Origin of the sequence: Simiduia curdlanivorans, assembly GCF_030409605.1 — a bacterium.
Classification (GTDB): Bacteria; Pseudomonadota; Gammaproteobacteria; order Pseudomonadales; family Cellvibrionaceae; genus Simiduia; species Simiduia curdlanivorans.
Genome location: NZ_JAUFQG010000004.1, coordinates 749,729 through 807,399 on the forward strand (window position 1 = coordinate 749,729; position 57,671 = coordinate 807,399).

A 57,671-nucleotide genomic window follows, 5' to 3' on the forward strand; every position below is an offset into this window, starting at 1 on the left:
TGTGCCAATTAATTCAACTTTTGGGCCCAGTGCTGAGCCGGCGTGAAAGCCCAAGGTCAACGCCAGTAGCGCCGCCTGCGCATCGGTAATGGGCAGTCGTACTTCAACCACTTCGCTATCGAAAATGCGCGCTATTTTGGTACCTGGCGAAACGTATTGGCCGAGATTGACATATGTCTCGCGGATACGACCGGAAAAGGGCGCCGCTATGTTGGTGCGCGCGATATCGAGTTGAGTTTGGGCCAGGTCGGCTTTTGCCGAGCTTACAGCTGCTTCGGCGGCCGCGAGTTGAGGCACCCGTAAAAACAATTTATTGGCATCTTCGTTGCCGAGATCGCGCCATTCGCGCTTGGCCTGTAGTGCCCGGCCTTTCTCTGACGCGAATAATTGCTGGGCGTCGGCGACTTTCGCCGCCGCACGAATTTCCGCGAGCAAGTAATTAGCGCTATCGATATTGACTAGGATATCCGCCTCGGTAAAAAACGCACCTGAGACAAAATTCGGAGCCACCGAGACAATTTTTCCAGCCACTTCGGCCACTAGGTCTATTTCCCGCCTGGGCGCCACCGTGCCCTGGCTGTGTACTGGCAGCGCCAAAGCTGCTGGGTTGGCCTGTACCACCTTCACTTGGGGCAGACTCGGCGCGAGCGGCGGTTTGGGCTTGGGGCTGGGCTTGAGCAGGTGTAACAGCAGCGCCACCATCGCCCCCGACAGCACAATGACTAACCAAAGGGGTAGGCGTTTAATCAGTGACATAAAAGGTCCTAGCAGGAATTTGTGACCGAATTGTAGGCATTTTTGGCACTAAACAACCACGACTTTACGCAAATTGACACAACCCAGATCAGCCCTGTTTGTGACCGCTGTCGACCGCCACAAACTCAATGCAAATACAAGACTGTTTTTAGCGAGTGATTTGCGCATAATGCCGCCAACAAGTGCCAGCAGGCACCCGAGCTAAACGCGATTGATTGAGGTAAGCATGAAGAGCATCTCCCTGCGCATTGCAGAAGAATTGTCAGTAAATGAAGCGCAAGTAACAGCAGCGGTGGCTTTGCTCGACGAAGGCGCCACTGTGCCCTTTATCTCCCGCTACCGCAAAGAGGTTACCGGCGGCCTAGATGACACCCAGATGCGCAACCTGGAAGACCGCCTGCGCTACCTGCGCGAACTCGAAGATCGACGTGCTGCCATCTTAAAGAGTATCAAAGAACAGGATAAATTAACCGACGAGTTGGCCAAACAAATCCTCGCCGCCGACACCAAGACCGTACTCGAAGATTTATACCTACCCTACAAGCCCAAACGCCGCACTAAGGCCATGATTGCCAAGGAAGCCGGTCTGGAACCTTTGGCCGAAGGCCTATTGGCGGACCCAAGCCTAGACCCAGAAACAGAAGCCGCAAAATTCCTCAATCCGGAACACAAAATTGACGATGCCAAAGCGGCACTCGACGGCGCCAAGCAGATCTTAATGGAGAAGTTTTCCGAGGATGCCCAGCTATTAGGCAAACTGCGCGATTTTCTCAAAGCCGAGGCGTCAATCACTGCCAAATTAGTGGACGGTAAAGAGCAAGAAGGCGCTAAGTTCCGCGATTACTTCGAGCACTCCGAAGCCTTAAAAGATATTCCGTCGCACCGCGCCTTGGCATTATTCCGCGGCCGCAACGAAGGCATTCTCAACCTCGCGATGACCGTGGGCGACGAAGAGGCGAATCGCCTTTCTCACCCATGCGAGCCGATGGTAGCCGAGTTTTGGCAGGTCAAAGATCTGGGTCGCAGCGCCGACAAGTGGCTGGCCGAATGCGTGCGCTGGACCTGGCGGGTTAAATTGTTAACCCACCTCGAAACGGATTTGTTTAGCGAAGTGCGCGAGCGCGCAGAAGAGGGCGCCATTCAGGTATTCGCCTCCAATTTAAAAGATCTGTTGCTCGCCGCACCCGCGGGCCAAAAGGCCACCATCGGCCTAGACCCGGGTTTGCGCACCGGCGTGAAGGTTGCCGTGGTCGACGCCACCGGCAAGGTGCTAGACCACGGCGCCATGTTCCCAACGCCACCGCAAAATCGCATTCGCGAAGCCGAGATGATGCTGGTGGCTTTGTGTAAAAAATATAACGTCGGTTTAATTGCCATCGGCAACGGTACAGCCTCGCGCGAAACCGATAAATTTGTTGGCGATGTGTTAAAGGCACACAAGGATATTCAAGCGCAAAAGGTGATTGTGAACGAAGCTGGGGCGTCCATTTACTCAGCCTCTGAATTCGCCGCGAAAGAATTTCCCGATTTAGACGTCACCATTCGCGGCGCTATTTCCATTGCCCGTCGACTGCAAGATCCACTGGCGGAATTGGTAAAACTCGATCCGAAATCTATCGGTGTGGGCCAATACCAACACGATGTATCGCAGGTGCAGTTAGCGCGCTCGCTCGACGCGGTGGTGGAAGATTGTGTAAACGCCGTGGGCGTGGAAGTGAACACTGCCTCCAGCGCGCTGCTGGCACGGGTGTCGGGTTTAAACCAAACACTGGCTAACAACATCGTTGAATTTCGCGATGCCAACGGTGCCTTCGTCAGCCGCGATCAACTTAAGAAAGTACCTCGCTTGGGCGAAAAAACTTTCGAGCAAGCGGCCGGCTTCTTGCGTATACGGGACGGCGAAAACCCCTTGGATAGCTCTGGCGTGCACCCGGAAACCTATGCCGTGGTGGAGCGCATTGCGGGCAGCCAAAGCCGCAATTTGAAAGGCATTATCGGCGATACGCATTTCCTCCGCTCGGTCAACGCCAAAGATTTCGTCGACGAAAAATTCGGTTTACCCACCATTACCGATATTCTCAAAGAACTGGACAAACCCGGGCGCGATCCGCGGCCTGAGTTCAAGACCGCGCAATTTACCGACGGTGTAGAAGAGTTAAAGGACTTAGAGCCGGGCATGATTCTCGAAGGCACTGTCACCAACGTAACCAACTTCGGCGCCTTTATCGATATCGGCGTACACCAAGACGGCTTAGTGCATATTTCTGCGCTCTCCAACACCTTTGTCAAAGACCCGCGCGAAGTGGTTAAGGCCGGCGACATAGTAAAAGTAAAGGTGATGGAAGTGGATATCCCGCGCAAGCGCATTGCTTTATCTATGCGCATGGACGATCAGCCGGGCGAAAAAGTGACTGGCGCTGGCGCCGGTGGTCGAAAGCCCTCAGCAAGACAACAACAAACGCGCTCAGCACCGGCCTCTCAGCCGGCGACACAGGGCACAATGGCCGCCCTGTTTGCGCAAGCTAAGAATAAAAACAATCGCTTGTAAGCATTTAACGCATAAAAAAACCCACCGCTAAGGTGGGTTTTTTTATGCAACAATCAGATGGGTCGAGAACCATAGTTACTGGTTGGCTTGCGCGGTGGATCTGCAGTGACATTATTGTCAATGTGATTGATCTGACCGCCTCGCGCTAAAAACTCCGCAATTTGATCGTTAAGAGTTTGCCGGGCCATTTCTCGAGACTTAACGGAGTAATCCACCAAGTGATCGTCGGAAGCAGCTGCAGCGCTTGGACCATCGTCGTCCGAGTCGGTATCGCTGTCGAATTCGGAAGACGCCGAGTAGTCCGAGCTTTCTTCATCATCGGAATCGTCAACAGCCTCTACGCCGACTTCAACGGCTTCTTCAGGCTCGTCGATCACAGCCGAAGATTTTTTGGGTTTTCTGGTAGCCATATGCATCACCTAACAACGGTTGAAACTGTTCTCATGGCAGCTTTCTCTAGGTTTAGCCTGATACCCTGCCATGTGCGATTTTTAATGTCTTTGGCGCGATTCTGCAAGTGCCAAAGTAAAATTTATTTCTGATTTTCGCACCACCTAATCAGTGTGTTACTTGGGGTAACCCTAGACCCCATAAGCCCTTTGAAAATCAGCCATGTTCAAATGCTGGTGCATTTGATTACATTTAACAGCGATAAATGGGCAAGGTGTGTTGCGCTTGATCTAAAAACCAAAAACTGTTCCAGTGAGGAAACAACCCAGCCAGTGCTAATACATATAGTTCAAATCGGCCAAAGGGGAAAATAGTTCAGCGCTTTTTCGCTATTTTTTCGTAAATTTGCGGTAAATTGAAAGGTTCAGCCCATACCAAGTTGTGTCATGACACCAGACCTTGCGCCCATCAGCTTAACCAAACCCCCGATATTGCTCAGCCAATGTCTGCTGGGCGACCCTGTGCGTTATGACGGCGCGCACAAGCAACACGCACCCATCGTACAGCTGTTACTGCCGCATATTGCCGCCACAGCCCTCTGCCCGGAAATGGCCGCCGGTATGGGCGTACCTAGACCCGCCATTCGACGACAAAGCATGGCCGGCGCCGACATCATAGCGCTCGCCGAGTCAGGGCAACCGCTCAGCAATCAGCTTGAAGTTACCTGCCACAAGCTGGCTGCAAGCGAGCCAGCGCACACGGCCGTGGCCGCGATTCTGAAGGCGCGCTCACCCAGCTGCGGTATTCAATCAAGTCCGCTGTTTAATCACCAAGGGGATATCTTGACGCTGGGCGACGGTTTATGGGTACAACAATTACGCCAGCATCAAGCGAGATTATTGCTTGTATCCGAAGAACAGCTGCACAACGCGCAAAGTTGTGTGTACTTTTTGCGCTTATGCCAACTGGCCTTGGCACTTAGGCTGAAACTGTTAACCGAGGAATGGTTGGCGTATTTGAACGAGGCCAATGCCATGCATCAATTACCGGCATTAGGCCTAGGAGAAATTGCGCGGAATCTGAGCGGTGAATCGGCGGAGCTCCACTATTTAGAGCCCCTGCCTTTTGTCTTACAAAGGTAACAATTAAACCGCTTCAGCGCCGGTTTCACCGGTGCGAATACGAATAATTTCTTCCAGCGGCGTAATAAAAATTTTACCGTCGCCTATTTTTCCGGTGTGCGCCGCCTTGGTAATCGCTTCGACGGCTTGCTCTACCATGCCATCGTCGACGGCCAGCTCGAGTTTTACCTTGGGTAAAAAATCAACAACGTATTCGGCGCCACGGTAGAGCTCAGTGTGGCCTTTCTGCCGGCCGAAGCCTTTAACTTCTGTCACGGTCATACCCTGCACACCGACATCTGATAACGCTGTGCGCACATCGTCTAGTTTGAAAGGCTTGATGACTGCTGTGATCAACTTCATGTGGGATTCCTTATTCTTGCCATCAGTGGAGTGGCGAAACATTACACGCTCGGGATTACAAAATCACCCGCTAGTGAAACAAATTTGCTCCCTGCTCAAATTTGGTGCAAAAAAAATCCGGCTATAGGAGGGCAAACCTCATTATAGCCGGATTCTGCAGCCATCAGAGATGGCTAGGAGGGACGTTACTTACCGGTAAACTCTGGGTAAGCTTCCATACCACACTCGGATAGATCGACACCGTTGTACTCTTCTTCGTCAGTTACGCGAATACCGATCGCCAACTTGAGCAGGAACCAAACCGCTAAGCTGGTCAGGAATACCCAACCGAAGATAGTGAGCGCGCCAATAATCTGACCAGAGAAGCTTGAGTCGCCATTGGTCATTGGCACAACCATCAAGCCAAACAAACCAACCACACCGTGCACAGAAATCGCACCCACTGGGTCATCGATCTTAAGCTTGTCTAGGGTCAGAATTGATCCAACAACGATCAAACCACCCACGGCGCCAATCAACGTTGCCTGTAACACCGTTGGCGTATCAGGCCCCGCAGTAATAGCTACCAAGCCCGCCAAGGCGCCGTTAAGTGCCATGGTCAAATCGGCTTTGCCAAATAACACTTGAGCCAGCATTAGCGCGGCAATCAAACCACCGGCAGCCGCCGCATTGGTGTTCATGAAGACCACCGCAACCGCGTTGGCGCTATCCACAGACGCCGTTGCTAGAACAGAACCGCCGTTGAAGCCGAACCAGCCCATCCACAAGATGAAGGTCCCTAAGGTGGCCATGGGTAAGTTTGCACCGGGGATCGCAACGGCTTTTCCATCGGCAGTATATTTACCCTTGCGCGCACCTAGTACCAAGACACCGGCCAAGGCTGCTGCAGCACCTGCCATGTGCACGATGCCCGAACCGGCAAAGTCTAAGAAACCAAGGTCGCCCAGGGTGTACAAACCAAACACTGGGTTGCCGCCCCAAGTCCAGCTACCTTCCATTGGGTAGATGAAACCGGTCATAACCACAGCGAACGCCAAGAAGGCCCACAACTTCATACGCTCGGCAACCGCACCAGAGACGATAGACATTGCCGTGGCCACAAAGACCACTTGGAAGTAGAAGTCTGCCGAGGGTGCGTAGGTGGCATTTTCTTCGCCGCCTTCAACCACGCCAGAACCTAAAATGTCACCCAAGAAGAACCACTCGGACGCCATACCTTTATACATAATGGCGTAGCCGCAAATCATGTACATGGTGCAAGAAATGGCAAACAGTGCCACGTTTTTAGTCAAAATTTCGGTGGTGTTTTTCGAGCGAACCAAGCCCGCTTCCAACATGGCAAAACCAGCTGCCATCCACATTACCAGCGCGCCACACACCAAAAAGTAAAAGGTATCTAGGGCGTACTGGAGCTGAAAAATATCATTTTCCATGAGTCTCTCCGAAGAAGTTTTATCAGTTAATTTTTATCGGCGAGGCTCTAAAGCGCTTCTTCGCCTGTTTCACCGGTGCGAATGCGGATAACCTGCTCCAAGGGCGAAACAAATATTTTGCCGTCGCCAATTTTGCCGCTGTTTGCAGCTTTGGTAATGGCTTCAACAATCACATCCACTTGAGCGTCGCCAACAGCCACTTCGACTTTGGTTTTTGGCAAAAAGTCGACAACGTATTCGGCGCCACGGTAGAGCTCGGTGTGGCCTTTCTGACGGCCAAAACCTTTTACTTCAGTAACGGTAATACCCTGCACACCATTTTCAGACAGCGCTTCGCGCACTGCGTCCAACTTGAAGGGCTTGATAACGGCTGTAATCAGCTTCATCGCTTTCACTCCATAAGAGGGGGGAGAAAGCGCCCGCTTGAAGACGGGCGCGCATTGTTATTAGAGATCGAAAGATTTGCTAACAGAGAAGATCAGAGCTGAACCCGTGCCTTCTTTTACGCCAGGTTCGTAGGCATTCAGTTCTTCACTGTTGATGATAAGAGCCGCGCCCAAGTCGATGTCCGAAACGGTGGCACCGTAACCCAGTTCGATGTATTCACCTTCCGCATCTTTGGTAAAGCCTGCAACTTTTCCGTAAAAGCCATTGTGCTCTGCCGTAACTTCCCAGAAACCGTAGTCTTCATCGTCGCCGTCATCAACACCATGAACACCGTCAGAGTAGCCAACAGTCAGAAAACCAAAAGTGGCAGACAAGTTGATTTCACGATAATAAGTATCAAAATCACCTGTGTATTCGTAATCGGTGAAGCCTACGGTGAATGACATGGAGTCGCTGGCTTCGAAGGTATATCCACCGTAAATGTCGACTTCAATGCCGTCACCAACATCAGCAGCCCATGTACCTAAATAAAAGCCGCCGCTTTCTAAATCTACACCAGCATTGGCCGAAGACTCCGCCTGGTATATACCACGGTAAAAGTACTCAGAATTGAACCCTACATTGGCACTAACGTCTGCGGCCATGGTGGGTGCTGCAAGGGTGCTAGCGGCAAGAACAGCTGAAGCTAATAAAGATTTGGCAACCAATTTCATGTGTCTCTTCCTTTGGGATGTCGTTTTTTGTTTTGAGCTAAACAAGCTTGATGATTTATTTAGCCGCCTGTAATTCAGGTACTTGTGTCTATACAAAAGCCTTGCCAACTACAATAAAGTCATTAAAAAACAATACGTTACAATTAAATATCGAATCAAAGGTTGAGCTTTGAAATAAAGATTAAAGTGCCAAGGCGCCAAGTTGGTGCACCGAAATATGCCGCCGCACCGATATGTTGCGCACTGGCCTCGCGCATGAATAGAAAAGCAATTTGCCCCCCTAGATCGAATTTAAAACGCAAATAACACCCGGTTTCGCGTTAATATTTGCGCATTCACTCAGGACTTAATCATGCAGCCTCAAGATTTCATCAACGATTTTCGTCAACGCTTACAGGATCATGCCCCAGTCGGCGCCAGTGAAGCCAAAGCGCTACTGCAATCCATGCTCGCTAAACTCAACTTGGTCAGCCGGGAAGAATTCGATGCCCAGCAGGCGGTATTACTGCGCACTCGCGCCAAGCTCGAGCAGCTAGAGAAACAGTTGGCGGAATTACAAGCTAAGCTTTAACGGGTTGATGGGCACTTCTGGAAAGGAAAGGGGCCCTTAAGCAACTACCACTAAGACAGACAAGGAGCGTCTATGTCATTGGCCATTGTTCACTCTCGCGCCCGCTCGGGTATTCAGGCACCCGTAGTTGAAGTTGAGGTTCACCTATCTAACGGCCTGCCCGGTTTAGCCATTGTTGGCCTGCCAGAAACCGCGGTGAAAGAAAGCAAAGATCGGGTGCGCAGCGCGCTCATCAACAGCCACTTCGAATTTCCCAGCCGACGCATCACCATTAACTTGGCACCGGCCGATTTGCCGAAAGAGGGTGGTCGCTTTGATTTACCCATTGCCTTGGGCATCCTGGCCGCATCGGGTCAAATTCCGGTGCAGGCCCTCGCCCACGTGGAGTGCGTTGGCGAGCTGGCACTATCCGGTGAACTAAGGCCGATATCGGCTTGCCTACCGGCGGTTATCGCCAGCCACGCCGAGGGTCGGCAACTAATACTGCCCGCCGATAACAGCCACGAAGCGGCGCTGTATAGCCAAGCCTCACCCTTAATGGCAAGCAATCTGCTGGAAGTGTGCGCTCACTTACACGGGCGCAGCCAGCTCAAAGCCTGCACTTCAAAACCCGCCGAGCCGATACCCACTAGTCAAGATTTAGCCGATGTACGCGGCCAGCCCCAAGCCCGACGAGCACTAGAAATTGCTGCAGCAGGGCAACATAATTTACTGTTCTACGGCCCGCCGGGCACCGGTAAAACCTTGCTGGCGAGCCGCTTAAACACCTTGTTGCCACCCTTGAGTGACGACGAGGCTCTGGACATTGCCCTCATTCATTCGGTGGCTGGAGCACCGCACCGCTGGCGCGAGCGGCCATTCCGCCACCCCCACCACACCGCCTCGGCGCCGGCTTTAGTGGGCGGCGGCTCGCAACCTAAACCGGGCGAAATATCGCTGGCTCACCGCGGCGTTCTGTTCTTAGACGAGCTGCCGGAATTCTCTCGCCCCGTCCTCGAAGTCTTGCGCGAACCCCTGGAAAATGGCGAGGTGCGCATCGCTAGGGCGCAAGCACAGGCGGTGTTTCCCTGCCAATTTCAGCTGGTTGCCGCAATGAATCCCTGCCCCTGCGGCTATTTCGGCGACGGTAAAGGGCGCTGCCGCTGCACGCCCGACCAAGTCCGGCGCTACCGTATGCGCTTGTCCGGCCCGCTGTTAGACCGTATCGATATGCACGTACCGGTTAGAGGCATACACGCAGACCAACTCAGGGGTGAGAGCGACGAAGAGACCAGTGCAGACGTGCTAACCCGAGTGATTAAAGCGCGCCAGCGAGCACTGGCAAGGCAGGGTAAAACCAATCAGGCGTTAACGGCTAAGGAGCTCGACCAGCTCTGCCCATTAACCGAAAACCAACACGCCTATTTATCGGCGGCGATGGATAAGCTTGGGCTCTCCATACGGGCTTGGCACCGCATCATTCGCGTGGCGCGCACCCTGGCAGACCTTGCCCATTGCGAACAGTTGCAAGACGCTCACTTAGCGGAGGCGGTTAGTTATCGACGCCTAGACAGGCCAATGGCCTAGCGTACAACTTATTCTAGGCACACTAGACTTCGAGCGAGGCGGTATCCACCTGCAGCAAGCGCAGAATGTCGGCCATTGGCTGGGGCGAACCCAACCAAAACCCCTGCACCTCATCGCAACCCAACTCGCGCAGACGCTTGAGCTGCTCGGCTGTCTCCACACCCTCGGCCACGGTACTTAATTTTAAGCTGTGCGCCAGCTGGATAACGGCCATAACCAAGGCGTGTTGGTCTCTATCTTGGGTAATGCCCGAGACCAATTGCCGGTCAATTTTAACCCGCGAGAAAGGCAACCTTTGCAAGGTGGCTAGCGAGGACATGCCGGAGCCGAAGTCGTCCAAGGAAAAACTGGCGCCGGTAATGGCAAGGGTACCCAATGCCTCGGTCGCTAGCGCCACATCGCCCATTACAGCATTTTCTGGCAGTTCAAACTCCAGTTGGCTACCGCGCAGGCCATGGCGATCCAAGGTGGCGATCACCTGTTCAGTTAGATTGTCGTCGCGCAACTGGCGCCGCGACAAGTTCACCGACATCAACAAATCACCCAAGCCAACCTGTTTTAAGGTTTGCACATCGCGACACACGATATCGAGAATTTGGTGCCCCATATCAACCACTAGGCCGCTGCTGTCGGCCACCGCGAGGAAGTCACTTGGCGTCAATAGACCGCGCGCGGGATGGCGCCAGCGCGCCAGCGCTTCCAAACCGCAGATTTCACCGGTTACGGTATCGATGCGAGGTTGGTAGTAAACAGTGATTTCACCCCGACTTAAGCCCCGGCGCAACTCTTGCTCTAGCTGTAAAAGCCGGCGCGCATCGTTATCCATACTCTCGGCATAGAAACAGTATTGGTTGCCACTGGCTTGCTTGGCCCGGTACATGGCCATGTCGGCCTGACGCTGCAAACTTTCGCCATCCGCTCCCGGGCGATAGGGCGCGATGCCGACGCTACAACCCACCGTGATGTCCATCCCGGCAAGTGCAAAGGGGGCAGAGATAGCGTCGATAACCTTTTCCGCCAAGTGCGCCATATCGGTGGTGCTGTGCATATCGTCGAGCAGCAGAGTGAACTCATCGCCACCCACCCGTGCGACGGTATCGCTCAAGCGCACGCAGCCCTGTAACCGCTGCGCCGTTTCCCGAATCAGCATGTCGCCAACATCGTGCCCATAGCAATCGTTGACTGGTTTAAAGCCATCGAGGTCTAAATACATCAGGGTAAATGGATGGTCGCCGCGCTTAGCTAGGTCAACCGCATGATCGAGCCGATCGCGAAACAGAATGCGGTTGCTAACACCGGTTAAAGAGTCGTAGTGAGCTAGTTCGGATAATTTTATTTCATTCGCTTTGCGCTCAATGGCGTAACGCATAGTGCGCTCGAGCAGCTGGGCGTCAATTTTACCTTTAATGAGGTAGTCCGCCGCGCCAACGCTCAAAGCCTCGCGATCGACGTCGGCCTCCATCTCATCGGTCATCACCAAAATAGGCACCTTGGCACCCATGTTGCGGGCAGCCAAAATCAAATCTTTCGCACTACCGTTATGCCACTGGTAATCGAGCAGAATGACATCGTAATTGTCAGACAATATTTCCGGCAGCGCGTCTTCTAGCTTGGGTAACCAGGTAATTTCATAAGCTGTGTGGAAAACGTCAGACAATAGGCTACCAATCAACAGGTATTCCACCTGTTCATCGTCGATTAATAACAGCCTGATATGGGTATCCATGGTATCGCCGTTGCCCGAGCGGGCAGCCTGCATCCTTTAATTTATTGTGCTTTCCCTAGTCACTATTGAACCTATAAAAATCAATAGCCATGCAAATTGCGACTCTAACGCAGGCCAGAGATAAGTGGAATAATTAAACCCCCCATATAGCAAATTAGTGGCATGAATGGTGTATACCTAACACTTTGTTCTGTACTAATGACGAAATAAACACGGGCTGTTAGCATCGCCCTTTGACCACTGGATTTATAGTCGTGCCAACAATAACGAAAAAGACCCACCAAATTCTGCTCGGTTTTTCCTTGCTACACCTGTTAATGGCGGCAACCTTACCGCTGATGTTTTTCGAGGCGCACTATGCGCTCTATGGCTACTACCTGCAGCTAAGTTACGTAGACCACCCACCCCTTATGGGCTGGCTACAAGGTGTAGTACAAATTTTTAGCAGCTCCGAGCTATCGCTCAGGCTGGTGCCCATACTGCTCACACTGGCGACCCAATACACCTTAGTGGCCATTGCCCTTAGGCTTTACCCCAAATCAACCCATATCGATGTGGCGCTGGCCTGGTTGCTTCAACTGCTGCCTATTAGCTACATCGTCTTCATGGCCGCGCCAGATTTGCCCCTAGCATTATTTTCCTGCTTAGCGTTTTTGTTCCTATTAAAGATTATCGAACGCGACAGTTGGGCCGCCTGGCTGGGCTTGGGAGTCTACTTAGGCGCCGCCGGCCTGTCGAAATATACGGCAATCACCTTAGTCATTTCTCTGCCCATAGCACTCTGGTTGGGCGGGCGCGGCGGGCGCTGGCTACTCTCCCCAAAGCTCTGGGTCGCTGGGGCCATAGCCATGCTATTAGTCAGCCCGGTGCTGGTGTGGAATCTAGACAACAACTGGCTAAGCTTCCGCTTCCAAACCGCCTATCAAGGGGGCGATGGCAGCTGGTCTACAATGGCTCTCGCGAGCGCGCTGGCTGCCCAGTTAGCCACTTATTCACCGTTTTTTCTGCTGCTGTTTATCGGCGCTCGGCAGCTTGATGCGCACCAGAAAAAAAGCCTGGGCTTAGCGCTGGCTTGGGCCCTACCCACCTTTTTACTTTTTTTCTTGCAGGCAGGGAGTGGACGCTCATCGCCGCATTGGACCTACGCATCTTGGTTAGCCTTAACCCCCGCGCTGGCGTTTTGTGTATTGCAGCTCTGGCCGATGACAAAGAAACTGCGCCTTGCCATCTACGCCTGGGCGTCACTGTTAGCAGTAACCGCACTGCTCGTCATTGCCTTGCCCTGGGTTAGCCTCGATGACTACAAACACCCGCTCAAGCGGCAAATTGGCTGGGATAAAGCAGCAAAACACGGATTAACACTCCAGCAGGCCTGGGTCACAGAATTACAAAGTAAGGGCGAGAATACGCACTTGCCGACCCTGATGGTTTACAATTGGCACTACGCCGAACCGCTCGCTTGGTACGCTCGGCCTGAGCCAGTGCGCGACATACGCGGTAAAACCAGCCAATTCGATCAATGGTTTGGCACTTGGGCACCCGGCGACCGAGGCATATTAATTCAGCCAACACGACACATCGAGCCGCCTAACGTGAAACTTGAACAGGGCGCTTGCCAACCGATTGATCATATAACCACGACAATTGCCGGCAACAAGGCCCAAGTTTTTCATTTTTACCGGTGCATTTGGCCCACTCAATCGTAGAAGTATCCTTGTCAAAACACATCGCCAATTTAAACCCGCGCCAGCGCGAGGCCGTATTACATATCGACGGCCCCTGCTTAGTGCTGGCGGGTGCAGGCTCGGGTAAGACCAGCGTTATCACCCGGAAAATTGCCTACCTCATCGAAGAGTGCGGCATGCCTGCACGCCATATCGCCGCGGTGACTTTCACCAACAAAGCCTCGCGCGAAATGAAAGAGCGGGTGAGCGGTTTGGTCAAGGGCAAGCAAGCGCGTGGCCTCACGGTTTCAACGTTTCACAACCTCGGCCTCAATATTATTCGACGCGAGCATAAGTCCTTAGGCTTTAAACCGGGCTTTTCTATTTTCGATGCCGAAGATGCACGCGGCTTACTGAAAGAACTGATGTTAAAAGATGGCGACCTCGATACCGAACATTTAGACCTAGTGCAAAATCAGATTTCCAATTGGAAAAATGATCTCACCGTACCAGAGCGCGCCGCGTCAAAAGCACAAAGCCCGGGCGAGGCACAAATTGCCGAAGTCTACCGCCGCTACAACCAAGCGCTTAAGGCCTATAACGCGGTGGATTTCGATGACCTGATTCTCACCCCGGTGCGGCTCTTTTCCGAGCAGCCCGAGGTGCTGGAAAAATGGCAAAGGCGCATTCGCTATCTATTAGTGGATGAATACCAAGACACCAACTCGAGCCAATACTTACTCGTAAAATTGCTAGTGGGCAATCGCGGCGGCTTAACCGTGGTGGGCGATGACGATCAATCCATCTACGCTTGGCGTGGTGCTAGGCCGGAAAACCTCGCCTTGCTCAAGAAAGATTTCCCATCTCTTGAAATGATCAAGCTTGAACAAAACTACCGCTCCACCAGCCGGATACTGCGCGTGGCTAACCATTTAATCGCCCACAACCCGCATGAATTTGAAAAGGCGCTGTGGTCTGAAATGGGTTTAGGCGAGCCTATTCGGGTGATTCGCTGCGCCAATGAAGACGCCGAGGCGGAGCGGGTGGCGATGGAAATTTTATCCCAGCGCTTGAAGCGACAAATAAAATTTAAAGACTTTGCCATTCTCTATCGCGGTAATCACCAAGCGCGCTTACTCGAAATAAAATTACAAGCCCATCAAATTCCCTATGCAATTTCCGGCGGCACCAGTTTTTTTGCGCGCGCCGAAATTAAAGATGTGATGAGCTATTTGCGTTTAATTGTTAATCCCGATGACGACAACGCTTTTTTGCGCATCATCAACACACCGCGCCGACAAATTGGCACCAGCACATTAGAAACACTCGGCCACTATGCCAACGAGCGGCACATCAGTATGTTCGCCGCCTGCCAAGAAATCGGCCTCAGCGAGCACATGCCAGCGCATAGCTTAGAGCGCATTCAACGCTTCTGTCAGTGGCTAAACCATATCGGCAGCTTATGCCGTGGCGAGGAACCGGTGGCGGCGGTGCGGCAAATGGTGGAAGACATAGACTATGAAGGCTGGCTGCATCAAAACGCCTCTAGCCCAAAGGTCGCAGAAAAGCGCCTGGAAAATATTTGGTATTTATTGGACTCGATCAAAGCCATTTTGCAAAAAGCCGACGGCGAAGATGTCACCATCGAAGACGCCATCGCCAAGCTAGTATTGCGCGATATGCTCGACCGTCAGGCCGAGGAAGACGACGAAGATCAAGTGCAACTGATGACACTTCATGCCTCCAAAGGCTTGGAGTATCCGCATGTGTTTATGGTGGGCATGGAGGAAGACTTACTGCCGCACCGAGTCAGCATCGAAGAAGATAATATTGAAGAAGAAAGGCGCCTCACCTATGTAGGCATCACCCGCGCCCAGAAAACACTCACCATGACCTGGGCCGGCAAGCGCAAGCAATACGGTGAAATTATCGAATCCTCTTATTCGCGCTTTCTCGACGAGCTGCCAGAGGAAGACGTCACCTGGGAGGGTAACGGCCAGCACAATCCCGAGGCCAACCGCTCCCAGGGCAGCGCAACCCTCAGCAGCCTACTCGACATGCTAGGCGGCAAGAAGAAACCCTAAGCATTCAAAAACAGCCACGGCAGCCTATTGACCAAGCGTCACCCCAAGGTTAAAGTAAAACTGACCATATGATACTCAGCTGGGCCAAGATCCCACGCTAAGAAGGGCTGAGCTGTCAATTTCGCGGGCAAAGAGCGGCCAAAGCTCGACCGGCGGTGGTTGGCACATCGAGAGGACAGGCTCGATTGGCAAACTCCAGCAAGCAAAGACTGGAAACGCCTGATCTTCAGGCAGGCCTAAAATAATAAAAGAGGAAAATATGAGCAATTTAGCCCACTCTACGGCGTTCTCGCGCCCGCAAAAAACAACTTATTTTAAACGCACAACGCTTGCCGCTTGCATTATAGCGGCCAGTTCAGGCGCTTGGGCCCAGTCGGCAAGCGAGGCTCAACTCGAAGAAGTTGTGGTACAAGGCGTGCGCGGCGCGCTACAAAATGCGCAGGAAATGAAGCGTGATTCGGCCACAGTGGTAGATGCCATATCGGCCTCGGATATCAATGCTCTACCCGATAAAAGCGTACTGGAAGCCCTACAACGGGTGCCCGGTGTGTCTATCGAACGCTTTGCCGCCGCCGACGACCCAGATCACTACACCATTGAAGGCAGCGGTATCACCCTGCGCGGCATGCCGCAAACACGCAGCGAATTTAACGGTCGAGATTCCTTTTCCGCCAACAGCGGCCGAGGTTTATCCTTCCAAGATGTTCCTCCAGAACTCATGGGCGCGGTAGAAGTTTACAAAAACCATACGGCCGATATGATCGAAGGCGGCATTTCTGGCACCATCAATTTAAATACCCGCAAGCCCTTCGACAGCGAAGAGCAACAGATCGCGCTTAATGGCGCATTGAATTACACAGATTTTGCCGACGAGACCAGCCCTGATCTCTCGGCACTTTTCAGCGACCGCTGGGACACAGATGTTGGTGAGTTTGGCTTGTTAGTCAGTCTCGCCAATTCCAAGTTAAAAAATCGCTACGACTCGGTGCAAAACGGCGTAAACACCTTAAACAGCGTTACCGGTGTCGGCGAGCGCTGGACGCCCATTAACGTTGCCGTGCGCACAACCGACCAAGAGCGCGAACGCAAAGGCGGCAATATTGTTGTGCAGTGGGCCAACCCGGCGGAAACCACTCAGGCCACAGTGGAATACATGCGCTCGGATGCCACCCAGTCTTGGGTGGAAAACGGCATTCAATCCGATGATGTGGTCGGTACGGCGTCTGCTGATAGTGTGTACAACGACATTCAATTCGTATCCGGTACCTTGACCCTTGACGGCGATAACACTTACAACAGTTTCACACGTAAAAGCGACAAGCGCTCTTTGGTTGAAGATTTTTCGTTCAACCTTTTGCTAACGCCTAACGATAAATGGACAATTGAGTTAGATGCACAGTATGTAAAAGCCTCGACCGAGGTAACCGACCTCAACGTCTTCGGCGCTCTGGCTACCGATGCCTATGTCAACCTAGATCGCAATATACCCGATATTCGCTTCACCGCTCCCGCCAGCAGCAGCCAAACCGATAGTGAATACTTTAGCGATCCCGCTAATTATTTCTATCGTGCAGCCATGGATCACCTTGAAGACAGCGACGGCAATGAAAAAGCTTTCAAAATGGATGTGGAATACCATATTGACGACGGCTGGTTTCGCTCGGTAAAAGGCGGTGTTCGCGCAGCAGACAGAAGCCAAACCACGCGCTGGGCTAAATATAACTGGGGCGTACTGTCTGAATCATGGGCGGGAGGCCGTAAATATTTCGACGGCGTACACGATACAGACCCATGGAATGGTATCCGAGAAGACGGCACCTATGATGCACCAACTTATTACAATAAAGACCTCGACAATTTTCATCGCGGCGAAACCGTGGGCGTTAATGGCAACACAATTTTAGTCCCGGGTGAGCAGTTGGTTAGCAGTTACCAAAACTTCCTAACCGGTCTTAGCGGCTTTGGCTTTGCATCCCTTGGCACAAGAAATGGCGTGGTAGAAAACTACTACCTGCCGGTGGAAATTAATGATACCGACGAGCAAAACCGCGCCGCTTATTTAATGCTAAATTTTGGCAGCCCCGACGACGTATGGGTGGGTAATATAGGCGTGCGCTACGTTAGCGTTACCAATAAAACCACTGGCGGCTCCGCCTTCCCAGATTTAACCAACAATGCGTTGCCATTACCGGCCGACGACCTGGCATTTTCCAACGGCGCCTCCTATCCATCGACAGAAAGTGCGCAATCAGATCAATGGCTGCCCAGCGTTAATCTAAAGTACAACTTCCACGAGGACTGGTTAGCGCGGATCAGTATTGCCAAAGCCGTTAGCTATCCCGACCTTGGCAACTTGCGAAACTTTATGTCGGTCAGTGCAATTGTGGAGGGCCAAGATACCAACGACGACGATATTGACGATACAGCTGTTGTTAATGAATATCGCGCTAGCGCCGGTAATCCGTTTTTGAAACCCATGGAGGCGATTAATTACGACGCCACCGTGGAGTGGTATTTCGACGATGTTGGCGCGGTGACAGCGGGCCTATTCTACAAAGACATGTCTAACTTCTTCGCCAGTGGTTCTTACCCGCGCTACATGACTAACAACGGTGTCACAAAAGTCGTTGATGTCGAAGGCCCCATCAATACGGGCGAAGCCAGCATCAAAGGTTTCGAGCTGGCCTATCAGCAATTTTTCGATAATCTACCTGGCGCTTGGAGTGGCTTAGGTATGCAAGCTAACTACACTTTCGTATCGGCAAGCGATGTGCCCAACCAGAATCTCAACCCTGCCAAGGGCGATGAACCGGTACAGGCAACAACCTTCGATAACTTACCCTTACAAGGTATGTCCAAACATACCTATAACCTGGTTGGTATTTATGAATACGCTGACGTTGCCGCGCGTCTAGCTTGGAACTGGCGCTCGGATTACTTGCTCACCACGCGCGATGTAATCACCAAAGCACCCATCTATAACCAGGCCGGTGGTCAACTCGATGGCTCAGTTTTTTACAACATCAGCGACAACTTCAAAGTTGGTATTGAGGCCAGTAACCTACTCAATGAAATAACCAAAACCAAGATGCAAGTTGATCAAGAAGGTACACAAATTGATCGGAGTTGGTTCGTCAACGATAGACGCTTCGCGCTGGTGCTAAGGGCTAACTTTTAAAGCCAGTGGCTAAATTTTTATCGCAAGCCAAGTAACCTCAAGGGCGCGCCAATGGTGCGCCCTTTTTTATCAGCCCTTGGCGACTTGTAGACACTAGTCATCTATGCCAGCCTTAGGGGTAAAAACCTACAATAATGACCATGACAAAACCTATTTCACACATCATCATTCTAGGAGGCGGCACTGCCGGCTGGATGACCGCAGCCGCATTCAGTCAGTTTTTAATACCCCTCGGCTATAAAGTGACACTGATTGAATCAGATGCCATTGGCACTGTCGGCGTCGGCGAAGCGACCTTACCCCATCTGCGATTTTTTAACCAAACCCTCGGCATCGACGAAAATGAATTCATGCGCACCACCCATGCCACCTATAAAATTGGCATCGAGTTTTCCAATTGGGGCAAACAGGGCGATGCCTATATTCACCCCTTTGGCGACTATGGCCAGGCACTGGACGGCGTCGAATTTCACCAGTTATGGGCGCGCTTAAAAGCCGGCCCCGGCGTGCGCCCACTGGACGATTTTTGCCTCGCCGTTAGCGCCGCCAAAGCCGGAAAATTTACCTTTCCCGGCACCGACGAGCGCTCAATTCTTTCCACCTATTCCTATGCCTTTCATTTAGATGCTGGCCTCTACGCAACATACCTTCGGCGCTATTGCGAATCGCGGGGCATCGTGCGCATAGAGGGCAAGGTGGATCGTATCGAGCAAGGTAGTGACGCGAACATCAACACATTAATCTTGGCCGACGGCAGCCGACACAGCGCCGATTTGTTTATCGATTGCAGTGGCTTTCGATCGCTGTTGTTAGGCGACAAATGCGCCACCCCCTTCGAAGACTGGAGTCATTGGCTCGCCTGCGATAGAGCACTGGCGGTTGGCTGTGAGCACAGCGGCTCGCCCTTGCCTTACACCAAAGCCATAGCGCGCGAAGCCGGCTGGCAATGGCGCATTCCCCTGCAGCATAGATTGGGCAACGGTTATGTGTACTGCAGTCAATTTATTAGCGACGACGAAGCACAACACACCTTGCTCAGTAATTTAACCGGTACAGCTTTGGGCGAACCCAAACTGCTGCAATTTAAGGCTGGTCGTCGAGAAAAATCTTGGGCCAACAATTGTATCGCTATCGGCCTCGCCAGTGGCTTCCTCGAGCCGCTCGAGAGCACCAGTATTTACCTGATTCAAATCGCCATCATGAAGCTCATTGCGCTGATACCGCGAGATACAAACTGTAAGGCCGCGCGCGACGAATTCAACCGCCAAATGACCTTAGAGTACGACCGCATACGCGACTTTTTGATACTGCACTATCACGCCACGCAACGGGATGACACCGCCTTTTGGCGTCGCTGCCGCGACATGGAGGTGCCCGAGGACCTAAAAATTAAAATGGCGCTATTTCAACAGGATGGTCATATTGTTAGCTATAAAAACGGATTGTTTCTCGAACCCAGTTGGCTGGCCGTCTACGCCGGTCAACATATCGCGCAAAAGAATTACAACCCACTTGCCGACAACATTGCCGAGGAACAACTGATCGCGCTGATGGAGAGCTATGCCCTACTGGTGCAAAAAGCCGTGGCCGCCATGCCAAGCCATAGCGAAACCATCGCCCGACAGTGCAGCCTCAAGGCCGTAACCGCTCCTCAGGCCGCACTGAGCTTATATCGCGGGCAAAATGGAGTACCGCTATAATGTCGCAGCGCTGGGTAATTTATGGCAACGACGCCAGCAGCTGGAGCACGGCGCTGTTTCTTCATCATCAATTGCCGGCGCGGCTCATCCAATTAACCCTTGTGGTAGCCCCAGCCAATGCCGATCTTGGTCTCTCCCTCAACTCCGATAGCGTAGATTTTCACCGGTTACTCGATATCGATGAACGTGAATTTCTGATCGCCACGCAAGCGAGTATTCAACTAGCGCATCAATTTAGCCACTGGTCGAGGCCGGCGCAGGAACTGTTGCTGTCGTCGACACCCTATGGCGATAGCCATCAACAGATCGATTTTTTCCACTGGCTGCACGCGGCAAAATCAACGGGTGGGAATTACAGCAGCGAGCATTTTAACCTCAATACCACCGCCGCAAAGCGAGGGCATTTTTCACCGCTGCCGCAAGATGCGCCAGCGCAATTCAAAAACTTGCGCCACGGCTATCAAGTTAGCGAGGCGCGTTACTGCAAATTCCTGCGTACTCTCGCCGAACGACGGGGTTTAAAACTTATAGAAGCGGAAATTGCAAACCACACGGCACCAGAACCTGGAAGCCACACTGTCGATCTAGTCGTTCGCAACGGTAAACGGGAAACACTCGCTTTCGATTATTTCATTACTACCAAAAGCGCCGGCGCTGAAACAGCAGCCTCCGACTGGCGCGATTGCAGCGCGTTCATTCCAACCAGCAAGAGCGAAACCCATATTAGTCCCGCGTCTGCGCAGCCGCTGTTTGTCTCGCACCAGCGGCATCAAAAAGTTTGGCAATCGACTATCAATACGCAGCGCGAATGCATCATCAACAGGCACACACCGGTTGCATCAAATGCTAAACCTGCACCGGGATTTCTAACTAAGCCCTGGCAAGGCAACCACATCTATTTGGGGCAGGCAGCCTGTAGTCTGGCCGACATATTTGAAAATTCGCTAGCCATCACCCAGCGCGCACTGTTTCACCTACTTGCGTTATTTCCCTTCAGGCCTTCGCCGGAAAAAGTAGCAGAGTTTAATCGCCGAGTTAGCGCAGACTGCGAGAGTCTACTCGACCTACACAATGGCATTTTCTTTAGTGCTGGATTAATCGAGCAGAAAACCCATAGCTTTGACGCCCGACTAGCACTGTTTTTACAACACGGCTATGCACGTCAATCGGAACACGAATTTCTGAGCGACAGTTGTTGGTTGGTATTGCTCGCCGAACTGTATCAGTGGCCAGATCATCTATCGCTACAACTAGATAATATGGACAAATCAGCGATCGAAAAATTTTTAAACTTTGCAAGCGCACACTGCGCCAGTACAGTTAGGACACTACCGCCGTTCACTAACTTGCTTACTTATTTATCTAAGGCACATCAACCATGAGTCAAACCGCGCCGAGTCAGGCCACGAACATTAACAAGCTAATTGTCGTTGGCGGCGGCACCGCCGGCTGGATGACCGCGGCGGCACTGGCAAAGGCACTTAAGGGCACTGGCTGTTCCATTGAGCTGATCGAATCAGACAAGATAGGTACCGTGGGCGTGGGCGAGGCAACCATTCCCGACATAGTGCGCTTTAATGAATTACTCGAGATAGATGAAGATGCGTTTATACGCGCCACTCAAGCCACCTTTAAGTTGGGCATCGAATTCATCAACTGGGGAAAAATTGGCGACCGCTACATCCACCCTTTTTCGGGTTACTGCCACGACCTAAAAAACACCGCCTTCCATCATTATTGGCTGAAGCTCTACAATCAAGGCAAGGTGCCCGATATAGAAGAATTTTCACTATCGGCACAAGCCGCCCGCGCCGGCAAGTTCGCGCGTATGCAGGCGCTACCGAGCGCGCCGTTTTTACCCTTGCTCTATGCCTTTCAGTTTGACGCTGGCCTGTATGCAAATTTTCTGCGCAGTTATGCTGAAAATCTTGGCGTAAGTCGTATTGAGGGCATCGTCGACACTGTCGATATCAACCCCCTCAACGGGGATATTGCGGCGCTAACATTGGCCACAGGCAGAAAATATAGCGCCGACTTTTTTATTGATTGCTCAGGTTTCAAGGCGCTGCTTATTCATGGCGCACTTAACGTAGGCTATGAAAATTGGCAACACTGGCTGCCTTGCGATAAAGCCTGGGCGCTAGCCTGCACCGGCGCTACCGCACCTAAACCTTACACCAAAGCCATTGCCCACAGTGCCGGTTGGCAGTGGCAGATACCGCTACAGCATAGAACGGGCAACGGCCACGTATTTGCAAGCCAGTTCATGAATCCCGATCAAGCGCATGATATTTTGTTGGCAAATTTGCCCGGAGAGGCGCAAGCAGATGCGAAGTTGCTTAGCTTCGAGACGGGGCGGCGAACAACTTTTTGGCAAAACAATTGTGTCGCCATCGGTCTATCTTCGGGCTTTATGGAGCCGTTAGAAAGCACTAGCATTCATTTAATTCAGGCGGGCATCATCAAGTTGTTGGCATTGTTTCCAAACGGTGTTGACGACAGTCAAAATCGACGCGTGTATAACCAACGCACAAGCCATGAATACGAGCGCATACGGGATTTTTTAATTTTGCACTATAAAGCAACCCAGCGAAGCGATTCCGAATTTTGGCGCTACTGCGCTGCGATGGATATTCCCGACACGCTGGCCAATAAGATTGCGCTCTACCAGGAAACGGGGCACATCTTTCGCGACGACAATGAATTATTTAGCCTGCCGAGCTGGCTTGCCGTGATGCAGGGCCAAGGCATTCGCGCCAAGCGCTATTTAGCAACGGCCGATGCCTTACCCGAGCTCGAAGCGCACGCAATGCTGGCGCAAGCACATGCAGGTATTCGCGCCATGGTAAAATCGCTACCCGAGCATTTTCGCTATATCGAAAAATTCTGTGCGGCCGACTAGCCATACAGGCATCACATTATTCTTGATTAAACGCCGCTAGCACATAAACCAAAGGCGCATTCCAATTGATGGCAATTTCATTGCTACTGTAGCTGCACACATCATCTAAATAGGACAGCGCCATTGCATGGCTCGGATAGCCGGCGCAATTATCTTGTTGCTGCGGCTGCGGCCCACCCGCCAGCATACCCGGTATTGGCGCCACCACGGCGTCGGCTTCCGATATACGATGGTGGATATGCAGAGGGGTTTTAGTACCGAAGCCTGTTACAAAACTAAAACCTGTCGGATTAGTGCCGAGAATATAGTGCAACAAATTTTCTGCGACGCGTAGGTAGTCTTGGTTAGCCGCGATACGATTAGCGTTAAGCAACAACATAGCCTGATTCATCGCCACGGCATTACTACCCCAGACAAACTCTGCTGCACTTGCCATCGGCACGCCCATGGCGTTTCCCGCATCCGCCGTCACTACTAGCGAATCGGCGAGCGCCTTTAGTGCGCTTTCTAACTGCAGCTTCTTTTCGGCATTCAGTGCGCGATTATTGTCACTCGCGAGCAAACTATAGAGCCCTAGGGTGGCCGTACTCGACCAACTAGGCGTAGAAAATTGTCCGTTATAGCCATTCATTTTCTGTTGGTATTTTTCTTCGCCGGTGCTGATAAACAATTCACTCGCAGCCCAGAAAAACTCATCATCAAGATTGTTATCGCCGTATTCGCCCGTGCTTACGTCACTGGGCTGTTGGTAGTAAACACCAGGGTGTTGTTCTGCCCACCCAAAGGCTGCGATGGCTTGGGCTTCATAGGCGCCTGCTAGCGCGGCATCGAAATCCCGGTAGACTCTCGCCGCCGCGGCCATTAGCGCGGCAAAGTTTAACGCTGCTGCCGTACTTTTTTGCACCACATAGCGCTCATCATTATCGCGCGCCGGCATCTCCATGGGGTTGAAACCCAGCGAGGTAAGTTTATGGTAGACGCCACCGTCACTTGGGTCTTGCATCGCCTGCAACCAATCTAAGTTCCATTTTATTTCGGCCAAAATATCGGGCAGCGCAGCCGCAGATTCGGGGATGTTTATATCTAAGGTTTGGTAAAACGCGGAAAAATGCTGATAACTCAAGAGCAGGGTATAGGTGGATATTCCCGAGTTAACCACGTATTTATTATAATCTCCAGCATCATACCAACCTTTGCCGGCGCTAATAATGCTGCCTTCCGGCCGTGCGCCGGTCGCCGCCGAGCGATGTATTTTCACGGCTAAATCCGCATGGCCAAGTGCACGGGCATAGGGGCCGGCAAACTCACTTAGGATCTCCATGCCCGAGCGATTTAGGTAGTAACTTCTAAGCGCGGCATGGTGCAGCTCAGCCCAAGGCGTGTTCGCCACCAGCAGGTCCGCCTCGGCGCCATCGTCTAGGCGCAAGGTGTAATGGCCTTCCTGTGTGAGTTTAGGCAGGGCTAAACGGGTTAATGCCTGTTCGGCTGGCGCCCATCGGAGCGGGGCGGTGGTGCTACCGGTTGCAATCACTGCCGCATCTTGATCCAGCAATTGGTAGTTTTGCGCAACCGTTTGTTTTATCCATACGGGCTTATCGCCGGTACTTTTATAGCCCACTTGATTGACGAAAAGTTGCGCCGGCGGGGCGGGCGTTGATGGCACCTCAAGCGCTGGAGCTTGGTTGTCGGCAGCGCGGGTTGAACCGGAGCCACCACAGGCTTGCAATAACATCAGCGCGCCCATCGCAACCAGTAGTGGCCAACAACAGGTGCATTTTCTAGTAAAAATTGCTCTATCAACAAATGCGTCATTTGCAATCGCCCGGGTCATGCTTTTCTCCGTTATTAAGCGTTTAAACAATTCGATAATGCTCAGTCCAACCCAAGCGATCTTTAAGACTATTTAAATTTTATTGAAACTATCCTCTATAACATTCTTGCCACATTGCACCCGTGCAGGGCGTCGTAAATAAATCTCAGCCGTTCACTTTTCGATAGGCCGTAGGGGTCATACCTGTGGCCTGTTTAAAGAAGGCATTGAAAGTTGATTTACTGGAAAAGCCCGATTCCGACAATAATTCGAGAATGGACATTTGCTGATGCTCGGCGCTGGCAAGCATGGCTTTTGCTGCTTCCAACCGATAGCCGTTAATAAACTCAAAAAAGTTTTTACCAAAATGCCGGTTCAATGCTTGAGACAGGCTTCGCTCCGGCAGCGATAAACCATGAGCCAACTGTTCTAAATTGAGGTCGTGTTGCAGATAGGGCTTATTACTTGCCATGTAGCGTTCAATTCTACCAATGTGCTCCGGATTTATCGATTCAGCCTCACCCGCTAAATTAGCGTCGCTCACACTGTTAATCAGGCGCGCGTAGCGCAAACTTAAAATCACTAGGGAGTTCACAAAAAGGAAGTTCAGGTAATTGGTAAAAATGCCTAATCGATCGGATAGCGCTAGGTCCACGTATGCACCAATGGCATGAATGAGTAAAGCCCAAGCCGCCAACGCCATAAAGCCGCCAACAAACCACCATAGCCAATGGTGTTGGCGATCGGAGGCGTCTGAGAATCGGTCTTTTACCCGGCGGCGGTAATTGAGGATAGTGCGAAAGCACCAAGCACCGTAAATCAAAATACTGGCGTTGCGTAGATAAATGTTCCACTTCATCCACTCACCGTACAAAAATTCCGTGCCCGACATAAGCCGCCACTGCACCTCTGACGACCGCAGGCTATAGCCAAGCATTAGCCCTATCGCTGCAAAGCACAGGGGCAACAAATGGCCGCTATCTAGCCAGGTAAACTTACTCTCCCGAAATAACAGGGCTCGGGTATAAAAATGCAATAAAGGCCCCTGTAGCCAGTAGCCCAAACTGCCAATCAACAATCCGCTCGGCCATTGCTGCAACATCAGGTGCCTTAACGTGTCGCTCCAGACAAGCAGGGTATCTAACGCAATTGCCGCATTGATCGTCAGAATGCCGGCCAACAGCCAACTGGCTCGACGCTGTTCCCCGGTGGCGCTTACCACCAGTATGGCCAGTACGAGATATTGTACGACGGCCACCACGAGGGTTAGATCATTGGTGTTAAACAGCAAAGGAGACGCTTCTAGAGCCAAGGGGGTTCCTGCGGTACATGGTGATCTCTGGCTCATTATAGGGAGGAGGGGCCAAACTACCAACGAAGCTAAAAGCCGTCGTCCGAGAATCAGACCTTTAGTCAGTCAGACGTCCGAAGGAACGAAAAAGCCTGTTTTCGGGCGATTGTGCATCCGCTTTCGCCTAGGTTTAGCAAACCGACTAACTGGCTGTCCCTAGTAAGCCGGTAACTTCTAGCATCGGCATCAGTCAATGATGCTCGCTCAATGCTGTGCCCGTTTAGAGGTCGGTGTTTACATCGGCCTTTTTTTCCCAAAGGTGCCGGAGAGCAGTATGAATAATACTAAACGCTTTCGGACCCGGCTCAATATTATTGCCTGCTTGTTGTTGACGCTTGGCTATGCCGCAGCCAGCCAGGCAGCCGGATATTTCAAAGATAATTTCACCTGGGGCTTCAACCGCCATATTTGGCAGGCTCGCTCTGGCAGCAATGGCACACCCTTTGGTTGCACCTTTACCCCCTCGCAAATCACCCCCAGTTCGCACGGCATCACCTTACGCGTCAGCTCTAGCCAATGCGCAGAACTCCAAACAAAGGCGTTTTATAGTTACGGTCGGGTCTAGGGGAGCCTGAAAACCGGCAATACCGCAGGCACAGTCTCGTCCATTTTTACCGACATCTCAGGGTGGGATAAGCCCGGCCGGCCCTGGCAGCAAATTGATACTGAATTTCTGCCCAGCCTAGGCAACAAGGTGCGCACCAATGTGATTTATCAGCCGCAAGGTGTTCAGTACCGAGTGAGAACAGCATATTGAGCTGGGGCAGTAGGGCCTCGATATTAAACGCGATTTAGTCAATATTGGCTTCGACTGGAGCCACAACAAAATCGACTGGTACCTGTGGGATAAGTGGGGCAAGAAACAGGTTATTCGCCGCACCTGGAAGGACAATGGCGACGGCCATCTGGCCAGCAATGAAATTCCTGCCTACGCTTGGCCAACAGATCCAACCCGTTTGATGGTTAATCACTGGCGGGGCGATAACTCGCAAAACGCACTCTATTTTCCCAAGCGCTATAACGGCGGCAACGCCTAGGCCTACTACGACTACCTAGAGTATTCACCCAACTAAACAACGCTCAACCCATGCCAATGACTGTACACAAGGCGGGGCACATCCAACCTGATGCGCCCTGCTGATATGCACAGACACCCGGCTATTTTTGTTCCATGCAAAAGAAATTGAGTTTATTGCCGTCTAGGTCTCGAAAATAACCGGCATAAAAACCGCTGTCTCCCCGTGGGCCTGGCGCGCCTTCGTCTTTTGCGCCTAGGGATAGCGCCTTCGCGTGCATGCTGTTAACCGAGGCCGGCGAGTCTAGGGCCAAGGCCACCATCACACCGTTACCCACCGTTGCGGCCTGTTTATCGAAGGGCTTAGTGATGCAAAAGCCGGCCTGCTCTGGATTGTTAGCCCAGGCAATAAAGGACTCCTCTTCCATAAATCGCTTGGCGCCCATGCCGGCCAATAAGCTGTCGTAAAAGGCCGCGGCCCTTGCGATGTCGTTAGTACCCACCATAACGTATCCAATCATAATCTCTGGTCCCTATTGCATAAAATGAAGAAAGGGTTATAGCACGGGGCGACCTAGGCATTCCTCATACATCCAACTGATTTTTTATATCTCTGCGCCCAACGGCGCCTAATACGCGATTAAACCAACACTAAAGCGACCAACGCACCTTATAATGTCGTAACACTCAGCCTTTTAGCTTTCAGCCATGCAGTCTCTTGACCAACAGCCGCTCATCAAAAAGATACTCACGCTGCCCAACTACCAATTTTGGGCGCTCAACGTCTTCGGCTGGACCGGATATGGCTTTTTTGTGGCACTTTCAGCGATCTTTTGGGATCGCCACCTAGGTTTGCAAGTTGCCTACACGGCCATGTCGGTCACCTCCGGTTTAGTCCTGTCACTTTGGTTGCGCAGCTATTTCAAACGCATTTGGGCTAAAGAAGCCATTGTTCGTGGCCTCTATTCGCTGGTCGCGGTGATTTGCGTCACTGCGGTGTGGTCGTTCGTAAAGATGGAAGTGTTCTTTGCCTTAAATGAAGACATGGAGGTTAAGCGCAGCCTGTTCGAATACTTGGGTTGGTACACCTACTCCTTCTTCATCTTTTTAAGCTGGGCCGCACTGTATTTCAGTTTGAAATACTATCGCATGCTACAGGTTGAAAAAGAAAAAACCCTCAAAGCCCAAGCCATGGCCCATGAAGCTCAACTTAAAATGTTGCGCTACCAGCTCAACCCGCACTTTTTGTTTAATACCTTGAACGCCATTTCCACACTTATTCTCGAAAAGGAAACCAAAACCGCCAACGGTATGGTGACAGAGTTAAGTAAATTTTTGCGCTACTCGCTCGATAACAATCCCATGCAAAAAGTCACGCTGGCGCAAGAAGTAGAAACGCTTCAGTTGTATTTAGGCATCGAAAAGCTGCGCTTTGAAGAGCGTCTGAATATTAGCTTCACCATCAGCGACAGCGCTCGCCACGCCTTGATTCCAAGTTTATTAATGCAGCCGCTGATTGAGAACGCGATCAAATACGCCATCGCAAAAAGCCCCACCGGTGGCACCATCGCCTTGGATGCCGACGTGCTGCACAATCAACTGTCGATCCAGTTAACCGACAATGGTCCAGGCATCGCCGATATGGCCATTGCACTGCGCGAGCGCTTAGAGGGCGAGCACGGCGGCGTGGGCTTGGCCAATACCCGCGAGCGGCTGAAAGAGCTATATGGCCCAGCCCACAGTTTTGAACTCGAAAATATTCAACCGCACGGATTGCGTATTACTATTCGCATCCCATTTAGCAGCACGGAACGGAGCAAAGCAGCATGACGCTAAAGGCACTCATCGTCGACGACGAATCACTTGGCCGGCGCGGATTAAAATTACGTTTAGCCGAAATAGACGGCATCGAGGTTGTGGGCGAGTGCAGCAACGGCAACGAAGCGCTGGCCGCTATCCCCGACCTCAACCCCGACCTGGTATTTTTAGACATTCAAATGCCGGGCATGGACGGCTTCGATGTAGTCAGAAATTTACAGGCCGACGATCTGCCGATGATTATTTTCTGCACCGCCTTCGATCACTACGCCGTCGATGCCTTTAAGATCCACGCGGTGGATTATTTGTTAAAGCCCATTGACGACGCGCGCTTACGAGAAGCGGTACAGCGCGCTCAAGAGGTACACAGTCATAAAAGCGCTGTTTCTGATAAGGCGCAGTTATTAGATGCCATTGGCCGCATCACCCAAAAGGATGCAGGCGAAGTACAAGAGTGGCTTAGCGAAACCGGTGAAAAGTCCGGCCAATACCCGGAGAAAATTGCCGTAAAGGACGGCGGCAGCATTACCCTGGTACCGATAGCCGATATCGACTGGGTAGATGCCGCCGGCGACTATATGTGCCTGCACGTTAACGGCGTGATTCACGTTATGCGCATCACCATGAAAGCCTTAGATGCGCAATTAAACCCCGCCTTGTTTCAACGCGTACATCGCTCGACCATCGTCAATATCAAGCGCATCGAAAAAATTAGCTCCCATATCAACGGCGAGTACCATTTAATTTTGCGCAGTGGCGACAAGCTCAAGATGAGCCGAAGTTATAAAGAAAAGGTATCCACCTTTCTGCAATAACCTTTTGTCTCACCATCGTGAAAATCAGCGGCGAGTTCCCTCGGCTTGCCGCTCGTTGTTTTCCCATCACCTCAATTAGCGTTAAATGTTGCCTGAGTTTGCTAACCTAATAGCATTCCGATCAGCTCTTCGCCCGCGTCAAATCAAACTCGTTTCGAGTGAATAAAATATCGCGGCGCTGCAGGTAACTAAAATGAATCTAACACTCGCCACGCTGCGCAACCCTCCAGCAGCTATTGTCGCCATCGTTTTCGCCATTGCCTTCGGCTTGTTTAGCCTTAGCAAGTTGCCCATCCAGCTATTTCCCGATATTGAAAACCCGGTGATTAGTATCCAAACCGGTTGGCGGGCGGCCAGCCCAAAGGAAATGGAATCTGAAATTGTCGAGCCCATCGAGGAGGTGCTGCAAGGTTTGCCGGGCGTGAAAGAGATGGCCGCCTCGGCCAATTCGGGCTGGGCTTGGATCAATCTCACCTTCAGCATGGAAACCGACATGCAGAAGACCTTGATCGATGTGATCTCGCGCATGAATCGCCTGAAGCCGCTGCCGCGCGATGCCATGCAGCCGATTATTTCTCTCGGCGGTGGCGACGGCGGCGCACCCGCATTGACTTGGTATTTTTTACAAGTTTTGCCCGGCAACCCCAATAGCGTCGACGATTACATACCCTTTGTGGAAGAAGTTATTAGCCCCGCCATCGAATCCATTCCCGGTGTTGCCAGTGCCCGCGTTGGCGGCGCCGGCGCCGGCAACATGGAAGAACTACAAATTCGCTTCGACCCCTACCGCGCCGCGCAATTAGGTGTACAACTGCCGGTGGTGGCGGGCTTGCTCGGGCAATCGAACGACGTCTCCGGCGGCTTTGTCGATGTCGGCCGGCGCCAGTACACCTTGCGCATGGCCGGCCGCTTTAAACCGGAAGAACTGGGCGAGATGGTGTTGGAGTGGCGCGACGGCAAGCCTATTTTGTTGGGCGATATCGCGGAGATAAAAGTCGCCAAACCAGATCGCAATAGTTTGGCCACACAAAATGGTAACCCCGCCATTGGCATTCAAATTAATCGCGAAAGCGGCGCCAATGTGCTCGCCACCCTAAATGCCGTAAAGGCGAAAATGGTCGAGCTGCGGGACGGCCCGATTAAAGATCGTAACCTAACTATTGTGCAATCATTCGACGCCTCGGTGTTTATCTACCGCGCCATTAATCTGGTCACCAGCAATATTTTTCTCGGCATGTTGTTGGCCGTGGGTGTGCTCTGGTGGTTCTTGCGCCGCTTAAGGGCCACAGTCATCGTCGCGCTCACCATTCCCATTTCGCTGCTGTCCACCTTCATCGTGTTACAGATGACCGGTCGCACCCTTAATGTGATTTCCCTCGCCGGTTTAGCCTTCGCCGTGGGCATGGTATTGGACGCCGCCATTGTGGTACTGGAAAATGTGGTGCGCTTGCGCGAACAAAAAGTAAACGCCAACGACAGCGCCAGCAAGGGCACGGGTGAAGTTTGGGGTGCCTTGCTCGCGTCCACCGCAACCACCGTGGCTATTTTCCTGCCGGTGGTTTTTTTAAAGGACGTAGAAGGCCAACTATTTTCCGACTTGGCCTTAACCATCACGATTGCGGTGAGCATTTCGCTGTTAGTTGCCGTCACCATTGTGCCGCTTCTGGCATCGCGCTGGTTAAGCAGCGAAGGCCTGGCCGATCACCATCAAAACCTGTGGCAGCGCATTACCGCGCTAGTGATGCGGTTAACGCACACCAAAAAGCAACGGCTGTCGATCATCGCCGGTTTAATCGCCGTGCCGCTGCTCAGCGCCTGGATATTAATGCCCGAGCTAGACTACTTGCCGCCGGTAAAGCGCGATGCCGTTGATACCTGGTTTCGCTTCCCGCCCGCCACCAACATCGACACCATCGAGTCGGAAATTATTTCGGTTATCAACCAGCGCATGAAGCCCTACATGAGCGGCGAAAAAGAGCCGGCGCTGAAAAACTATTACGTCTTGGTTTGGCCCGGCGGCGGCACCATGGGTGCGCGCGCGCTCGACCAAGCCAAGGTTAACGATTTGTTAAAAATCGTGCGCGAAGAAATCACCGTCGACTTACCCGACACCATGGCCTTCAGCGCCCAAGGCAATTTATTTGGCCAGTTTGGCGGCGACCGCGCCATTCCCATGCACCTGCAAGCGTCTGACCCGAAGGCTTTAGCCGCGGTTGCCGAACAGGCGGTGGAGTGGGTGCGCGAGGCGATACCCGAGGCCCAGTCCCGGGTTGACCCGGGCACCGCCGACTCAGAACCAGAGCTGCGCCTGATTCCCGATGATCGAGCGCTGCAAGAGCTGGGCTGGAATCGACGCGACATGGGTTCCATTGTGCGCATGCTCGGCAAGGGTTTATGGGTGGGTGAATACTTCGACTCGGTCAAACGCATGGACGTGATCATGCGCGCGCAACTGTGGGACAACCCCGAAGCGCTGATCAGTTTGCCCCTAGCAACACCGAGCGGCGCGGTGGTGCCACTGAATCAACTCGTCAGTTTAGAGCGCACCGTGGGTCCGAACCAAATACGCCGCATCGATAGACGCCGCACCCTGAGCTTGATCGTGGTGCCGCCGGAAGATATGTCGCTGGAAAAAGCACTGGCCGCGCTGCAAACCCAGGTTGAGCCAAAAATCAAAGCGGCGATGCCGGCCGATGGCAACATTCAATACGGCGGCAGTGCCGATAGTTTGAAGCGCGCGCTCGGCACCATGGGCGAGAATTTCGCCGTCGCCCTGCTGATTTTGTTTTTGTTAATGAGCGTTTTATTTCGCTCGCCCAAAGACAGCGCCCTGGTGTTACTGGCCATGCCACTGGCGATGGTGGGCGGCGTGGTGGCACTGCGGCTTTTAAATCTAGTCAGCTTTCAACCGCTCGACTTACTCACCATGATCGGTTTTGTGATCATGCTCGGGCTGGTGGTGAATAACGCCATTTTACTCGTGCATCAAACCCGCAGTGCCGAGCGCGAGGGCATGAACCGTCACCTCGCGGTCGAGCAGGCCTTGATGCTGCGCCTGCGGCCCATTTTCATGAGCACATTAACCAGTATTTTCGGCATGTTGCCGCTGTTACTAATGCCCGGTGACGGCAGCGTTATTTACCGCGGCCTCGCCGCCGTGATTGTCGGCGGCATGTGCATTAGCACCGTGTTCACCCTGGTACTTTTACCTTGTTTCCTGCGCATGGGCGCCAAGGGGCAACTCTCATTACAAGATATTCCAGCCCACAGTGCATTGCGCACCTTGAAGTCTGCGGCTTGAGGACAAAATTATGACCCACTCCTATCACACTCGAATCACCAAAGCCCTGACTGGGCTCACCCTGCTCGCCACCTGCCTAGGCGCCGGCGCACAAGATATACCACCGGCGGCGGTGGAGGTCGCAGAGGCGCAAATTCGCGATATCGCGCCGACGGTTTGGGTGCCCGGCACGGTGATCAGCAAGCAAGACTCGCAAATCGCCTCCGAAATTACCGGCAATTTACTCTGGGTTGCCGAGGTGGGCGACCAAGTCAAAGCCGGCGCACCGCTGGCGCGCATTAACGATCGCGTTTGGCAGTTACAACAGGCCAACGATCTCGCCAGTGTGGCGAGCTTAACCAGCAACCTAGATTTCTTGGTGCGGCAAGTCGAGCGCAGCGAGCGGCTGGCCAAAACCAACAATGCCTCGCAGTCAGAATTGGAGCGCCTGACCATGGAGCGGGACATGGTGCGGCAACAATTGCGCGCCGCCGAAGTGGCACTACAACGCACCCGGTACGATATCGAGCGCGCCGTCATTAAAGCGCCCTTCGATGGCATAGTGGTGGCCCGCTATCACCAGCCTGGCGAGCATATTAACCAGGGCGAGGCAGCGGTTCGGCTCACCAATGTCGACAACCTTGAAATCAAAGCCCAAGCCACCCTGAGCAGCTTTCGGCATGTCAAAGCCGGCAGCGAGGTGGCGATAAAAACTCAGGCCGGCACCCACGTCAGCAAGGTGCGCAGCCTAGTGCCGGTGGGTGACGAGCGCTCGCGCATGTTGGAGCTACGCATTGCCGCGAGCGCAGAGCATTGGTTGATTGGCGAGGCGGTAAAGATCGAATTGCCCAACGGCGAGAGCGAGTCTTCACTCACCGTGCCAAGGGACGCATTAGTGCTGCGCGAAACCCAAGTCTATATCTTTAAAGTCGGCAAAGACGACAAGGCCGAGCGCATTGAGGTGCGCACCGGCAATGGCTACGGCAGTCGCATTGCCGTCACCGGCGCGTTAGCGGCCGGCGACTTGGTAATCGTAAGGGGCGCCGAGCGCCTGCGCGAGGGCCAAGCGCTGAATATCCTCAAGCAACATGTGGCGGTGGAGGGCCTAGCGGCCAATAGCTAAGGCCTGGGCAAGTACTATTTATCGCGGCCACAGGGTCTTTCATTTTATAAACTTGCCCCCATTTAGGCTGTATCTACGTGTTACGGAATTGAAAGACGCCCTATGAGTACCGTGTACCTTCTGCAAAACCAAGACAAGTTAATCCTAAACCGCAACCGCGAGTGGACCGACGCGCGCGATTTAAAGAGCTTGTACCAAACACCCCATAAGGATGAAGGCATCAACCAAAAGGTTGAGGTCAACGCCAAAGACTATACCCAGCGCATACACCTGCTAGAGTGTGAGCTAAACGACAAAAAGCTACCTATCATCGCCGCCGAGGCCATGCCTGAGCCCCTGCCCGAGCAGCCAAAAGGCGAGGGCGAGCAGGCCAGTTTGATCGACGCCGAGTCAGGGCTGTCACAAGACGCTGAAGCAGGGTTGTCGGCGGGGCTGTCACAAAGCGCTGGGGCGGGGCTGTCACAAATAGACAGCTCAGACATCCAAGACCCGCGCGAGCCAAAAAGCGACGACGATACCGATGTGGCCGAATTGGAAGCGGATGAGCAAGCGGAAGACGTCGCCGATGAATTTGACCAAGACACGATTCAGGACTGACCCCAGAGGCCGTACCGCTGGGCACAATGCCTGAACACTCACAGATTAAGCGGCAGAGCCACTGCCCGCTAAGGAGCAACCCTTGAGCCACCTATCCCAACCGCTGCAAGATAAACTGGCCTGGTTGGCCGAGGGCAATCACCACCTACTAAAGGTCATATTGCGGGGCATGGAAAAAGAGAGCCTGCGGGTTAACACCGAGGGCACGCTGGCGTTAACCGATCATCCCAAGGCGCTCGGCTCCACCTTAACCCACCCGCACATCACCACCGACTACAGTGAAGCGTTGATGGAATTTATAACCCAGCCGCACACCAGCGTCGATGCGCTACTGGGCCAGCTGAGCGATATCCACACTTTTACCTACAAACACCTAGGCGACGAAGTACTGTGGGCTGCGAGCATGCCCTGTGCTGTCGGTGCAGACAAAGATATTCCCGTCGCCCGCTACGGCAACTCCAACACAGGCACCATGAAAACCATTTACCGGGTCGGGCTCGGTCACCGCTATGGTCGCACCATGCAAACCATCGCCGGGGTACACTACAATTTTTCTTTTTCCGATGAATTAATTGCCGCGCTGCAAGCGAAATCCGGCAGCAAGCTCAGCTTTCAAGATTTTAAAACCCAAAGTTACTTCGATTTAATTCGCAACTTCCGCCGCTATTTTTGGTTGCTGGTATATCTATACGGCGCCGCGCCGGCCGTGTGCAAAAGCTTCGTCAAAGATCGGCCGCACAAATTACAAGCCTTCGGGCAGGATAGCCACTCCCTGCATCTGCCCAACGCCACCTCGCTGCGCATGGGTAACTTAGGCTACCAAAGTGACGCTCAGCAATCGCTCACGGTTTGTTATAACAATTTAAATACCTACTTAAAAACCTTGTGTGGCGCCATCACTCAGGGCCACAAAGATTATCAAGACATAGGCTTAAAAGATGCCGCCGGCGACTACAAACAACTCAATACCAGCCTGCTGCAAATCGAAAACGAGTTCTATTCCACCATTCGTCCCAAGCGCACCAGTCAGCGCGGCGAAACCGCGTTGAATGCACTACATGCGCGCGGCGTGGAATATATCGAAGTGCGCTGTGTGGATTTAAACCCCTATGAACCGCTCGGCGTCACCCGCGACCAACTGCACGTCATGGACGCCTTTCTCCTCTTCTGTTTACTCGAGCAAAGCCCAGAAACAGATGCCGACGAATACGCCGATATGCTGGAAAACCAAAAGCGCGTAGTCGAACAGGGCAGAGACCCAGCACTCACCTTGCGCCAACAGGGCAAAGAGCGAAAAATTCAAGATTGGACCAAAGACATCTTCGCCGCCATGGCGAGCTGTGCGGCTATTCTCGATCAAGGTGCAGACACGCAAGACTTTTCCGCCGCCGTGGAGCGCGCCTCGGTCCAAGCCTCAGACCCAACAGCAACGCCCGCGGCGAAATTCTTGGCCGATATGGCCGCGCACAATAAAACCTTTTTCCAATTGGCCAAAGACCTCTCGGTCGAGCACGCGGAATTTTTCAAGCAGCGCAGCTTATCCAAAGACAAGCAAAATCTGTTCGAGAGGTTAACCAAGGAATCTCTCGCGGCTCAGGCACAACTCGAGCAAGACCAAGAGCAGCAAGAGCCCTTCGAGGACTACCTAGCTAAGTTTTACGCACAGTACACCTGTTGCGACAAACCCAAATTTAACTGTCTATGAATTACCTCGCCCACCTTGCACTGTCCGGCCCAGATCCCGACATGCAGGTGGGTGGTTTTCTCGGCGACTGGTTGAAAGGCCCCATCGAAAGCCATCGAGTCCATTGGGCAAAACCGGTATTACAAGGTGTGGCATTACATCGCCGTATTGACGCCTGGGTCGATGCGCAAACCGAAATACAGAGTGCTCTAGCCTTACTCGGCGGCAAACACCGGCGTATCGCTGGGCCGGTTATCGACATCGCTTTCGATCACTATCTAGCAAAACATTTTTCTCAGTACCACCAACAATTGCTAGCGGATTTTTGTCAGCGTGCGTTCACACATCTGAACCAGCACGAGCCATCAATGCCAGAGCAAGCGCAACTTTTTCTACGCCGAGCGCAAAGTCATCGCTTGTTCGAACGCTATGCTGAACGCGACACCTACCTAAGTGTGGTGGGTAGTTTGCGCCGACGCATTTCCAAACCCGAGCTACTCGATGGCATCGAACACCAATTGATAAAGCAAGACCAAGCACTCGAGGCAATATTCCACCTTTTCTACCCACGCTTATGTCGACAGGTCAACGAACTGATCGCCGGCAGCACCTAAAATCAGGCGCCATTATTGCCAACCGGGAAGTTCGTTTTTACCTTGCCGGTGTGCAATACTCGCGCCCTATCACTCAAGAGAGCCTGTGCCCGTGAAGTTTACCGAAGACGCATTCAATGGCCTGATTATCGATTCCGACTCTATAGCCACAGACGACATTGAGTTTCACGCGTCGCTTAGCGCCATCCTGGCCTATTCCGCGCAGCAGAATAAAGGCATAACCTGGCTGACCTTACCGATTGAAAAGTCGCATCACGTGGGCAGCGCAACGGCCCTCGGCTTTGTCTTTCACTGCTGCCAAGAACATGAATTGACACTGGTACATAAAAACCAACCTGCGCAATTCGTCCCTTTTATTCCCAGTCATACAGTGGGCGCTGGTGCGCTGATTAAAAATGCGGCGGGCGAGATTTTAGTGGTGCAAGAGTATGGCATGACCGGCTACAAGCTACCGGGTGGTCACGTCGAGCAAGGTGAACGCATTGAAGATGCCGTACTGCGCGAAGTGCTAGAAGAAACTGGCATCGAATGCGAGTTTATTTCTGTGCTAGGTTTTACCAATAAACACCCTTATCGCTTTGGCAAATCAAACTTATACTTCGTCTGCCAACTGCGTCCCTTGCATACAAACATTCAGATTCAAGATACTCAAGAAATACTCGATGCGCGCTGGATTAGTTTGTCTGAATTTCAACGCGACACGAGAAACAGCGCTTACAACCATGAACTCTTTAGTGCGCTTTTAGACCTGCCCGGCCTTTGCCAACAAACGCTGGTCAACAACATGGGCGTGCACAAAAAGCTCGAAATTTTCTTCGCCAATCAAAAGGATGGATAGCTATGCGGTTACGACATTTTGCCTCGCTCATTATTATCGCTGCCATTGCCACCGGCTGTAGTAAATCAGACTCGCCAGAGGCAGAACATTTTCGCTCCAATGATGCCGTTATGGCCATTGCGCCTAAGCAACAACAAGCCAGAGGCCAATACCTAGCCTATGAGCACTCGGCCACCGTCGAACTCGCCGAAGCGAAAATTCCACCGGCGTTTAATGCCTTGGTGGAACATTGTCAAAAGTTCAGCCAGTCTTGCACCATGATGCACTCTGAATTACAAGGCGGCGAATACGCCAACGGCTATTTGCGCTTTCGCGTAGCGCCGGCGGATGTCGATAAAATGTTCGAGCTAGTCAGCAAATACGGCGAAGTGACCCGACAATCCACCAATGTTGACGACCTCCAAGATGCCATCGTCGATGGCGGCAAACGCATCGAACTACTGCAAGCTTACCAACAACGCTTGTTAGCACTGGAAGCCCAAGCCAGCAAAGATATTGAATCGCTCATCAAAGTTGCCTCTGAGTTGAGCCGGGTGCAATCGGATTTAGAATATGCTTTGGGTGAAAAAGCTAAGCTGCTGCAAAGAGTCAATCAAGACATCGTAAGCATCCAGTTAACCAAACTCACCAACACCGGTTTCTGGGCGCCCATCTTCGAGTCTGCCAGCGACTTTGGCGACAACTTCTCCGATGCCATTGCCACCATGATCACCGCACTGGCCTATATTTTCCCTTGGTTAATTTTGCTTTTGCTATCGCTAATGTTAACTACTTTTGCTTGGCGCAAGCTAAAGCGCAAGTAACGAGCCAATTGCCCTAGCGCATAAACATGAGTGCGCTAGGGTTTTAACTAGGTGGAAAATTTCCACACCGAATTCGACACAGAGCTTGAGTCAAAATCCCAGATAATGCGCGACAAAGCGAGAAAAAATGAATGATTAAAGTTGGTCTGATTGGCTTCGGCTATGCGGCAAAAACCTTTCATTTGCCTTTAATTGAAGCTAGCGCCGCGTTTCAATTGACGGCGATAAGCTCGTCGCAATCCAGCTTGATCTTGAAGCGGCACCCAGCGCTAGAAATTTATCCCACGGCGCTGCAATTGATCGAATCGAAATGCGTGGATCTAGTGATTATCACCGCGCCAAACCATACCCATTTCAGTTTGGCGAAAGCGGCATTAGACGCAGGCCTGCACGTTCTTATCGAAAAGCCGATGACCCATACCGCGGCAGAGGCAATGACATTATGCGTGCTAGCAAAAAGCCGTGGCCGAGTTTTGACCGTGTTTCATAATCGACGTTGGGACGGCGATTTCTTGACCGTGCAAAAACTGATTGCTAATAACGCCTTAGGCAAGCTGAAGGTTTTTGAGTCGCATTTTGACCGGTTTAGACCCGAGGTGCGCGACCGCTGGCGAGAAAATCCAGGCCTTGGTGCTGGCATTTGGTATGACCTGGGGTCGCACTTGGTCGATCAGGCGTTAACACTTTTTGGCGCGCCCACGAGCATAACGGCACGATTAAAAATGTTGCGCGAAAATTCACGCAATGTCGATTATTTTCACGTGCAGCTTCACTATCCAAGCCATGAAGTGATCTTACATTCCAGCCCCTTTAGCGCCGGGCCCAACCTGCGCTTTCAGTTGTCGGGCACAACTGGCAGTTTTATTAAACGCGGTCTAGACCCACAAGAAGACCAACTTAAATCTGGCCTACTGCCATCGGCAGCGGATTACGGTATAGAGGCGAATCAATTTCATGGCACGCTATACACAAACAGTTCAAGCCACATTGAGCCGACGCTCGCCGGAGACTATCTCGCTTTTTATCATGCCCTAGCTGATGCCATTACCAAGGGCAGTGCAGTGCCGGTTGACCCAGTATCGGCAGCCCAAGTGATTCATGTCATCGAGCAGGCGGTACGAGCCGATCGCGAGGGCCGAACACTGGCCTTTGCTGGCCTTTAATCCCATAACGCTATCACCCCGACTTATTCATCGCTCGCCGCCGACAAGAAGTTAGCCAAAGCTGATACATTTAGTTTTACCAAAGGATATTGAGGCAGACAGATAATGGCAACGCAGTCTATTAAACAACTATGGCGTGAAAACCGTGGGCTGATCCTTTTTCTAGCGCTGATGTTTGTCTTTCGTAGCACCTTTGCCGACTGGAATAGTGTACCTACTGGCTCTATGTTGCCCACCATTGTGGAGGGCGATCGTATTCTGGTTAATAAGATGGCCTACGATATTCGCCTGCCCTTCATCCAACTACCCTTGATTAAGCTCGGCGACCCTGAACACGGCGATATAATTGTGTTTGAATCGAGCAAAGCCGATAAGCGCTTGGTTAAGCGGGTGATTGGCTTACCCGGCGACACGGTTGGCTTAAGAGATAACCAACTTTTTATCAACGGTGAAAAAATCCCCTTGCTTGCCGTGACAGAAACGGCGCAAAGCCGTCTATATCAAGAGGCGCTTTTTGCCCATCAGCATCTGATTCAATTAGCAAAAAAACCTTCGCCCTTGGCGAGCTTTGCCACGGTTAAAGTTCCTAAAAATAGTTACCTCGCACTGGGCGACAACCGCGACAATAGTGCCGATTCACGCGTTATTGGCTTTGTTCCCAGACGAGAGATCATCGGTCGCACGCGTCAGGTCGTGCTATCCTTCGACCCCGATAACCACTATTTTCCGAGGAAAGATCGGCTGTTAAAGACATTGTAGCGGTTCGACGTTAACTCAAGGCTTAGTTATGGATACTATCGCTCTCCGGCAATTTGCAGCGCGCGATACCGCCGCAATATTGCGCCTAAATGAAAAGTCTGTGAACGTATTGAGCCCTATGGATCAACAACGTTTTGACCAACTGCACAGCCAATCCGCGCTCATTCTGGTGGCGGAACAAAATCACCAGCTACTCGGGTTTTTGATGGGCTTTACCGATGGCAGCCAGTACGACAGCGTAAACTACCGATGGTTTTCCGAGCGTTTAAAAGCCTTTCTCTATATAGATCGTATCGTCATTGCCGCAGAGGTTCGGTCGCAAGGTCTGGGGCAGCGTTTCTACACCGAGATTGAAACCTGGGCACGGCAACAACACCTACACTGGCTGGCGGCCGAAATAGATATCGAGCCACCCAACCCAACCTCGCTGCAATTTCATCAGCGCCAGGGCTTTAAGCCGGTCGGGCAACAAGACAGCAAAAACAAACAGGTGGCGCTATTGGTAAAAGCTATTGACTAGCCCGATCGCACAACACTGCATCAATGGCGGTGTGGCGATTCGATTGAGGTAGGGCTTGTAGCCCAAAAACGCAACGCAATTGAGTGCGGAATCGGTTAGCGCTGAACAATAAAATTGTCGAAGAATAGATCCACCACGCCACTCTCACTGCCTTGTTCTAGCTCGATGACTTGGCGAATTTCTTTCAGGGCATCTTGGCGCAACTGCTCTTTACCTTCCTGTGTATCTATCACAAGTTCCTCTTGTTGACTCAGCAAGGTGACAATTTTATCGCGAATGGCCGGCATATGGTGGCGCACGCTTTGTGCGGCGCTAATGTCGCCCACCCTCACGGTCAACTCGGCCTTCAGATAGCGCAACCTACCCACACCCCCATAGTTGACGACAAAAGGCGGTAAAAGCGGAATATACAACGCCTGTCCTGTTGCGGCCTCCGCCTCGTCATCCTGGGCATGGGCGGGCAGGGCAGCGATAAACGCCACGAGTAAACTCAGAGTGAAGGTGCGCAGCACAAGCATATCTAAAACCATTTTTGTCCAAAGCTAGGCCTTTGAGCATAGCCTTTTTTATCGCTATTGTGGGCTAATTGAGTTGTGCCTTTTGCGCTTTTCCCCTAACGTGACGCCAGCACCAATCCCAGCTTTGAGACCTATTTATGCTGCCTAATTTACGTCAGACTTATTTTATTATCTTCGCCGGTTGCACCAGCTTGATTTTAACCGCGCTATATATGCAATACCAAATGGGCTTACACCCCTGCCCACTGTGTGTAACTCAGCGGATCTTCGTGATTGTGGTAGGTCTTATTGCCCTGGCTGCAGCCCTGCACAACCCTAAAGGTTTTGGCAATAAAATCTACAGCGGCTTAGGCCTAGTGTCTGGCCTTATCGGTGCCGGCGTTTCGGCTCGCCATGTGTGGATTCAAAACCTGCCAGAGGATCAAGTGCCCGCCTGCGGCCCCGGGCTTGAGTATATGTTCGAAACCTTTCCCTTATTCGACGCCTTGGCATTACTGTTTCAAGGCGATGGCAACTGTGCCGACGTGGTGTGGAGCTTTCTTGGCTTGTCTATTCCCGCCTGGACCTTTGTCGCTTTCGCAGGCTTAGTGGCGCTGTGTTTCTGGCAGGGACTGCGCAAGGCGTGATTGTCGGCTTACTGGTTCTCATCGGCTTTCAAATACTGGGCGAACTCACCGCCCTCTGGCTCAATTTACCCATACCAGGCGCGGTTATTGGGCTGTTGTTTTTGCTGCTCAGCTTAAGGGTATTACCTTGGCGTAAGACCTTGGTGGAGCCCGTTGAGCAGGTCAGTGAAAAGCTCATCAGTCATCTGTCCTTACTATTTTTACCCGCCGGAGTGGGTATCTTTTTCTTGCCCGAACATATTAACGCCCAATGGCCTGCGGTACTTGCCGCAATGCTCGGCGGCACCTTTGTTGCCATGCTGCTCTCGAGCCTGGCCTACCGGGTATTTAGCGCGCGGGCCAAATCCCGTGAATGACCGCCTGTTTTGGTTACTCATGATTGCAGCCACACTTTGCGCCTACCAAGTAGGCATCTGGGTGTATCAACGCAGTGCGCGCAAACTCTGGCTACACCCTCTGTTAACAGGCTCTATTTTGCTTGCCGTGGGGCTCAAATTGGCCGGCACAAGCTACTCGGACTACAAAGCTGCTAATTGGCTTTTCTATCAACTTTTAGGCCTAGCCACCGTAAGCTTAGCCCTACCATTGCATCGAGAATTTCATCAACTCAAAGGCCTTTTCCTACCCATAGCTGGCACCATCGCCCTCGGCAGCGGCATAGCCTGTGGCGCAGCCTTGCTGTTTGCCTATGTCGCGGGTGCAAGTGCCGAACTGTTATTAGCCCTCGCACCCAAATCAGTTACAACACCAATTGCACTCGGGATTGCAGAACAAATTGGCGCCAATACCAGCCTAACGACGGGTGTGGTGATATTCACAGGTGTTATTGGTGCACTTATTTCACCGCTGGTATTTAAGCTTTCTGGACTTGCCGATCCAAGGGGTCAAGGCATTGTGCTCGGTATTAATGCCCATGGTGTGGGTACGGCCAGAGGTTTTGAATTAAGTGCTACTGTCGGCGCTTTTGCCAGCTTAGCCATGGGGCTTACTGGCGCCTTCACCGCTTTATGGCTGCCATTTTTAGCTAACTACCTCTAAATTTTAAGCCAGCGCCGGCACTGGTTAATCGATCAATTGCTGTTGATTAAGTCTTGCCCCCTTTCTGCCTTTCACCTACATTGAGCGTTAGACCTATCGAATGAGTTAAGGAAGTAGTCACATGCTCGATAATTGTAAGACGGCTAAGGAACGCTGGGGCGGTGTAAGCGATATTATCGACCGCTGGCTGCAAGAACGTCAGGACGCATTGGTACTCTACTGCAAGCTTTCTGATCACGACGAATTTGAACCCCTAGAACACGGCGACAAGGTGCGAACCCTTTGCCAACTGCTGGTGGACTACTCCTCCGCAGGCCACTTTGAGGTCTATAAGCAGCTGGTCAAAGAAGCCCACGAGTTCGACGATCAAGCCGCTATTGAAGAAGCTTCGGGCCTGTACACTGAGATTGATCCGACCACAGATGTGATTCTCGACTTCAACGATAAATATCAAGAAACCGATGATCTCACCTCCTTGCGCGCCGATCTCTCGACCCTTGGCGACGCACTTGAGACACGCTTTTCAGCGGAAGATCGGATGATCTCCGTACTGCACGACGCCCATAAAGACCTGGTGGCCTAATTTGCCCAGGCCGATTGGCACCGCCCTGGGTGCCAATCGGCGGCAGCACCTGCATTTCTGCACTATCTTTAATTTCAGTTATATCCTCACTCGGATCTTTTTATGAAATGGAATTGGATGGCCGCCTGCAGCTTGGCCTGCCTAAGTCTGGTCGCGTGTGACAATACCCCAACCCCAGCCGCCAGTGTAGAGGTGGCCAACAAAGGCATCCTAAGTGCGGCGCTGTCGGACCAAGGCGACTATGCCTTAATCGGCTCTATTTTTGAGGGTGGCAGCCTGTGGCGCCTAACCGACAAAGAGCGACTCTACGATTGGAACCACGCAAAAGACGAGCGCTCGACCATTGAGAGCGCCGCTTTCTCTGCCGACGGACGCTGGGCGGCAACTGCCACCACCCACACCATTGTGTTTTGGAGCCTAGAAACTGGCCAGGCGGCGCGCTTCTGGAATGCGCCAGCCGAGGTGCTCGATATCGCTTTAACACCCACAGGTGACTATGCGCTGCTGGGCTTAGTGGATAGTACCGCGGTGATGTTCGACATCAAACGCGGCGGTATTGCGCGCACCTTCCGGCACGACAACCGAGTGCGCAAGGTGGCGCTATCGGCAGACGGAAAAATTGCCATCACCGGCTCCGAGGATAGAACGGCGATTGTTTGGGACGTCGCCAGCGGCAAAGCCCTACATACGTTTAACCACGCCGAAGAAGTGCAAATGGTGGCCATCACCAACGACGGCAGCAAGGCTCTCAGCGCGGCAAAATACGACAAGGCCGTGATCTGGGATCTCGCCGCGGGTAAAGCGCTCAGAGAAGTGCCCTTGGCGGGCAGTATGGTCAAGCGCGGGCTGAGATTTACCGCCGCGCGCTTTTCCGCCGACGGCAGCCAATTATTAACCGGCCGACCGGATCAGATCGTGCAGCTTTGGCGGGTGGACAACATGACGCTGATCAAAGAGTGGCGCCTACCGAAACGCGACACCTTGCAACCTTCGGGCGCCGCTGTGATGGCGGTTGCCTTCGCCGAGAAACATTTTGTCGCGGTTGCGGCGAACGGCTTTGTGCACACCTTAAAGTAGAATCGGCAGGGCTAGAAAAGCAAAAAGGGCTGCCGCAGCAACCCTTTCATACCTACTCAGCAAGCCTGCTTACTTAGCTGCGGCTGCTTCTGGCTTAACGATATCCAACAACTCCACCTCGAACACCAAGGCTGAATTTGGGCCTATCGGGCCAGTACCGCCAGCGCCATAAGCGAGATCGGCGGGGATGTACAACTCATATTTGGCGCCCTTGCTCATTAACTGCAAGGCCTCGGTCCAACCTGGGATAACACCTGTCACTGGGAATGTGACCGGCTCACCGCGGGTGTAGGAGCTATCAAACTCGGTGCCGTCGATTAAGGTGCCTTTATAGTGCACAGTGACAGAATCTTCAGTTGTCGGCTTGGCACCTTCACCGGCGGCCACAACCTTGTACTGCAAACCTGATTCCGTAACCTGTACGCCTTCTTTGGTGCTATTGGCGGTTAAGAATGCTTCGCTTTTTTGCTGGTTAGCAGCACCAGCTTCTTTCATTTTTTCTTCTTGCTTGGCTTGCGCCTGAGCTTGGAATTCCTGCATTACCTGTTGCATATCTTCCTGGCTAATACGGTTTTCTTTACCGCTCTGAATATCGACCACCGCCAGTGATAAGGCTGCTGGATCGAGGGTGATACCTTCCTGTTTGAACTGAGACGCCATATTAGCGCCGAAGATATAACTCATTTTAGCTTCGAGGGTATCAAGCTTCGGTTCTTCAGCTTTTTTGTCAGCGCCACAGGCAGCTAGCATCAGGGTAGCTAGGGCGATGCCTGAAACCAGGCTGTGTTTCACTTTAATCATTATCATCTTCCGGTTGAGGGCCCTGAACCTACCGTAGGTCAGGCAATATAAAATCGAGCGGCCAATACTAGCCTAGTTAGTCTGGCCTGTTAAGGCATCGGCCTTGAGCACGGCCATTCTGGCGCGTAAAGCGCCGAAGCTGTCACAGTCGCCAGCTAGTTGGTAATACAAACGCAAACTTGTTAACGCCGGCTCCGAACAGCTAGGCCAGGCTATTGCACCCAAGCGCTGCAGCACTTCTAGCTCCGCAGCCAACTCGGCCTGCTTAATTTTTGCGCGAATTTCCGCCACCGCCGCGCTCGATTCAGCTTCGCACTTCAACTGTCGACGCAGCTGTCGCAAGGGCCAGACCACAGTTTGCTCCCAAACAAGCACGTCTTTAGCTAGCACGCCAATAGATTCGAGCGTCGCGCCGACACCGCCAAAATCAAGCCAAGCGCAACAGAGCAGCAGGGGAACACTGACATCGTGGTTATCCTGCAACTGCAGGCACTCGGCCTCCACTGCAGGCTGCGCGTATAAAGACAACGCAAAATCGATAAAGTTTGGCTTGGTCATCACTTTTCGCTAGTCGCCATTGCCAGCGCTGCTACAATGCGCGCCATGATTGAATTGAACCAAGTAAGCCTACAGCGCGGGCAAAAATTTTTGCTCGACCACGCAGACCTTCGCATCCATCCAGGCCAACACGTGGGCCTGATTGGCGCCAATGGTAGTGGTAAATCGAGTCTATTCCAAATGCTGCTGGGCAATCTTGGCGCCGATACCGGCCATTGCTTGGTGCCCGGCCAATGGCGCGTTGCGCACATGGCGCAAGAGATCGAAAACACCCAACAAAATGCCTTAGATCACGTGCTCGATGGCGACACCGAACTGCGTCGACTGCAAGCCCTGCTAAAAACATGCGAGGGTGAAGCGCTGGCCACCGCCTATGCCGACATGGAACATATAGACGGCTACACGGCCGAGTCCCGAGCACTACAACTTTTATCTGGCTTAGGCTTTGCGCCGGGCGATGAAACCAAATTGGTCAGCGACTTTTCCGGCGGCTGGCGCATCCGATTGAACCTTGCCCAAGCGCTCATGTGCCCGAGCGATCTCTTGCTGCTCGATGAGCCCACCAACCACTTAGATTTAGACACCACTTTATGGCTAGAGCAGTGGCTCAAACGCTACCCAGGCACCTTGGTATTAATATCGCACGACCGCGATTTTCTCGACGCGGTTGTTGACCGAATCGTCAATGTTGAAGCGCAAAAACTCGTGCTGTATCAAGGCAACTATTCCGCCTACGAACGCCAAAAAGCTGAGCGACTTGCGCAACAGCAAGTTGCTTTCGAAAAGCAACAAGAGCGCATATCGGAAATTGAAAATTTCGTGCGCCGGTTCCGTGCCAAAGCCACCAAAGCTAAGCAAGCGCAAAGCCGGCTAAAAGAATTAGAGCGCATGGAAACCATAGCACCGGCGCACATAGACTCGCCGTTTCATTTTGAAATTCCCTGTTTCGAAAAAGTGAGCACGCCACTGGTTGGCTTGCAGCAAGCCAACATTGGTTACGCCGGCAGAACAATATTTCAAAACTTAAACTTAGCCTTGTTGCCCGGCGCCCGAATCGGCTTGCTGGGTTTTAATGGCGCCGGCAAATCCACCTTGGTTAAAGCGCTGACCGAAGAGCTCGTTCCAACCAGCGGCGATCGCATAGCCGGCGAGCACTTACGCATTGGCTATTTTGCTCAGCATCAACTGCAAGCGCTAGATTTAGACGCAACGCCTGCGTTGCACCTGCAACGTTTGTCGCCAAGCGCCAGCGAACAAGAAATTCGCAACTTTTTAGGCGGCTTTGGTTTTCATGGCGACTTAGCTTTAGCCACCGTGCGGCCTTTTTCCGGCGGCGAAAAAGCCCGCTTAGCGCTTGCCATCATCGCTTGGCAAAAGCCTAATTTACTGTTGCTAGATGAACCCACCAACCATCTCGATTTAGAAATGCGCCATGCCTTAACCGTAGCACTACAAGCCTTCGAGGGCGCCGTGGTGGTGGTGTCACACGATCGGCACTTACTTCGCAATACCGTGGAAGAGTTTTGGTTAGTGCATCAAGGCCGGGTCGAGATATTTGATGGCGACTTGGATGCCTACCACCAATGGGCGCAAGTTACTTTGCAAACCAGCCTGTCGACACGAACACAACAAACAGCGGAAGACGGTGACGCAAAAGTTGACCGAAAAGTTCAACGCCAACAAGCCGCAGCGCAGCGCGAAAAGCTCAAACCACTAACCCAAAAGCTTAAGAAAATTGAGCAAGAGATGGAAAAATTACAATCTCGTTTGTCTGCTGTTGAAACCCTCATGGGCGATGCAGATTTATACCTAAGCGAAAACAAGGAAAAAATGCAAAAGCTGCTAAAGGAGCAGGGCGAACTAAAAGGCGCACTCGAACACGCCGAATTACAATGGCTTGAAATCAGTGAGGCACTCGAACAAGCCAGCGTGTAGTTTTTTTACCTAAATGCTTTTAAAAATCAGCGCACAATGATGACCCAAGAGTCAGAGACTGTTATAGCCTCAAGCGCAGATCCACTCTACTATCTCCACCGTATCAGTTCACTACAACAATAATTACTGATCTATTTCGACGCCAATGTTTTACGCAGCAATCATACTGGCGATCTGTTTAGGCAGAAGCGCTAACAATAATAAACACTGCAATGATCACGGAAAGATATTATGAGCATACGTATATCCGCATCTCTCAAACCACTCGCGGCTGCTTTATTGCTTGCCTCAGCTTGTACCCAGGCCCAATCGCCTTTTGACCAAATTGTCGCCTTCGGTGACAGCCTTACCGACTCAGGTCAATTCCCAGATTCAGCTTCTCCCGCCAATCCAGCTCTGGGCTCACCCTTTTCTTGGGAATTACGCTTCACCAATAGAACGGATGGCACCGGCAGTATTACAGATACCGTTGCGATTCAAAGGCTCAGCCAACAATTGGGACTAGGTTACCTAGCTGCATCTACACCCATACTACCGAGCCCAGTAACTGGCTGGCCAGACGGCACTAATTATGCTGTTGGTGGCTATCGCACAGACCAAATATTGGCCTCCATCACGGATACCAATGGCTCAACTGTGGATGCCGGAATTGTTTCGAGAACTCGCGACGGTTACCTAGCTGAATTTGGCCAAGCCCAAGCCAATACCTTGTATTATATTAACGGCGGCGGTAATGACATCCTTCAAGGCTTCGCAACAAATGCTACTACTGCAAAAAATTCAGCAGATAATTTATCGGCTGGGGTTGATGCACTACACGCTGCCGGCGCTAAATACATTATGGTTTCTAACTTACCTGATGTTGGCAACACGCCAGCAGGCATAGGCTCTGGTGCACAGCCTCTATGGACGCCCGTAAGTGCACTATTTAACGATGCTCTTTACGCAAATCTACGAGCCTCTTCGGCCAATGTTATTGGTGTAGACGGCCGTGGATTGCTAACTGAAATTCTTCTCGACCCAACAGCCTTCGGATTCATCGCAGATACAACATTGCTTGCCGCGTCATGCTATGACGGAAGCGATGATTGCAACACGGCTATAAGTGCCGGTAGCGGTGAAAACCCGCTTTATGGCATCAATCAACTGGGTAACGGCGATCCGACAAAACTTATCTTTAACGATGGTGTCCACCCAACCGCCGCCGCGCAGCAAATCATTGCCGATTACATGTTTAGCTTGATCCAAGCGCCTCAAGAAGTCGGCATGCTACCGGTACTCGGTGCCAGCCTAGTGGACGCCAGCCAAACCCAGCTGCGCCAGCAGATGCAGTCTACTTTGGCTAGCAAGCGCGCAAGCGAAGGTCAGTGGCAAATATTCGCCCGGGGCAGTGCCGTTGACACAGGGATTCGCAATAACTATCTCGATGCCGATGCGAAATCAAATGTTGCATTACTCGGCATTCAATACAGCGTTAATGATGCATTGAACCTAGGTTTAGGGTTTGCTAACGACAGCGGCGATTTAAGCTTTGACGACTCAGCCTCTAGCTATGATGCCAGCAGTCAGTCAATCACCTTATTCACCGGCTATACCACTGGAGCCCATTGGTTTAATGCCAGCATCGGCTATGGCGAGCAGGATTACAGCGATTTAAACCGCGTTGTCCCTCTCGGTATCACCGCGCGCACAGAAACCGGCGAAACCAATGGCGATTCGTTAACCTTGGCAGTTGAATACGGATACAGTATTTCACCACACAGCAATTGGGACTATGGCCCCAAAATAGAGTTGGTGCACAGAGAAATAAATGTCGACGGCTACGATGAAGCGTCGGGCCTTACCACGTCGCTTCGTTTTGATGATCAAAAACATACCTCGACCAGCGCCGATGTCGGCTTTTTCGTGCATTGGCGCGCCGCTGGCGATGCCCTGGTTGTAACCTCTGAGTGGGGTATCCGCTCACAACTCAAAGGCGAGGATTATAGCGTGACCATGGCAAGCCAGACCCTAGACCTGAATGCCTATGAACTACCCGGCTACAGCCAAGACAAAGGCCAAAGCTGGCATGGCAATGTAACCGCTAGCTATTTCCTAACGGCCAATGCTGCCATTACGGCGAGCTGGGCCTCTGAAAATGGCGACAACAAAGCAGACCTACTTGGCCTAGGTGTCAGTTATAGCTTCTAAGCTCTACTCCCTTACGCAAAAACGGTACCTTCTGGTGCCGTTTTTTGTTTCAAATCAATACACCGAAGCAAACTCTTGACTATGGTATGTTATTGAACATTGAAACCTACGTCGATGGATAAGAATATGGCCGGCAATAAGCTTTTAGTGGTTATAGATCCGTTAACCGATGATCAGTTGGCATTGGGTCGCGCGGTAAAATTGGCGCTCGAAATAAAAGCAGGCCTGCACTTATTTTGCTGCACTTATTTAACTGAAGAAGAGCTACTGGCATACGATTCAAGAAAGGATGCTAAGCATTCTCAGGTTCAGGAAACCAAAGCCTGGCTACAAGAACTTGCTCAACCCATTAAAAACCAAGGCCTAGAAGTTAGCTGTGAGGTTGTTTGGAATCAGAAATGGGAAATGATGGTGGCGCAGTCCGCCGGACGTTTCGATGCAACCTTAATCGTAAAATCCAGTTTTCAGCACAGCGCGATGAGCCGAAAGTTCCAGCGCACATCGGATTTCTATCTAATGCGCACGGCACCTTGCCCAGTTTTACTGGTCAAGTCTGACGAAGCATGGCAAAACAGCATTATATTAGCCGCAGTAAGTCTTAACCAAAACGAGCCCGAGCACGAGATTCTCAACAATCGAATTCTCACCCAAGCACAGCGCCTAGCAAAAGCCACCGGCTTCGAACTGCACTTAGTATCTGCGGTGGAAAAAACACCAAACTTTGTAAAATTGTTTCACTTGCTGGAACACAACGAGGCGCCGGACCAACAACTTGCCGCCGAGCGCTTTGGCATTCCTTCTGCCAACATGCATTTGCGCGAGGGCAATGCCAAGGCAGTCATTATTGATCTAACGCAAGAACTACATGCCGATATACTTGTTATTGGCTCGGCAGCGCGGGCTGGCGTAAAGGCAGCGTTAGTCGGCAATACGGCGGAGAAAATATTAGATAATATCGAAACTGATGTTATGGTTGTCGGCTAATACGCAAAAAAAAGCGAGCCCTAGGGCTCGCCGCTCACACAAAAATTACATTATTTTTTAACTTTTGTGGTTTTCTGAGATTGAACTGAGGCCACAACGCGACGGTTGGCTTCGCGACCTTCGGCAGTTTCGTTATCGGCAATTGGATTAGCTTCACCGTAACCTTTCGCCGTTACACGCTCTGCTGCCACACCGTACTCTTGCACCAACACATCGCGAACAGCATTGGCGCGCTTCTGCGACAATGTTTGGTTATAGGTGTCAGACCCGCGTGAATCGGTATAACCTTGCACTTCAACCACAGAGTCTTTGTAGCTTTTCATGAATGTAGCAACGGCACCTATCTCGCTAAAAAATGCTGGCTTAACAACGGCCGCATTGTTGTCGAAAGTGACATTTAATTTTATCGCCACAGCTTCGGTTAACGAAATAGCACAACCAGTCTCATCAACCTTTAACCCAGCTTCGGTATTAGGGCACTGATCTTTATGGTCTGCTACACCGTCTTTATCCGAATCTAACGCACAACCCCGAGTGTCTACTTTAACACCAGCTGGCGTTTGCGGGCAGGCGTCTTTCGTGTCGACTACGCCGTCATTATCGGCGTCGCTAGGTGCAGCAGCGGCGGCAACAACGGGGGCTGGTTTAGTACCGCGATCGCCAAAAAAGTAAGACAGGGCAACATTGGTGCCTAAGTCGATATCGCCATCTTCAGAGCCGCGAATACCGCGCATGTCACCGCGCAAAATGAAATTATCAGTTAAGAAAAATTTAATGCCTGCACCCACATTAAATGTGCTCTCATCATCTTTGGCACCTAACACTTTGTAATCGTTTTTACCGGCACCAAGCAGAAAAAATGGCTGAACATTGGTATCGGTATTGAAATGATAAAGCGCATCAAAATGCAACTGCCTGGTTTCAGCAGTTTCTAACGTAGATTGAACCGTGCTATCGTTTTCGATGTAGAAACCTTCGATACCCCAACTGTCATTGATACGATAACCCAAGCCACCTAACCAACCGGTAGAATCTTTTATGCCCCGATCCTTATCCCAATTAGTGTGATTCCAACCCGCAGTCAGCTCCAATCCAGACTGATCCGCTTGTGCGTAGGTGGTCGCACCAATAGCCAGTGCTAGTGGCAACGTCATTAATACTTTCTTCATAGAGTTTCTCCTTTAAATTTCACTCATATGTTATCGAAATAATTAGCTTGTGCTGGACTGTAGTCGTTCAAATAGCATCGCGCAACAATAGTACAACTAATGAATTAGTATGGGATTTAGCTACTGCAAAAGCGTCTTCTTGCGCTTTCAAAAGAAAGACATCTGAAATGTCAAAGTAGAGAGGGTATAGCTTTTTATTAAACACGCTAACTTATCCTAAGGCGCTGATGCACCTTAAATTCACCCCTTTTTGTGCTTTTATCTGTCACTATCGCACATAACCGGCTTGGCTTAAGCCGGTTAGAATTGGCGCGATTGTGGGCATGCCAGTTTTTAAATGCAAGGGATGGGAAAGTTTTTTCAGGCTTTTTTTACAAACAGCAAGTCCCAAACACCGTGTCCGAGGCGCTCACCGCGCTGCTCGAACTTAGTATTGGGCCGGTAACTCGGCTTAGCTGAAAAAATATACTCGCCTGCCTGGTTATCAAAACCTGGCGCGACGGAAAGCACCTCCATCATGTGATCAGCATAATCTTGCCAATCTGTCGCCATATGTAACACACCGCCAAGCTTCAATTTGGTACGCACTTGCGCCACAAATGCAGGTTGGGCAATACGCCGTTTCTGATGCTTTTTTTTGTGCCACGGGTCAGGGAAATACAACTGAAACCGGCTTAGCACATCGTTGGGGATACAGTCTTCCAGCACATCATTAGCATCGGCCATATAAACACGGAGATTGCTAATGCCTGCCTCTGCGGCGTCGTTGAGCAAGCGCCCAACACCGGGCGGATGCACTTCGATGCCAATAAAATCTTTTTCCGGCTCGGCCTTTGCCATAGCCAGCAAGGACGCGCCCATGCCAAAGCCTACCTCTAGCACCAACGGCGCCGAGCGGCCAAACAATTGCACCGGATCAATTTGACCCGAGAACAAGCTCAAGCCATAGCGCGACCACTGCTGTTCAAATGCACGATGCTGGGCCGGCGTCATTCGGCCCGCGCGAATCACGTAGCTGCGAATAGATTTCTTTTTGAATTCAGGCCTTGGGGTAAAACCGTGTTCATCGGCGATGCCAGGCAATGACGGGCTAAGAGATGTGGGTTCCATAATTCACCGATCAGGGGCGGGGAGACGCAGCGCGTAAGCGGCAATACTCAACCAGCCTAATATTAATAAAACGCCGCCAATTGGCGTTACCGGCCCGAACAGCACGGGCCCGCCCAGGGCCAAAATATAAAGCGAGCCAGAAAACAAAAGAATACCGCCCCAGATACAATAGGCGGCTAGAAATAGCCGACGAGAGGCGTCTATCAAGATTCGCAAACAGATACCAATCAGGAAAATGCTGTGTACCAGATGATAAAACACTGCGGTATGCCAAGTCGCCAAGGCTTCAGGCGCGAGCAATGATTTCAGCCCATGGGCACCAAAGGCGCCCAAGGCAATCGCTAGCGCACCCGTGCAGGCGGCGAGGAACAGTAATTTTTTAATCGGCATTGCAATCAACCTTAGGTAAAACACCAGCAAAAAAGAAAGCCGCGACTAGGCGCGGCTCTGGCGTTAGAAAAGCGCGTATTACGCTTCCATCATAGCCTTTACTTTTTTCATGGCATTTTTTTCAAGCTGGCGAATGCGCTCGGCCGAGACGCCATAGACATCAGCTAGGTCGTGCAAGGTGGCTTTATCATCATTCAACCATCGCTTTTGCAGGATGTCGCGGCTGCGTTCATCGAGTTTATCAAGCGCCAGCTCTAAGCTGCTCACGTTCGACTCTTCCCAGTTGGCATCTTCTAGCTGCTGGGCTGGGTCGTAGCGGTGGTCTTCCAAATAATTCGCCGGCGCTTGGTAGGCCGTATCGTCATCGTCGTCGGCACCGGCATCGAAACCGGCATCATAGGCAGACAGGCGGCCTTCCATTTCGTAGACATGTTTAACATCTACGTCTAAATCTTTCGCGATTGCCTGAGCTTCGGCATGAGACAACCAAGCGAGGCGCTTTTTAGAACCGCGCAAGTTAAAGAACAACTTGCGTTGCGCCTTGGTAGTGGCGACTTTGACAATGCGCCAATTGCGCAAGATGAATTCGTGTATTTCGGCCTTGATCCAATGCACGGCAAAGCTGACTAAGCGCACACCGCGCTCTGGATTAAAGCGCTTTACCGCTTTCATCAAGCCAACATTACCTTCTTGAATTAAGTCGGACTCTTGTAAGCCGTAGCCAGAGTAAGACTTGGCGATATGAACCACAAAGCGCAGGTGGGCCATAACGAGTCGGCGGGCCGATTCGAGGTTTTCTTGGTAATAGAGTTCTTCCGCTAACTGTTTTTCTTCCTCTGCGGACAGAATAGAAAAGGCGTTAACGGCCTGGATGTAAGCGCCAAGATTGGCACCCGGTGCTAAGACACCAACAGGTTGTAAGCTTGTACTCAATTGCAATACCTCCAAAAACTACCGCGTGAGTGTAGCACTACGGGATTTGACTGCCAACACGGAGAAAGATTCCCCACCGCGCCTGACTTACCAGTCATCGCTATTGTGGCCGGATATCGCGTAAATGCCGACCCACTGCTAGCCACGCACCCAGTAAACCTATTAATAAGGCCATTGCCAGCAGTATCAAGCCATTGCCGACGCCCAACCCCTGCAAGGTGAATTGGCTACTGTAACTTTGCGCTAAATTGGCCACCGGTGTGGCCACAGAAAATAACCCAAGCACCACCAAAATCAGCGCACAGAGGCCACCGCCAAGCCCATACCAGAGCCCCGTGTACAAAAAAGGCCTGCGCACGAAACCATCGGTGCCGCCGACAAGCTTAATTACCAGTATCTCTTCGCGGCGATTCTCGATCGCCAAGCGCAGGGTATTGCCGATGGCCAGCAACATGCCTATGCCGAGCAAAAGGCCCAAACCGAGGGCAAAACGCTGGCCTAACTGCATGACGTAATTGAGCCTTTCAAGCCAGGCCATATCAATACGCACATCGCTGACCACCGGATCTGCCGCCCAGCTGGAGCGCAGTTGCTGCAACCGCTCGGCCTCCAACACGCCCTGATGTGGCTGCACCAGTAGCACCCAAGGTAGTGGGTTGTCGGTTAAGTCATTGAGCAAGCTACCCATACCGCTTTGCGCGGCGAATTCGCTCAAGCCCTGACTGGGCGAGATCACAGATACCTGTGCCACCTCGGTTACGAGCTCGATTTTTTCGGCCAAACTTTGAGCTGCCGCCTGCGTCGCACCTGGCTGCAAATAGATCGACAACTGATTGCTGCTAGCCCATTGGCCAGAGAGCTGATTGACGTTGGCCAAGGCCACGTAAAGTAGCGCCGGCAACGCCAGCGAGATGCCGAGCATGAGCACGGTTAAACAAGACTTTACCGGCTCGCACAACAAGCGCAGTAAACTGTCGATGGCGGTGAGCTTGTGGTGCTGCAGCCAAGCGTCGGCCTTATCTGACACTTTGGTTTTACTGACTCTGGCGCCAGCCTTTACCGGCCGCGCCGCAATAGGCTCCCGGCGCGCAGACAGGCGCCGAGAATCAGCTTGGTTGGGCAAGCGACTAGACATGTACAGCACCCGCATTGGCCGGCGCCATGTCGGCGCGTAACTCGCCCTCGGACAGGGCCAAAACGCGCTTATTTTGGCGCTTGAGCAAATCGATATCGTGGCTGGCAATCAACATAGTGACGCCCACCTCGTTAAACTGCCGAAACAAATCCATGATTTCTGCCGACAATTCCGGGTCTAGGTTACCCGTGGGTTCGTCGGCGAGTAAGATTTTCGGTTTATTAACCACAGCACGGGCTATGCCGACGCGCTGCTGTTCACCGCCCGACAGCTCCAGCGGCAGGCGATTTTCCTTGTGCAGTAATCCAACCTTATCGAGTGCCGCGCGCACCCGCTTAGCAATGTCGGATGCGGCATAGCCAGCAATGACTAGCGGCAGCGCGACATTGTCAAATACGCTTCGGTCGAATAACAACTGATGGTTTTGAAACACCACACTGACTTGGCGGCGATGGTAGGGGATCTGGCTATCGGGCATGCGCGTGAGGTTGCTGCCATTGACGAATACTTGACCGCGACTCGGATGCTCCATCGCCATAATCAGCTTTAGCAATGTACTCTTGCCGGCGCCCGAGTGGCCGGTGAGAAATACCATCTCGCCCGCGTCAATGGAGAAATTTAAACTCTTGAGAGCCTCGAAACCATTGCTGTAGCGCTTTGAAACGTGATCAAAACGAATCATCAATCGGCCTGCTCGGTCGGTAGCGCTTCGTGATTGAAAAGCCCGTCGATAAAGGGCTTAGCGGCAAAAGGCTGCAAGTCATCCACGCCTTCACCCACACCGATGAAGCGCACCGGCAGCGCTAGCTTTTTACTCAGGGCAAAAATAACGCCACCTTTGGCCGTGCCATCGAGCTTGGTTAATACAAGCCCAGTCACGCCTGCGGCTTTGTGAAACTCCTGCGCTTGGCTGATGGCGTTCTGGCCCGTGCCGGCATCGAGCACCAAAAGCACTTCGTGCGGTGCTGTCACATCGAGCTTGGCCATCACCCGCTTCACTTTGGCGAGCTCTTCCATCAAATTGCTCTTGTTGTGCAAGCGGCCGGCGGTATCAGCAATGATCACATCAATATCTTTCTTCTGAGCCGAGGCGATGGCATCAAAAATAACCGAGGCGCTATCGGCACCCGTGTGCTGGGCCACAACCGGCACCTGATTGCGCTCACCCCACACCTGCAGCTGCTCAACCGCCGCCGCGCGAAAGGTATCGCCAGCCGCCAACATGACCTTTTTACCGTCGTTCAGGAAACGCTTCGCCAATTTACCAATGGTGGTGGTTTTGCCCACGCCGTTAACACCTACCACTAAAATCACGTAAGGCTTCTTTGCCGT

At 52.1% G+C, this 57,671-nt stretch carries 51 protein-coding genes (2 of these 51 running past the window's edge); 31 read left to right on the plus strand and 20 right to left on the minus strand.

The annotated features are described in order from the left end of the window. Positions 1 to 756, minus strand: the 5' portion of a protein-coding gene (locus QWY82_RS03470; RefSeq protein WP_290259937.1) for an efflux RND transporter periplasmic adaptor subunit. It extends 441 nt beyond the left edge of the window; only the first 756 of its 1,197 coding nucleotides appear in the window; the start codon lies at positions 754 to 756; its stop codon lies beyond the left edge, outside the window. Between the two features lie 226 nt (positions 757 to 982). On the opposite strand from QWY82_RS03470, the gene QWY82_RS03475 reads away from it, so the two are divergent. After that, positions 983 to 3,304 (plus strand): Tex family protein, encoded by a 2,322-nt coding sequence (locus tag QWY82_RS03475; protein ID WP_290259940.1) that lies wholly within the window; start codon positions 983 to 985, stop codon positions 3,302 to 3,304. 53 nt (positions 3,305 to 3,357) lie between these two features. Here the strand turns inward: QWY82_RS03475 and QWY82_RS03480 are convergent, their stop codons facing one another. Then, complete coding sequence (locus tag QWY82_RS03480; RefSeq protein ID WP_290259941.1) at positions 3,358 to 3,714, minus strand: hypothetical protein; 357 nt, start codon at positions 3,712 to 3,714, stop codon at positions 3,358 to 3,360. 426 nt (positions 3,715 to 4,140) lie between these two features. On the opposite strand from QWY82_RS03480, the gene QWY82_RS03485 reads away from it, so the two are divergent. Continuing rightward, positions 4,141 to 4,836, plus strand: a complete 696-nt coding sequence (locus QWY82_RS03485; RefSeq protein ID WP_290259943.1) for a 2-thiouracil desulfurase family protein — start codon at positions 4,141 to 4,143, stop codon at positions 4,834 to 4,836. A gap of 3 nt (positions 4,837 to 4,839) precedes the next feature. On the opposite strand, the gene QWY82_RS03490 is transcribed toward QWY82_RS03485, so the two are convergent. The 4 genes from QWY82_RS03490 to QWY82_RS03505 form a co-directional block, all read right to left on the minus strand. After that, a complete protein-coding gene (locus QWY82_RS03490) occupies positions 4,840 to 5,178 on the minus strand; it encodes a P-II family nitrogen regulator (protein WP_290259945.1) in 339 nt (112 codons plus the stop codon). A gap of 185 nt (positions 5,179 to 5,363) precedes the next feature. Further along, positions 5,364 to 6,611 (minus strand): ammonium transporter, encoded by a 1,248-nt coding sequence (locus QWY82_RS03495; RefSeq protein ID WP_290259947.1) that lies wholly within the window; start codon positions 6,609 to 6,611, stop codon positions 5,364 to 5,366. Positions 6,612 to 6,658: 47 nt separating this feature from the next. Beyond that, positions 6,659 to 6,997: a P-II family nitrogen regulator gene (locus QWY82_RS03500; RefSeq protein ID WP_290259949.1), complete on the minus strand. Its 339-nt coding sequence runs from the start codon at positions 6,995 to 6,997 to the stop codon at positions 6,659 to 6,661. 60 nt (positions 6,998 to 7,057) lie between these two features. Continuing rightward, entirely contained in the window at positions 7,058 to 7,711 is a 654-nt protein-coding gene (locus QWY82_RS03505) for a TorF family putative porin (protein WP_290259950.1), read from the minus strand. 352 nt (positions 7,712 to 8,063) lie between these two features. On the opposite strand from QWY82_RS03505, the gene QWY82_RS03510 reads away from it, so the two are divergent. Next, complete coding sequence (locus tag QWY82_RS03510; RefSeq protein ID WP_290259952.1) at positions 8,064 to 8,282, plus strand: accessory factor UbiK family protein; 219 nt, start codon at positions 8,064 to 8,066, stop codon at positions 8,280 to 8,282. Positions 8,283 to 8,354: 72 nt separating this feature from the next. Next, positions 8,355 to 9,848, plus strand: a complete 1,494-nt coding sequence (locus tag QWY82_RS03515; protein WP_290259954.1) for a YifB family Mg chelatase-like AAA ATPase — start codon at positions 8,355 to 8,357, stop codon at positions 9,846 to 9,848. A gap of 22 nt (positions 9,849 to 9,870) precedes the next feature. Here the strand turns inward: QWY82_RS03515 and QWY82_RS03520 are convergent, their stop codons facing one another. After that, on the minus strand, positions 9,871 to 11,574 hold the full coding sequence (locus tag QWY82_RS03520) for a GGDEF domain-containing response regulator (RefSeq protein ID WP_290259956.1): 1,704 nt from the start codon (positions 11,572 to 11,574) through the stop codon (positions 9,871 to 9,873). Between the two features lie 254 nt (positions 11,575 to 11,828). Here QWY82_RS03520 and QWY82_RS03525 point away from each other — a divergent pair, with 254 nt between their 5' ends. The 6 genes from QWY82_RS03525 (at position 11,829) to QWY82_RS03550 (ending at position 23,102) form a co-directional block, all read left to right on the plus strand. After that, complete coding sequence (locus QWY82_RS03525) at positions 11,829 to 13,280, plus strand: glycosyltransferase family 39 protein (protein WP_290259958.1); 1,452 nt, start codon at positions 11,829 to 11,831, stop codon at positions 13,278 to 13,280. Positions 13,281 to 13,300: 20 nt separating this feature from the next. Then, positions 13,301 to 15,322 (plus strand): DNA helicase Rep, encoded by a 2,022-nt coding sequence (rep, locus tag QWY82_RS03530; protein WP_290263424.1) that lies wholly within the window; start codon positions 13,301 to 13,303, stop codon positions 15,320 to 15,322. Between the two features lie 259 nt (positions 15,323 to 15,581). Further along, positions 15,582 to 18,500 carry a TonB-dependent receptor gene (locus tag QWY82_RS03535; RefSeq protein WP_290259960.1) on the plus strand — a complete coding sequence of 973 codons (2,919 nt, stop codon included), beginning with the start codon at positions 15,582 to 15,584 and terminating at the stop codon, positions 18,498 to 18,500. 140 nt (positions 18,501 to 18,640) lie between these two features. Then, entirely contained in the window at positions 18,641 to 20,200 is a 1,560-nt protein-coding gene (locus tag QWY82_RS03540) for a tryptophan halogenase family protein (RefSeq protein ID WP_290259962.1), read from the plus strand. After that, on the plus strand, positions 20,200 to 21,582 hold the full coding sequence (locus tag QWY82_RS03545; protein ID WP_290259964.1) for a tryptophan 7-halogenase: 1,383 nt from the start codon (positions 20,200 to 20,202) through the stop codon (positions 21,580 to 21,582). The genes QWY82_RS03540 and QWY82_RS03545 overlap by 1 nt, the downstream gene beginning before the upstream one ends. Then, positions 21,579 to 23,102, plus strand: coding sequence for a tryptophan halogenase family protein (locus QWY82_RS03550; RefSeq protein WP_290259966.1), 1,524 nt, complete (start codon positions 21,579 to 21,581; stop codon positions 23,100 to 23,102). Before QWY82_RS03545 ends, QWY82_RS03550 begins: the two co-directional genes overlap by 4 nt. Positions 23,103 to 23,118: 16 nt before the next feature. Here QWY82_RS03550 and QWY82_RS03555 read toward each other — a convergent pair whose 3' ends face one another. Further along, positions 23,119 to 24,933, minus strand: coding sequence for a glycoside hydrolase family 9 protein (locus tag QWY82_RS03555; RefSeq protein ID WP_290259968.1), 1,815 nt, complete (start codon positions 24,931 to 24,933; stop codon positions 23,119 to 23,121). A gap of 145 nt (positions 24,934 to 25,078) precedes the next feature. Continuing rightward, complete coding sequence (locus QWY82_RS03560) at positions 25,079 to 26,224, minus strand: AraC family transcriptional regulator (RefSeq protein ID WP_290259970.1); 1,146 nt, start codon at positions 26,222 to 26,224, stop codon at positions 25,079 to 25,081. Between the two features lie 313 nt (positions 26,225 to 26,537). On the opposite strand from QWY82_RS03560, the gene QWY82_RS03565 reads away from it, so the two are divergent. Further along, complete coding sequence (locus QWY82_RS03565; protein ID WP_290259972.1) at positions 26,538 to 26,828, plus strand: LamG domain-containing protein; 291 nt, start codon at positions 26,538 to 26,540, stop codon at positions 26,826 to 26,828. 593 nt (positions 26,829 to 27,421) lie between these two features. On the opposite strand, the gene QWY82_RS03570 is transcribed toward QWY82_RS03565, so the two are convergent. After that, complete coding sequence (locus QWY82_RS03570; RefSeq protein ID WP_290259975.1) at positions 27,422 to 27,799, minus strand: VOC family protein; 378 nt, start codon at positions 27,797 to 27,799, stop codon at positions 27,422 to 27,424. A gap of 187 nt (positions 27,800 to 27,986) precedes the next feature. Here QWY82_RS03570 and QWY82_RS03575 point away from each other — a divergent pair, with 187 nt between their 5' ends. From QWY82_RS03575 to QWY82_RS03630, 12 genes are all read left to right on the plus strand, one after another. Beyond that, positions 27,987 to 29,108, plus strand: a complete 1,122-nt coding sequence (locus QWY82_RS03575) for a sensor histidine kinase (protein ID WP_290259977.1) — start codon at positions 27,987 to 27,989, stop codon at positions 29,106 to 29,108. Beyond that, positions 29,105 to 29,911, plus strand: coding sequence for a LytR/AlgR family response regulator transcription factor (locus tag QWY82_RS03580; protein WP_290259978.1), 807 nt, complete (start codon positions 29,105 to 29,107; stop codon positions 29,909 to 29,911). The genes QWY82_RS03575 and QWY82_RS03580 overlap by 4 nt, the downstream gene beginning before the upstream one ends. A 193-nt stretch (positions 29,912 to 30,104) precedes the next feature. Then, positions 30,105 to 33,212, plus strand: a complete 3,108-nt coding sequence (locus tag QWY82_RS03585) for an efflux RND transporter permease subunit (RefSeq protein ID WP_290259980.1) — start codon at positions 30,105 to 30,107, stop codon at positions 33,210 to 33,212. A 10-nt stretch (positions 33,213 to 33,222) separates the two neighbouring features. Continuing rightward, positions 33,223 to 34,314 (plus strand): efflux RND transporter periplasmic adaptor subunit, encoded by a 1,092-nt coding sequence (locus QWY82_RS03590; protein ID WP_290259982.1) that lies wholly within the window; start codon positions 33,223 to 33,225, stop codon positions 34,312 to 34,314. Positions 34,315 to 34,416: 102 nt separating this feature from the next. Then, positions 34,417 to 34,911 (plus strand): hypothetical protein, encoded by a 495-nt coding sequence (locus QWY82_RS03595; RefSeq protein ID WP_290259984.1) that lies wholly within the window; start codon positions 34,417 to 34,419, stop codon positions 34,909 to 34,911. A gap of 82 nt (positions 34,912 to 34,993) precedes the next feature. After that, on the plus strand, positions 34,994 to 36,616 hold the full coding sequence (gene gshA / locus QWY82_RS03600; RefSeq protein ID WP_290259986.1) for a glutamate--cysteine ligase: 1,623 nt from the start codon (positions 34,994 to 34,996) through the stop codon (positions 36,614 to 36,616). After that, complete coding sequence (locus QWY82_RS03605) at positions 36,613 to 37,209, plus strand: acyl carrier protein phosphodiesterase (RefSeq protein ID WP_290259988.1); 597 nt, start codon at positions 36,613 to 36,615, stop codon at positions 37,207 to 37,209. Before gshA ends, QWY82_RS03605 begins: the two co-directional genes overlap by 4 nt. An 85-nt stretch (positions 37,210 to 37,294) precedes the next feature. Beyond that, positions 37,295 to 38,047, plus strand: a complete 753-nt coding sequence (locus tag QWY82_RS03610; RefSeq protein WP_290259990.1) for an NUDIX hydrolase — start codon at positions 37,295 to 37,297, stop codon at positions 38,045 to 38,047. A gap of 2 nt (positions 38,048 to 38,049) precedes the next feature. Beyond that, positions 38,050 to 38,850 carry a DUF4349 domain-containing protein gene (locus QWY82_RS03615; RefSeq protein ID WP_290259991.1) on the plus strand — a complete coding sequence of 267 codons (801 nt, stop codon included), beginning with the start codon at positions 38,050 to 38,052 and terminating at the stop codon, positions 38,848 to 38,850. A gap of 131 nt (positions 38,851 to 38,981) precedes the next feature. Beyond that, positions 38,982 to 40,013, plus strand: a complete 1,032-nt coding sequence (locus QWY82_RS03620; RefSeq protein ID WP_290259993.1) for an oxidoreductase — start codon at positions 38,982 to 38,984, stop codon at positions 40,011 to 40,013. A gap of 105 nt (positions 40,014 to 40,118) precedes the next feature. Continuing rightward, on the plus strand, positions 40,119 to 40,772 hold the full coding sequence (lepB, locus tag QWY82_RS03625) for a signal peptidase I (RefSeq protein ID WP_290259995.1): 654 nt from the start codon (positions 40,119 to 40,121) through the stop codon (positions 40,770 to 40,772). A gap of 28 nt (positions 40,773 to 40,800) precedes the next feature. Continuing rightward, complete coding sequence (locus tag QWY82_RS03630; protein ID WP_290259997.1) at positions 40,801 to 41,292, plus strand: GNAT family N-acetyltransferase; 492 nt, start codon at positions 40,801 to 40,803, stop codon at positions 41,290 to 41,292. A 95-nt stretch (positions 41,293 to 41,387) separates the two neighbouring features. Here QWY82_RS03630 and QWY82_RS03635 read toward each other — a convergent pair whose 3' ends face one another. Next, entirely contained in the window at positions 41,388 to 41,810 is a 423-nt protein-coding gene (locus tag QWY82_RS03635; RefSeq protein WP_290259999.1) for a flagellar basal body-associated FliL family protein, read from the minus strand. A 137-nt stretch (positions 41,811 to 41,947) separates the two neighbouring features. Between QWY82_RS03635 and QWY82_RS03640 the strand changes: the two genes are divergently transcribed. From QWY82_RS03640 to QWY82_RS03660, 5 genes are all read left to right on the plus strand, one after another. Then, complete coding sequence (locus QWY82_RS03640) at positions 41,948 to 42,436, plus strand: disulfide bond formation protein B (RefSeq protein WP_290260001.1); 489 nt, start codon at positions 41,948 to 41,950, stop codon at positions 42,434 to 42,436. Then, the gene (locus QWY82_RS03645) at positions 42,433 to 42,792 is read left to right on the plus strand and encodes a CidA/LrgA family protein (RefSeq protein ID WP_290260003.1); all 360 of its coding nucleotides are present in this window, start codon (positions 42,433 to 42,435) and stop codon (positions 42,790 to 42,792) included. The genes QWY82_RS03640 and QWY82_RS03645 overlap by 4 nt, the downstream gene beginning before the upstream one ends. Continuing rightward, the gene (locus QWY82_RS03650; protein WP_290260005.1) at positions 42,785 to 43,474 is read left to right on the plus strand and encodes an LrgB family protein; all 690 of its coding nucleotides are present in this window, start codon (positions 42,785 to 42,787) and stop codon (positions 43,472 to 43,474) included. The genes QWY82_RS03645 and QWY82_RS03650 overlap by 8 nt, the downstream gene beginning before the upstream one ends. A gap of 121 nt (positions 43,475 to 43,595) precedes the next feature. Then, a complete protein-coding gene (gene rsd / locus QWY82_RS03655) occupies positions 43,596 to 44,057 on the plus strand; it encodes a sigma D regulator (RefSeq protein WP_290260007.1) in 462 nt (153 codons plus the stop codon). A 102-nt stretch (positions 44,058 to 44,159) separates the two neighbouring features. Next, a complete protein-coding gene (locus tag QWY82_RS03660) occupies positions 44,160 to 45,134 on the plus strand; it encodes a WD40 repeat domain-containing protein (protein ID WP_290260008.1) in 975 nt (324 codons plus the stop codon). A gap of 69 nt (positions 45,135 to 45,203) precedes the next feature. Here QWY82_RS03660 and bamJ read toward each other — a convergent pair whose 3' ends face one another. Together bamJ and QWY82_RS03670 are read right to left on the minus strand one after the other, a co-directional pair. Then, complete coding sequence (gene bamJ, locus QWY82_RS03665) at positions 45,204 to 45,935, minus strand: BamJ family beta-barrel-assembly machinery protein (protein ID WP_290260010.1); 732 nt, start codon at positions 45,933 to 45,935, stop codon at positions 45,204 to 45,206. Positions 45,936 to 46,007: 72 nt separating this feature from the next. After that, positions 46,008 to 46,493: a TIGR02444 family protein gene (locus QWY82_RS03670; RefSeq protein WP_290260011.1), complete on the minus strand. Its 486-nt coding sequence runs from the start codon at positions 46,491 to 46,493 to the stop codon at positions 46,008 to 46,010. Positions 46,494 to 46,538: 45 nt separating this feature from the next. On the opposite strand from QWY82_RS03670, the gene QWY82_RS03675 reads away from it, so the two are divergent. From QWY82_RS03675 to QWY82_RS03685, 3 genes are all read left to right on the plus strand, one after another. After that, a complete protein-coding gene (locus QWY82_RS03675; protein WP_290260013.1) occupies positions 46,539 to 48,428 on the plus strand; it encodes an ATP-binding cassette domain-containing protein in 1,890 nt (629 codons plus the stop codon). Between the two features lie 231 nt (positions 48,429 to 48,659). Beyond that, the gene (locus tag QWY82_RS03680) at positions 48,660 to 50,618 is read left to right on the plus strand and encodes an autotransporter domain-containing protein (RefSeq protein ID WP_290260015.1); all 1,959 of its coding nucleotides are present in this window, start codon (positions 48,660 to 48,662) and stop codon (positions 50,616 to 50,618) included. 114 nt (positions 50,619 to 50,732) lie between these two features. Continuing rightward, on the plus strand, positions 50,733 to 51,602 hold the full coding sequence (locus QWY82_RS03685; RefSeq protein ID WP_290260017.1) for a universal stress protein: 870 nt from the start codon (positions 50,733 to 50,735) through the stop codon (positions 51,600 to 51,602). Between the two features lie 50 nt (positions 51,603 to 51,652). Here the strand turns inward: QWY82_RS03685 and QWY82_RS03690 are convergent, their stop codons facing one another. The 7 genes from QWY82_RS03690 to ftsY form a co-directional block, all read right to left on the minus strand. Further along, on the minus strand, positions 51,653 to 52,771 hold the full coding sequence (locus QWY82_RS03690) for an OmpA family protein (protein WP_290260019.1): 1,119 nt from the start codon (positions 52,769 to 52,771) through the stop codon (positions 51,653 to 51,655). A 360-nt stretch (positions 52,772 to 53,131) separates the two neighbouring features. After that, entirely contained in the window at positions 53,132 to 53,764 is a 633-nt protein-coding gene (trmB, locus tag QWY82_RS03695) for a tRNA (guanosine(46)-N7)-methyltransferase TrmB (protein ID WP_290263426.1), read from the minus strand. Between the two features lie 120 nt (positions 53,765 to 53,884). Then, complete coding sequence (locus QWY82_RS03700) at positions 53,885 to 54,271, minus strand: DUF423 domain-containing protein (RefSeq protein ID WP_290260021.1); 387 nt, start codon at positions 54,269 to 54,271, stop codon at positions 53,885 to 53,887. Between the two features lie 78 nt (positions 54,272 to 54,349). Next, a complete protein-coding gene (gene rpoH / locus QWY82_RS03705) occupies positions 54,350 to 55,204 on the minus strand; it encodes an RNA polymerase sigma factor RpoH (RefSeq protein ID WP_290260023.1) in 855 nt (284 codons plus the stop codon). Positions 55,205 to 55,304: 100 nt separating this feature from the next. Further along, positions 55,305 to 56,339: a permease-like cell division protein FtsX gene (gene ftsX, locus QWY82_RS03710; protein WP_290260024.1), complete on the minus strand. Its 1,035-nt coding sequence runs from the start codon at positions 56,337 to 56,339 to the stop codon at positions 55,305 to 55,307. Continuing rightward, entirely contained in the window at positions 56,332 to 57,021 is a 690-nt protein-coding gene (gene ftsE / locus QWY82_RS03715; RefSeq protein WP_290260026.1) for a cell division ATP-binding protein FtsE, read from the minus strand. The genes ftsX and ftsE overlap by 8 nt, the downstream gene beginning before the upstream one ends. Further along, positions 57,021 to 57,671: the 3' portion of a signal recognition particle-docking protein FtsY gene (ftsY, locus tag QWY82_RS03720; RefSeq protein WP_290260028.1), read on the minus strand. Its footprint extends 399 nt past the window's final position; 651 of the gene's 1,050 nt are visible here — the last part of the coding sequence; its start codon lies off the right edge, out of view; the stop codon is at positions 57,021 to 57,023. Before ftsY ends, ftsE begins: the two co-directional genes overlap by 1 nt.

Excerpts from the sequence above, each read along its gene's own strand:
- QWY82_RS03475 (WP_290259940.1), top strand. The coding sequence starts at position 983 with ATGAAGAGCATCTCCCTGCGCATTGCAGAAGAATTGTCAGTAAATGAA.
- QWY82_RS03480 (WP_290259941.1), bottom strand. The coding sequence starts at position 3,714 with ATGGCTACCAGAAAACCCAAAAAATCTTCGGCTGTGATCGACGAGCCT.
- QWY82_RS03485 (WP_290259943.1), top strand. The coding sequence starts at position 4,141 with ATGACACCAGACCTTGCGCCCATCAGCTTAACCAAACCCCCGATATTG.
- QWY82_RS03490 (WP_290259945.1), bottom strand. The coding sequence starts at position 5,178 with ATGAAGTTGATCACAGCAGTCATCAAGCCTTTCAAACTAGACGATGTG.
- QWY82_RS03495 (WP_290259947.1), bottom strand. The coding sequence starts at position 6,611 with ATGGAAAATGATATTTTTCAGCTCCAGTACGCCCTAGATACCTTTTAC.
- QWY82_RS03500 (WP_290259949.1), bottom strand. The coding sequence starts at position 6,997 with ATGAAGCTGATTACAGCCGTTATCAAGCCCTTCAAGTTGGACGCAGTG.
- QWY82_RS03505 (WP_290259950.1), bottom strand. The coding sequence starts at position 7,711 with ATGAAATTGGTTGCCAAATCTTTATTAGCTTCAGCTGTTCTTGCCGCT.
- QWY82_RS03510 (WP_290259952.1), top strand. The coding sequence starts at position 8,064 with ATGCAGCCTCAAGATTTCATCAACGATTTTCGTCAACGCTTACAGGAT.
- QWY82_RS03515 (WP_290259954.1), top strand. The coding sequence starts at position 8,355 with ATGTCATTGGCCATTGTTCACTCTCGCGCCCGCTCGGGTATTCAGGCA.
- QWY82_RS03520 (WP_290259956.1), bottom strand. The coding sequence starts at position 11,574 with ATGGATACCCATATCAGGCTGTTATTAATCGACGATGAACAGGTGGAA.
- QWY82_RS03535 (WP_290259960.1), top strand. The coding sequence starts at position 15,582 with ATGAGCAATTTAGCCCACTCTACGGCGTTCTCGCGCCCGCAAAAAACA.
- QWY82_RS03540 (WP_290259962.1), top strand. The coding sequence starts at position 18,641 with ATGACAAAACCTATTTCACACATCATCATTCTAGGAGGCGGCACTGCC.
- QWY82_RS03545 (WP_290259964.1), top strand. The coding sequence starts at position 20,200 with ATGTCGCAGCGCTGGGTAATTTATGGCAACGACGCCAGCAGCTGGAGC.
- QWY82_RS03550 (WP_290259966.1), top strand. The coding sequence starts at position 21,579 with ATGAGTCAAACCGCGCCGAGTCAGGCCACGAACATTAACAAGCTAATT.
- QWY82_RS03555 (WP_290259968.1), bottom strand. The coding sequence starts at position 24,933 with ATGACCCGGGCGATTGCAAATGACGCATTTGTTGATAGAGCAATTTTT.
- QWY82_RS03565 (WP_290259972.1), top strand. The coding sequence starts at position 26,538 with ATGAATAATACTAAACGCTTTCGGACCCGGCTCAATATTATTGCCTGC.
- QWY82_RS03570 (WP_290259975.1), bottom strand. The coding sequence starts at position 27,799 with ATGATTGGATACGTTATGGTGGGTACTAACGACATCGCAAGGGCCGCG.
- QWY82_RS03575 (WP_290259977.1), top strand. The coding sequence starts at position 27,987 with ATGCAGTCTCTTGACCAACAGCCGCTCATCAAAAAGATACTCACGCTG.
- QWY82_RS03580 (WP_290259978.1), top strand. The coding sequence starts at position 29,105 with ATGACGCTAAAGGCACTCATCGTCGACGACGAATCACTTGGCCGGCGC.
- QWY82_RS03585 (WP_290259980.1), top strand. The coding sequence starts at position 30,105 with ATGAATCTAACACTCGCCACGCTGCGCAACCCTCCAGCAGCTATTGTC.
- QWY82_RS03590 (WP_290259982.1), top strand. The coding sequence starts at position 33,223 with ATGACCCACTCCTATCACACTCGAATCACCAAAGCCCTGACTGGGCTC.
- QWY82_RS03595 (WP_290259984.1), top strand. The coding sequence starts at position 34,417 with ATGAGTACCGTGTACCTTCTGCAAAACCAAGACAAGTTAATCCTAAAC.
- QWY82_RS03605 (WP_290259988.1), top strand. The coding sequence starts at position 36,613 with ATGAATTACCTCGCCCACCTTGCACTGTCCGGCCCAGATCCCGACATG.
- QWY82_RS03615 (WP_290259991.1), top strand. The coding sequence starts at position 38,050 with ATGCGGTTACGACATTTTGCCTCGCTCATTATTATCGCTGCCATTGCC.
- QWY82_RS03620 (WP_290259993.1), top strand. The coding sequence starts at position 38,982 with ATGATTAAAGTTGGTCTGATTGGCTTCGGCTATGCGGCAAAAACCTTT.
- lepB (WP_290259995.1), top strand. The coding sequence starts at position 40,119 with ATGGCAACGCAGTCTATTAAACAACTATGGCGTGAAAACCGTGGGCTG.
- QWY82_RS03630 (WP_290259997.1), top strand. The coding sequence starts at position 40,801 with ATGGATACTATCGCTCTCCGGCAATTTGCAGCGCGCGATACCGCCGCA.
- QWY82_RS03635 (WP_290259999.1), bottom strand. The coding sequence starts at position 41,810 with ATGCTTGTGCTGCGCACCTTCACTCTGAGTTTACTCGTGGCGTTTATC.
- QWY82_RS03640 (WP_290260001.1), top strand. The coding sequence starts at position 41,948 with ATGCTGCCTAATTTACGTCAGACTTATTTTATTATCTTCGCCGGTTGC.
- rsd (WP_290260007.1), top strand. The coding sequence starts at position 43,596 with ATGCTCGATAATTGTAAGACGGCTAAGGAACGCTGGGGCGGTGTAAGC.
- QWY82_RS03660 (WP_290260008.1), top strand. The coding sequence starts at position 44,160 with ATGAAATGGAATTGGATGGCCGCCTGCAGCTTGGCCTGCCTAAGTCTG.
- bamJ (WP_290260010.1), bottom strand. The coding sequence starts at position 45,935 with ATGATTAAAGTGAAACACAGCCTGGTTTCAGGCATCGCCCTAGCTACC.
- QWY82_RS03670 (WP_290260011.1), bottom strand. The coding sequence starts at position 46,493 with ATGACCAAGCCAAACTTTATCGATTTTGCGTTGTCTTTATACGCGCAG.
- QWY82_RS03675 (WP_290260013.1), top strand. The coding sequence starts at position 46,539 with ATGATTGAATTGAACCAAGTAAGCCTACAGCGCGGGCAAAAATTTTTG.
- QWY82_RS03680 (WP_290260015.1), top strand. The coding sequence starts at position 48,660 with ATGAGCATACGTATATCCGCATCTCTCAAACCACTCGCGGCTGCTTTA.
- QWY82_RS03685 (WP_290260017.1), top strand. The coding sequence starts at position 50,733 with ATGGATAAGAATATGGCCGGCAATAAGCTTTTAGTGGTTATAGATCCG.
- QWY82_RS03690 (WP_290260019.1), bottom strand. The coding sequence starts at position 52,771 with ATGAAGAAAGTATTAATGACGTTGCCACTAGCACTGGCTATTGGTGCG.
- trmB (WP_290263426.1), bottom strand. The coding sequence starts at position 53,764 with ATGACGCCGGCCCAGCATCGTGCATTTGAACAGCAGTGGTCGCGCTAT.
- QWY82_RS03700 (WP_290260021.1), bottom strand. The coding sequence starts at position 54,271 with ATGCCGATTAAAAAATTACTGTTCCTCGCCGCCTGCACGGGTGCGCTA.
- ftsX (WP_290260024.1), bottom strand. The coding sequence starts at position 56,339 with ATGTCTAGTCGCTTGCCCAACCAAGCTGATTCTCGGCGCCTGTCTGCG.
- ftsE (WP_290260026.1), bottom strand. The coding sequence starts at position 57,021 with ATGATTCGTTTTGATCACGTTTCAAAGCGCTACAGCAATGGTTTCGAG.